Annotated in this window: 47 protein-coding genes and 1 other annotated feature; of the genes, 2 read left to right on the top strand and 45 right to left on the bottom strand. The window is 40.1% G+C overall.

Annotation, left to right across the window (positions count from 1 at the left end; translation table 11 throughout):
* Positions 1–878: 878 nt before the first annotated feature.
* The 10 genes from WAA20_RS08560 to WAA20_RS08515 form a co-directional block, all read right to left on the bottom strand.
* On the bottom strand, positions 879–1433 hold the full coding sequence (locus WAA20_RS08560) for a DUF5662 family protein (protein WP_073386227.1): 555 nt from the start codon (positions 1431–1433) through the stop codon (positions 879–881).
* Between the two features lie 106 nt (positions 1434–1539).
* On the bottom strand, positions 1540–3540 hold the full coding sequence (locus WAA20_RS08555; protein WP_073386092.1) for an alpha-amylase family glycosyl hydrolase: 2001 nt from the start codon (positions 3538–3540) through the stop codon (positions 1540–1542).
* Positions 3541–3704: 164 nt separating this feature from the next.
* Positions 3705–4064: a DUF1292 domain-containing protein gene (locus WAA20_RS08550; RefSeq protein ID WP_139263648.1), complete on the bottom strand. Its 360-nt coding sequence runs from the start codon at positions 4062–4064 to the stop codon at positions 3705–3707.
* Between the two features lie 240 nt (positions 4065–4304).
* Positions 4305–5834 (bottom strand): DUF4832 domain-containing protein, encoded by a 1530-nt coding sequence (locus WAA20_RS08545; RefSeq protein ID WP_167562672.1) that lies wholly within the window; start codon positions 5832–5834, stop codon positions 4305–4307.
* Between the two features lie 515 nt (positions 5835–6349).
* Positions 6350–8239, bottom strand: a complete 1890-nt coding sequence (locus tag WAA20_RS08540) for an ATP-dependent helicase (RefSeq protein ID WP_073386090.1) — start codon at positions 8237–8239, stop codon at positions 6350–6352.
* 354 nt (positions 8240–8593) lie between these two features.
* A complete protein-coding gene (gltX, locus tag WAA20_RS08535) occupies positions 8594–10048 on the bottom strand; it encodes a glutamate--tRNA ligase (protein ID WP_073386089.1) in 1455 nt (484 codons plus the stop codon).
* 47 nt (positions 10049–10095) lie between these two features.
* Positions 10096–10311 carry a FeoA family protein gene (locus WAA20_RS08530; RefSeq protein ID WP_073386087.1) on the bottom strand — a complete coding sequence of 72 codons (216 nt, stop codon included), beginning with the start codon at positions 10309–10311 and terminating at the stop codon, positions 10096–10098.
* A gap of 172 nt (positions 10312–10483) precedes the next feature.
* Positions 10484–11494, bottom strand: coding sequence for a DUF4340 domain-containing protein (locus tag WAA20_RS08525; RefSeq protein WP_073386085.1), 1011 nt, complete (start codon positions 11492–11494; stop codon positions 10484–10486).
* A 152-nt stretch (positions 11495–11646) separates the two neighbouring features.
* Positions 11647–13803: a Gldg family protein gene (locus WAA20_RS08520; RefSeq protein WP_073386084.1), complete on the bottom strand. Its 2157-nt coding sequence runs from the start codon at positions 13801–13803 to the stop codon at positions 11647–11649.
* Positions 13803–14996, bottom strand: a complete 1194-nt coding sequence (locus tag WAA20_RS08515) for an ABC transporter ATP-binding protein (protein WP_073386082.1) — start codon at positions 14994–14996, stop codon at positions 13803–13805. The genes WAA20_RS08520 and WAA20_RS08515 overlap by 1 nt, the downstream gene beginning before the upstream one ends.
* A 304-nt stretch (positions 14997–15300) precedes the next feature.
* Between WAA20_RS08515 and WAA20_RS08510 the strand changes: the two genes are divergently transcribed.
* The gene (locus tag WAA20_RS08510; protein WP_073386081.1) at positions 15301–16239 is read left to right on the top strand and encodes a LacI family DNA-binding transcriptional regulator; all 939 of its coding nucleotides are present in this window, start codon (positions 15301–15303) and stop codon (positions 16237–16239) included.
* A gap of 81 nt (positions 16240–16320) precedes the next feature.
* Here the strand turns inward: WAA20_RS08510 and WAA20_RS08505 are convergent, their stop codons facing one another.
* The 21 genes from WAA20_RS08505 to tyrS form a co-directional block, all read right to left on the bottom strand.
* Positions 16321–16686, bottom strand: a complete 366-nt coding sequence (locus WAA20_RS08505; protein ID WP_073386079.1) for a zinc-ribbon domain-containing protein — start codon at positions 16684–16686, stop codon at positions 16321–16323.
* A gap of 385 nt (positions 16687–17071) precedes the next feature.
* Positions 17072–18043, bottom strand: a complete 972-nt coding sequence (locus tag WAA20_RS08500; RefSeq protein ID WP_073386078.1) for a methyl-accepting chemotaxis protein — start codon at positions 18041–18043, stop codon at positions 17072–17074.
* Between the two features lie 12 nt (positions 18044–18055).
* Positions 18056–19150 (bottom strand): FIST N-terminal domain-containing protein, encoded by a 1095-nt coding sequence (locus WAA20_RS08495; RefSeq protein ID WP_073386076.1) that lies wholly within the window; start codon positions 19148–19150, stop codon positions 18056–18058.
* A 20-nt stretch (positions 19151–19170) separates the two neighbouring features.
* The gene (locus WAA20_RS08490) at positions 19171–20277 is read right to left on the bottom strand and encodes an amino acid ABC transporter ATP-binding protein (protein ID WP_081373701.1); all 1107 of its coding nucleotides are present in this window, start codon (positions 20275–20277) and stop codon (positions 19171–19173) included.
* Positions 20277–20972 (bottom strand): amino acid ABC transporter permease, encoded by a 696-nt coding sequence (locus WAA20_RS08485; protein ID WP_338802660.1) that lies wholly within the window; start codon positions 20970–20972, stop codon positions 20277–20279. Before WAA20_RS08485 ends, WAA20_RS08490 begins: the two co-directional genes overlap by 1 nt.
* A gap of 285 nt (positions 20973–21257) precedes the next feature.
* Entirely contained in the window at positions 21258–21692 is a 435-nt protein-coding gene (locus WAA20_RS08480) for a dUTP diphosphatase (RefSeq protein WP_073386073.1), read from the bottom strand.
* Positions 21693–21765: 73 nt separating this feature from the next.
* Positions 21766–22674 carry a nucleotidyl transferase AbiEii/AbiGii toxin family protein gene (locus tag WAA20_RS08475; RefSeq protein ID WP_073386072.1) on the bottom strand — a complete coding sequence of 303 codons (909 nt, stop codon included), beginning with the start codon at positions 22672–22674 and terminating at the stop codon, positions 21766–21768.
* Entirely contained in the window at positions 22661–23278 is a 618-nt protein-coding gene (locus WAA20_RS08470; protein ID WP_073386070.1) for a hypothetical protein, read from the bottom strand. The genes WAA20_RS08475 and WAA20_RS08470 overlap by 14 nt, the downstream gene beginning before the upstream one ends.
* Positions 23279–23459: 181 nt before the next feature.
* The gene (locus tag WAA20_RS08465; protein WP_073386069.1) at positions 23460–23921 is read right to left on the bottom strand and encodes an RpiB/LacA/LacB family sugar-phosphate isomerase; all 462 of its coding nucleotides are present in this window, start codon (positions 23919–23921) and stop codon (positions 23460–23462) included.
* A 380-nt stretch (positions 23922–24301) separates the two neighbouring features.
* On the bottom strand, positions 24302–25609 hold the full coding sequence (locus tag WAA20_RS08460; RefSeq protein ID WP_073386067.1) for an alpha-amylase family glycosyl hydrolase: 1308 nt from the start codon (positions 25607–25609) through the stop codon (positions 24302–24304).
* Positions 25610–25627: 18 nt separating this feature from the next.
* Complete coding sequence (locus WAA20_RS08455) at positions 25628–27547, bottom strand: GGDEF domain-containing protein (RefSeq protein ID WP_073386066.1); 1920 nt, start codon at positions 27545–27547, stop codon at positions 25628–25630.
* 173 nt (positions 27548–27720) lie between these two features.
* Entirely contained in the window at positions 27721–29496 is a 1776-nt protein-coding gene (locus tag WAA20_RS08450; RefSeq protein ID WP_073386064.1) for a substrate-binding domain-containing protein, read from the bottom strand.
* 90 nt (positions 29497–29586) lie between these two features.
* A complete protein-coding gene (locus WAA20_RS08445; RefSeq protein WP_073386063.1) occupies positions 29587–30222 on the bottom strand; it encodes a PilZ domain-containing protein in 636 nt (211 codons plus the stop codon).
* Between the two features lie 306 nt (positions 30223–30528).
* Positions 30529–32394 carry an ATP-dependent zinc metalloprotease FtsH gene (ftsH, locus tag WAA20_RS08440; RefSeq protein WP_073386061.1) on the bottom strand — a complete coding sequence of 622 codons (1866 nt, stop codon included), beginning with the start codon at positions 32392–32394 and terminating at the stop codon, positions 30529–30531.
* Between the two features lie 851 nt (positions 32395–33245).
* On the bottom strand, positions 33246–33746 hold the full coding sequence (rnhA, locus tag WAA20_RS08435) for a ribonuclease HI (protein WP_073386060.1): 501 nt from the start codon (positions 33744–33746) through the stop codon (positions 33246–33248).
* 49 nt (positions 33747–33795) lie between these two features.
* Positions 33796–35481 carry a hypothetical protein gene (locus tag WAA20_RS08430; protein WP_073386058.1) on the bottom strand — a complete coding sequence of 562 codons (1686 nt, stop codon included), beginning with the start codon at positions 35479–35481 and terminating at the stop codon, positions 33796–33798.
* A 462-nt stretch (positions 35482–35943) separates the two neighbouring features.
* Positions 35944–37248, bottom strand: coding sequence for an amidohydrolase family protein (locus WAA20_RS08425; RefSeq protein ID WP_207649272.1), 1305 nt, complete (start codon positions 37246–37248; stop codon positions 35944–35946).
* Between the two features lie 40 nt (positions 37249–37288).
* A complete protein-coding gene (locus WAA20_RS08420; RefSeq protein ID WP_073386057.1) occupies positions 37289–38137 on the bottom strand; it encodes a purine-nucleoside phosphorylase in 849 nt (282 codons plus the stop codon).
* Positions 38138–38269: 132 nt separating this feature from the next.
* The gene (locus tag WAA20_RS08415) at positions 38270–40177 is read right to left on the bottom strand and encodes an ABC-F family ATP-binding cassette domain-containing protein (RefSeq protein ID WP_073386055.1); all 1908 of its coding nucleotides are present in this window, start codon (positions 40175–40177) and stop codon (positions 38270–38272) included.
* A gap of 126 nt (positions 40178–40303) precedes the next feature.
* Positions 40304–42181 carry a serine hydrolase gene (locus WAA20_RS08410; protein WP_073386054.1) on the bottom strand — a complete coding sequence of 626 codons (1878 nt, stop codon included), beginning with the start codon at positions 42179–42181 and terminating at the stop codon, positions 40304–40306.
* A gap of 95 nt (positions 42182–42276) precedes the next feature.
* Complete coding sequence (tyrS, locus tag WAA20_RS08405; protein WP_073386052.1) at positions 42277–43500, bottom strand: tyrosine--tRNA ligase; 1224 nt, start codon at positions 43498–43500, stop codon at positions 42277–42279.
* A 122-nt stretch (positions 43501–43622) separates the two neighbouring features.
* Positions 43623–43931: a binding site (T-box leader), on the bottom strand.
* A 375-nt stretch (positions 43932–44306) separates the two neighbouring features.
* Here tyrS and WAA20_RS08400 point away from each other — a divergent pair.
* Complete coding sequence (locus WAA20_RS08400) at positions 44307–44849, top strand: VanZ family protein (RefSeq protein ID WP_073386049.1); 543 nt, start codon at positions 44307–44309, stop codon at positions 44847–44849.
* 93 nt (positions 44850–44942) lie between these two features.
* On the opposite strand, the gene WAA20_RS08395 is transcribed toward WAA20_RS08400, so the two are convergent.
* The 14 genes from WAA20_RS08395 to WAA20_RS08330 form a co-directional block, all read right to left on the bottom strand.
* Positions 44943–45173 (bottom strand): hypothetical protein, encoded by a 231-nt coding sequence (locus WAA20_RS08395; protein ID WP_139263646.1) that lies wholly within the window; start codon positions 45171–45173, stop codon positions 44943–44945.
* Positions 45174–45233: 60 nt separating this feature from the next.
* Positions 45234–46112, bottom strand: coding sequence for a type II CAAX endopeptidase family protein (locus tag WAA20_RS08390; RefSeq protein WP_073386046.1), 879 nt, complete (start codon positions 46110–46112; stop codon positions 45234–45236).
* A complete protein-coding gene (locus WAA20_RS08385) occupies positions 46109–46243 on the bottom strand; it encodes a hypothetical protein (protein ID WP_278308437.1) in 135 nt (44 codons plus the stop codon). Before WAA20_RS08385 ends, WAA20_RS08390 begins: the two co-directional genes overlap by 4 nt.
* 186 nt (positions 46244–46429) lie before the next feature.
* Positions 46430–47107: a zinc dependent phospholipase C family protein gene (locus WAA20_RS08380; protein WP_073386045.1), complete on the bottom strand. Its 678-nt coding sequence runs from the start codon at positions 47105–47107 to the stop codon at positions 46430–46432.
* Between the two features lie 266 nt (positions 47108–47373).
* Complete coding sequence (locus WAA20_RS08375; RefSeq protein WP_073386043.1) at positions 47374–48672, bottom strand: TldD/PmbA family protein; 1299 nt, start codon at positions 48670–48672, stop codon at positions 47374–47376.
* A gap of 86 nt (positions 48673–48758) precedes the next feature.
* Complete coding sequence (locus tag WAA20_RS08370; protein ID WP_073386042.1) at positions 48759–50147, bottom strand: TldD/PmbA family protein; 1389 nt, start codon at positions 50145–50147, stop codon at positions 48759–48761.
* Between the two features lie 179 nt (positions 50148–50326).
* On the bottom strand, positions 50327–51202 hold the full coding sequence (locus tag WAA20_RS08365) for a GNAT family N-acetyltransferase (RefSeq protein ID WP_073386040.1): 876 nt from the start codon (positions 51200–51202) through the stop codon (positions 50327–50329).
* A 459-nt stretch (positions 51203–51661) separates the two neighbouring features.
* Complete coding sequence (locus WAA20_RS08360; protein ID WP_338802647.1) at positions 51662–51856, bottom strand: hypothetical protein; 195 nt, start codon at positions 51854–51856, stop codon at positions 51662–51664.
* Positions 51856–52935, bottom strand: a complete 1080-nt coding sequence (locus tag WAA20_RS08355) for an IS110 family transposase (protein ID WP_338802645.1) — start codon at positions 52933–52935, stop codon at positions 51856–51858. The genes WAA20_RS08360 and WAA20_RS08355 overlap by 1 nt, the downstream gene beginning before the upstream one ends.
* Before the next feature lie 146 nt (positions 52936–53081).
* Positions 53082–54056, bottom strand: coding sequence for an aminoglycoside phosphotransferase family protein (locus WAA20_RS08350; protein WP_073390523.1), 975 nt, complete (start codon positions 54054–54056; stop codon positions 53082–53084).
* Between the two features lie 99 nt (positions 54057–54155).
* Positions 54156–54533: a hypothetical protein gene (locus WAA20_RS08345; protein ID WP_338802642.1), complete on the bottom strand. Its 378-nt coding sequence runs from the start codon at positions 54531–54533 to the stop codon at positions 54156–54158.
* A gap of 226 nt (positions 54534–54759) precedes the next feature.
* Positions 54760–55197, bottom strand: a complete 438-nt coding sequence (locus WAA20_RS08340; protein WP_073390527.1) for a LytTR family DNA-binding domain-containing protein — start codon at positions 55195–55197, stop codon at positions 54760–54762.
* Positions 55198–55202: 5 nt separating this feature from the next.
* The gene (locus WAA20_RS08335) at positions 55203–56564 is read right to left on the bottom strand and encodes a hypothetical protein (RefSeq protein WP_073390520.1); all 1362 of its coding nucleotides are present in this window, start codon (positions 56562–56564) and stop codon (positions 55203–55205) included.
* A 191-nt stretch (positions 56565–56755) separates the two neighbouring features.
* Positions 56756–57646: a hypothetical protein gene (locus WAA20_RS08330; RefSeq protein WP_073390518.1), complete on the bottom strand. Its 891-nt coding sequence runs from the start codon at positions 57644–57646 to the stop codon at positions 56756–56758.
* Positions 57647–57671: the final 25 nt, after the last annotated feature.

The following is a 57671-nucleotide window of genomic DNA, read 5'->3' as shown; positions in this document are numbered from 1 at the left end:
CTTAGTAGCTGCCTTTGTTTTCTTTGCTGCCATTTTGATATTCTCCGTTTTATTATTATTATTATCTTCAAGTAAATTACCGGTTTTAGCCGATTTTGAGTTATTTATTTTTGTATTATCAGGCATTTCCTTAGCACTACCTGATTCATATTTCTTTTTAAAAAGATACGCCTGTTTTCTCTTGCCGCACCGCTCTATCATCCCTATTTCTTCAAGGACACGGACAGTTGTACCAAAATATTTACCGCGGTACTTTACAAGCTTTTGAAACTCCTTAGTAGTAAATTCATCAGGAAGGTCATCCGGAAGAAATCTATTATACCCTTCCAGACCCTTAATCTCAATCTCGTCAAGAAGCCTTAAAGGGATTCTGTCATAGCGGTGAGATCCGCGCTTTCCGCCTCTTCCCCAGCCGTCCTGAACCCTGTATTCTTCAATCTCAAGGCAGGTAAGGATTAGCGTAAAACCAGGGTGTAGCAGAAATTTCCTGATACTGTAAAGGTCCCTGAAAATCTTATATAGGTTAAAGTTTCCTCTTGGAGCATTCCTTGCAGTCTGCTCTCCCGTTTCAGGATCGATCCAGCACATCCACTTCCTGTAAGGAATCGGATACACCACTGTCACCTTATATTTTGGCAAAAAAGCTTCAAGCTTAGGCACAAGATGAGCAAAATTCCCGTTCTGAATCTCTATGATCCTGTCTTCGTAGCAGATATCTGCAACAAAGTCGCCTACCCGGATCTCTTTAGAATCCTCAGAAGGTGCAAAGAAATCCTTAACAATGCTATGCAATGTCTTTTCTTTCAAGATCCCAATCGAACTTCTGTCATATTTTCTGCCAAGATACTTATCTATTGATTCCTGAAAAGATTTTTTCATCATTTTTTCTTAAGAAACACATTCTTTATATATGCAAATGTCGCATCCTCTCCCTCATCAGCAAGCATGTGAAGGAAAAGCTCAAGCTTCTCGATCGTGTAAGGATGCATAGGCGTAGGATTTTGCTTAACTCTTAAATAGTATTTAAGCGGGTCCGCAGAGGTATATGCTTCCTTCCTGTAAGTACGGCTTGCAGCCACTCTGTCAGCTATCATCTCAGCAATGTACCTGTCAGGCATCTTGCCGGGAAGTACACCGTAAGGCGAGCTTGAATCCTTGGAACTAAAGTCTATCCAGTACTCGTAGTGGTGCTTATTCCTGCCCTTGTGATGAAGCCATGCAAGGGAGTGACCGTTAAGTTCTCTCTCGCAGGCATTGGGAGATCTGTCTCCCTGAAAGTATCTGCATCCCTGAAGGAACTCAGTTGGCGAAAACTTTGAAAGGTCATGGGTAAGTCCCTGCCAGTAAAGTCCCATTTTGAAGCAGTTACGTCTTACAAGCCTTCTGTGAGCAGATACCGTCTTAAAATGGCCTATTACATTTTCAATCTTTATAGGCGGCTGCTTGCCACCAGGCCCAAGCTGAACCGGTCTTCCAACCGGAGTAATAGCTTCTATGCTTTCTTTATCGAAAGCATCTGTGTTACATGCAGCGTCTGCTTTACTGTTTGTCTGCATCTGCTGGTTTTGGTTCATTTGTTGCATAGGATTTGTTTCTACCAGTTCTTACCGGTTCTCCTTTTGATATAAAAATACATATGCTTCTTGCCTTAAGCTTGGCAATTGCCTGATCCTTAAGATTTCTGGCTCTCCTTGGCGTGCTGTAGTCAACTTCCATGTCGGAAGTATCACAAAGTATCTGCCATTCGCACCCCATCGGAAGCTCAGGAAGCGAAAACTCTTTATCCTCCCAATGCATGTTGTAAGCTACATACACAAAGGAGTGTTCCTGACCCTTGCCACTGTAAAGGCCACAGTACAGCATTGCTATCGTGTGGCTGTAAGCAGAAAGATCCGGTCTCCATGCTTCTGTTCCGTGATATGAAAAATCCGGATATCCAACAGCCTTATAATCCATAAGCCTGTACGGCACAGGAGATGTAAATATAGAGTACTTACTGCGAAGCCCTGTCAAAAACCTTGTGAAGTCCACAAGACTCTTATTCTTTGCAAAGTTCTTCCACTCAACCCATCCGGTACTATTATCCTGACAATACGGATTATTGTTACCATCCTGAGAATTGCAAAACTCGTCTCCGCCAAAAAGCATAGGAGTTCCCTGTGATAAAAATAGCATCGTAAGAGCATTTCTCATCTGTCTTACACGAAGTTCGGTGACATCCTTGCGGCGGCTCTTACCTTCCACACCGCAGTTCCAGCTGACGTTGTCATTTATACCATCAGTATTGTTCTCGCCATTGGCTTCGTTGTATTTATGATCATAGGTCACAAGGTCTACAAGCCTTGCTCCATCGTAGTTACAGATATAATGAACAGCGCCGCCCGATGTACCTGTCTCCTGAGACAGATTAAGGAATGAAGGAATGATATTGTCATCACCCTTAAGAAAATGACGGGCTGTAAATTCAAAGTCATCTTTATATTCTGCAAGATTCCTCTTTGAAGGCTCGCGAGGCGCACCCTTGTAAAGCTGCCAGTAATCGAATCCGTAATCAAAGATCTTGGTATCTGACAAAAGAGGATCCTGTGAGAGCATAGTAGAATTGATATTCCTGCCCTTTATGTGAATACCGTCTATGTGATACTCACTAACCCAGTATCTTATGATCTCCTGCATCTCCTGATGAGTAAGACCATCTGCAAAATAGGTCTGGACTATAACTTCAATTCCTGCCCTGTGGAATTCTCTTACCATATCCTTGAATTCTTCTGAAGCATCATTTCCCTTAACAGCAAAGGCGCTTCTTACGGCAAAAGGGAAACCCGGCTCAAATCCCCACAGATTTACAAGTCTGTCTGCATCATCAACCTGCTTCAAAATGCCCACTTCGTTGACCATTGCTCTTGCCTTGGTCATATCACGGTGAACAGGTGCATGTGAAAGCTCTATGCTCTTTCTTGAAAGAACGCTAGGCTGCTCATATACAGGCATAAGCTCAATAGCTGTAACTCCAAGAGACTTAAGATAATCGATCTTTCTTACAAGTCCGAGAAATGTTCCTCTGTGTCTTACAGGAACGCTTGTATCAAGCATTGTATAACCGCGAACATTTACAAGATATATAAAGCTCTTACTAAATGGGGTATGAGGATTTTTGTCATTGCCCCAGTCATAATCATCGTCGGATATCACGCTGTATATCTCATCGTTCTTACGAAATGTTCCAAACTCTTCAAGACCTGAAATCTTAGTGCTATAAGGATCTGCATATCTTAAACCGCCACTCATTAGCTGATAAGCGCCATATTCGCCGGCTCCCCCCGGAATTCTGACGCTATATAATGATCCATGCCTGAACTGGTCTGTAAGCGGTGCTATCTTGGGCTTTGAAGTGTCTATCACTCCATCTTTGCTCTGATATAAAATAATTCCGCATCCAGTTTCGTTGTTAAATTTGCCACTGAAAATAAGATCCTGACCCTGAACATGCATCCCCAACGGGTAAGGCTTTGCCTTCAGCAGTTTAATAGATTGTGTCATACTCCTCCTAGCGCTAACGAAAATCTCGTCGACATTTTGTCTCTTGGTCTTAACGGGGCAAATCTCCCCAAATTAATAAACTAATAAATATTCCAAAATAGTATACCACAAAAAAGGCCATCCGGTTATCCGGACAGCCTTAATTTCACGTTTATTTCACTTTGTTATGATTTTATTGTTTCGCCATTGTCATCGAGATCTACGAGCTCATCAAATTCCGCCTCATCAAGATACTCGTCAAATGCTTCAGAAACTTTCTCGTATTCAGCATCATCACTGATATAACCAAGCTCTGCGTCACCTTCACCCTTGGATACGTATCTGTAGAACCATACATTTCCATCAGTATTCTGACCATTCTTATCAAGCGGAAGGAGCACAATGTAATCCTTTTCAGCAACTGTAAGGATGATCATCGTTGCGCAAGTAACTTTTCTGCCATCATCAAGATCCAGATCTACAGTGATTTCTTCGCCATTTTCTATTCTCTGATTAATTTTCATGGCTATGTCTGAAAATAGCATAAACGCACCTCCTTATCCCATATACCAACAGTAATACCCCTATTTAATAATCTTTATCATTAAAAATAAAGAATTATATCAATAAACATATTAAGCTCTAACCAAAAATGATTTTGACTATACTAGTCACGCGATTTGACCACAAAAAGCCACTGCTGATATACAACAATCATATCATACAAAAAGAAAAAAAAACATAGAAATACAAATATTATTTGTATACTAGAAATAATGAATATATCAAAGAAGAATCGTTCTAAAGCCCGTCCTTGCAGCATTTGTAGCTATATATACAGCCGGTTCATTCGTGTCAGGATCTTCTATTCCGAGCAATATTTGGTAATTTGTAATCTCATCAAAAGGAACCGGAACTGTAGTTATAACATACTCAGACTGACCTCCATATAAACCCATAAGGTCAATGTCAACTTCGTATTTTTCTATATTTCCGTACTGATCCTTTAGATACAGACACATCGAATAATCCCAATAAATAGGCGCAATACCCTCATTGGACACCCTAAGGCCTATGGCAGTCTCATTATCATCGCCGCCATATTCCATTGTTGTAACAGCATATCTATATCCAATATATTTCAAGACCTCCTGGCTTCTAAGAACGCCTGCTCCAGACAAGTCATTCCCATTAGGAACCTTGGGTCCTATAAAAGTCATATGACTGTCCTTAATAAGAGAACTGGTGGTACTATATGACCCTATCAGCATCTCTTCCATCTCGATGGAACTGGTGAACTCACCGCCAACAGGCGCTGTCTTCCAAATATCAGGTCTTGCCACAAGCGCACCCTCTTCTCCTGTCTGCTCATAAGCGCCGCCCTCTCCGATCCATTCAAGCCATTCAGTAGTATCCTTATAAGCTCCAACCATGTCATTGTAAACTCCGCCGCCTTCCGGAAGCTCTGCAAACGGTCTTCTCATAAGGAGCTTTGCACCTGGAAAAGAATCTACATAGGCATCAACATATAAAGCTCTTATTTCAGCATTTGGCATCGTAGGGAGCTTATCATCTTCATCTATATTTACATGCCACTCGCCCCAGTGACCAAGACTTCCCATCTCCACATATCTTACAAAAGAATCTTTGGAAAAATAGTCTCCAAGCGCCGCAATAGCCTTATTATGTGCATCTATAAAGTCCTCGTTACTGTAATTGGGGCAATATCCCTTACCATAGGAGGTATCATATTTTTTTCCATCTTTAGTCTTTTTATAAAGCCACTGCGGAATGTCCATGTGATCTTCATCAGAAGGGGCATCACAAATAAAACGGAGAACTGCATTTTTGCCTGCATTTCTCCATTCCTGAAGGTTGTTATCTGTCTCGATCTTTTCAAAATCGTATACACCCTCTTCGGGTTCAAAGTCTGCCCAGGTAACCTCGAAATAGATCAGCGTTGCTTTATCTATATTCACATCTTCGTCATCCGTGGTTTTTGCACTGGGAGCGTAGCCCATAAGAGGATTGTAAAGAACTTCGTCCGATAGCTCATACTCTATGGTAACTGTGTTTTCATACATTGATGCTACAGTTACGATTCCATCATCAGAAGAACTGGCCTCGGTAGCAGCGCTTGCCGAAGTATCAGGCTCTTCTTCATTATCTTTTTCAAACATTGAGGTGATGGATTCTTTGATGGCACCAATATCAACATAGATGCCGAGATCCTTGCCGAATAGCATTATAAAAACTACTATTGTGAGAATAATCAAAATTATCAGAACGATATTAGTTAATATATCTTTGACCATAACCAGCCCTTTCGCCGTGGCATCATGCCCTTGGCCCAAACTACATCCATGTATCATCGCGGCGCAAAATACTGCCGCTAAAAACATATCGGCATGAATTTGCGGAAACTTAACGGGGGGAGGCTAGGTTTTGGCGGTTTTCAAAAGAGGGGACTTGATAAAGGGTTGGGGAGTCTCTCGGATTTTGGATTTCAAGGCTCGATATCTGGAGGATTTATATTCCAGGGTCCGAAACTCGCTTCGCTCAGACATGCGGACCCTAAGCGGAATATAAATTCTCCATCTATCAAGCTCTTGAAATCAGCAAAATCCTCAAAGACTCCCCAACCCTTTATCAAGTCCCCTCTTTTGAAAACGGAAAGTTCTAGTTATCTTCTACGTATAGTTAGGTAGTTGACGCGGAACTTTATTTTGTAAAACTTTTTAATAATACATGTATTATTAAAAGGCTTTTTAACATTATTTTTTAATATTACTATGTGATGTTTATTTCTTAAGCTACAACTTTACAAGTTTTAAATCGGATCATCAAACAAATTCATAATTGGTCTTAAGAATCTGGATGGCATCCTTGCATTTTCTTTATCACCTTTTATGTAGCTAAGGATAAGGGTCTTTTTGGCTCTAGTCATTCCCACGTAGAGCATACGGCGTTCTTCTTCGATTTGGTCTGGGGTTACTGACTTTCGGTTGGGAACTACGCCTTCGCACAAGCTTGGGAGGTATACTGTGTTGAATTCCAGGCCTTTGGAAGCGTGCATGGTCATTATTCTTACGCCTTTATCGGTGTTGCCTTTTCGTCTTGAGCGTTCTTTTTGTGCTATTTTGACTTGTTCTTCTGCCATTTCGAGGAAAGATACTGTATCCTGAAACGAGGATGCGTCTTGCATTAGTTTATCGCACATATCCTGTAGTCTGTCTTTTTCGTTTTGGGACTTATCCTGGGTCAGGAATTTAATGACTCCGATTTCGTTTAGAATGTATTTGATTGAGAGCGCTGGTCTCATGTGTTCTAAAAGTTTTAGTTGCCTGAAAAGTTTTATAACGGACTCTTTCATATTAGGGTTTGATCTGTAATAGTCTAGGATGTCCGTTTGATCCACTATTTCTCTTCTCACTGAATCTCTTTTTATATATCTTAAGGGGCAATTCATTATGGCAAAAAAATCTGAGCGTTTATGGCCTTCATGGGCAAATTTCAGGTACGAAAGGATGGTCTTAATGGCAGGGTCTTCGTAGATGCTGAGGACTTTTGAGGTTGCTACATAGGGAATTCCTCTTGCTGATAGTTCAAGTGTTATCATTTCGCTTTCAAGGTTGGTTCTGTAAAGGACTGCGGTGTTGTCGTAGTCGCCAGCCTTTTCTATCATAGATGCAATTGACGCTGTTTCGTGTCTTACGTTTTCGTATACGTAGCCTATGCAGGAGCCGTGATTATCATCGTTTGCAGGTTCCTGATTCTTTTCAAAGCGGACTTTGTTTTCGGCTATAACAAGGCCTGCGTTTTTAATGATGTCGCTTCCCGATCTGTAGTTGATGGAAAGGGTTATAAGCTTAGCGCCTTCATAATACTGGGTAAACTCCTGCATGATCTGTGGTTTTGAGCCTCTAAAGCCGTATATTGACTGGTCATCGTCTCCTACTACAAAGATATTTTTATGATTACGTACAAGAAGTCTAATGACGCTTTCCTGAAGCCTGTTTATGTCCTGATATTCATCTATAAGGACGTATTTAAAGGTATTCTGCCACTTTGAAAGTATCTCTGGGCTTTCCATGAGCATTTTGTAGCATTCAAGGATCATATCCTCAAAGTCTATAAGGCCAAGATCCTGGCAGGTCTTAGTATAGTAATCGTATATATCAGGAAAGTACTCGCCAAAAGAAACATCTCTTCCGCACGCAGAAGGGCTTTCGTTATCATTCTTGACCCTGGCTATTTCTGACAGGAGGCTATTAAAATCATCAGCTGACGGGTTTAGATAATCGTCTTTTTTAAGGATCTCATCCTTATGTTTTCTAAGCGTATATGAAAGACTTTCTTTGATAATTCTGTTCTTATCTTTTGCTGTGAGTAAGTTCGGGTGATATCCCGGTTTAGACAGACATAACATTTGATAGAAAAGAGAATGAAAGGTTCCAAAATGAACTTCCGGAAATCTTTTTGATGTATCGCGAAAGAAACGATGCTGCATTTCAAGTGCAGCAGCTTTAGTGAATGTGATGACCAAAATAGAATCAGGACGAATGCCTGCCTGCTCGATGAGAAAGCGAACACGGCCTGATATAACAAAGGTTTTACCGCTCCCGGGGCCTGCAAGAACCATGGCGGGCCCATTAACATGGGTGATCGCATCGATCTGAGCGGGATTACCGGCCACCACAGCCTGACCTGTGTATGACATAAAAACTCCCAAATAATAAATGTGGTTGCCCCGAGACTGACAGTATATATAGAATTTCCGAGTCATGAAATGGTCATAAAATTCAAGGCATGATATCTGGATTCATATATTCTGGGATTCAAACTCGCTTCGCGAGGACATGTGAATCCCAAACAGAATATATGAATCCATCTATCATGCTCTTGAATTTAATAACCATTTCAAAGACTCAGAAATTCTATATATACTGTCAGTCTCGGGAATATACGCTTTAGATTTTAGTGTATGTATTTTAGAAAGTAATAGAGCCCTTCGATATGATCGAATCATTGGGCTCTATTACTGCAATTTTGAATTATAGATGCGTATTAACTATTAAGCTTCAAGCTTAGCAATTGCTGCCTTGATGCGGGCGATGGATTCTTCTTTGCCAAGGACTTCCATGATCTCTGTGCCGCCGCAAGGGGTCTGCTCTTTACCGGAAAGAGCAATTCGAAGTGGCCATAATACGAAGCCGTTCTTGTAGCCCTTATCTGTAACAAACTGCTTGATTGATGCAAAGAGGTTATCGTTAGAATAGTCATCGATGCTCTCTACAAGAGGAAGGAGCTCTTTGAGTACAGGGAGTGCGCTCTCTGCATCTGTCTTCATCTTCTTGTTGAAGTAGATAGCGTTGTCGTATTCAGGAACCTTTTCAAAGAAATCAACCATTCCTGCAATATCAGGCCAGATCTCGATACGAGTCTTAACCATAGCTGCGATCTTGTGGAAGTCGATATCCTTTGTGATTACCTCTTTCATGTAAGGAAGTGCAAGTTCGTAGAACTTGTCATCATCCATGCGCTTTAAGTATTCACCGTTCATCCATTTGAGCTTAGTATAGTCAAATACTGAAGGAGACTTATTGATACGGTGGTAATCAAACTTCTCGATAAGCTCATCAAGGCTGAGGATCTCTTCGTTGTCTTCAGGAGACCATCCAAGAAGAGCGATGAAGTTAACTACTGTCTCAACAAGGAAGCCCTGCTCAAGGAGGTCTTCGAATGAGCTGTGGCCTGAACGCTTAGAAAGCTTGTGATGATCTTCATCTGTAATAAGCGGACAGTGGATATATTTCGGAATCTCCCATCCAAATGCCTCATAGAGACGGTTGTACTTAGGAGTTGAAGAAATATACTCGTTACCACGAACAACGTGTGTGATGCCCATAAGGTGGTCATCTACAACGTTAGCAAAGTTATATGTAGGGAAACCGTCAGATTTGATAAGGATCATATCATCAAGTTCCTTGTTATCTACTGTGATATCACCGTAAAGCTCGTCGTGGAATGTTGTTGTGCCTTCTGTAGGGTTGTTCTGACGAATTACGTATGGCTTACCTTCTGCAAGGTTCTTCTCAATCTCCTCTTTTGAAAGGTGGAGACAGTGCTTATCATAAACTGTAACTTCCTTGCCATCGATAACCTGCTTAAGAGTAGCAAGTCTTTCAGGTGTACAGAAGCAGTAATAAGCTTCACCCTTATCTACGAGCTGCTTAGCATAATCAAGATAGATTCCTGATGCCTGACGCTCTGACTGAACATAAGGGCCTACAGGACCGCCGATATCCGGACCTTCATCATGCTTAAGTCCTGTTTTCTTAAGTGCGTCATAGATAAGCTCTGTAGCGCCTTCTACGAAACGCTCCTGGTCTGTATCTTCAATACGGAGGATATAATCTCCGCCTTCATGTTTTGTGATCAAATACTCATAAAGAGCTGTTCTTAAATTACCGACATGCATACGACCTGTTGGGCTCGGTGCATATCTTGTTCTGATCTTAGCAGCCATTACTGATATGTCCTTTCATTAGCCACTTATTGGCTTTAATACTTGGATTATTCTACGTCGATTGCTGATGCGAAATTCTTGCAAAGAGCTATCTGCTTTCCACAGGATTCGATTATAAGTGATCCCTGTTTCTTCCTGCTGATAACCTTAACTTCGGTGCCTTGCTTAAGTCCAAGACTTCTAAGTCTGTCCCCGTTTGCATCCTCAAGATTCAGTCTTGTGATGCGATAAGTACCATTCTTCTCAACCTCGCACAAACTCATGCGAAATCCTCCGTATAGCGTTTATTACGCCGCGCAAAAAGCGCAAGCAAATTTGATTATAACGCTTCCCCCAAAAAAATCAACATATTCATTATAAATAAATCAATTACCAGATGCAATATTACAAAAAAATCGTCCATACCGGTAAAAATGGCATGGACGATCATTAAGTTTATTGTGCCTGTGATGCCTCTGTTGAAGCGTCTTGGGATACATCTGCTGTAGCATCGTCAGATGAACCAGCTGAAGCATCCTGTGCTGCTGCAGCTGAAGATGCTGCACCAGCGTCAATATCTACGCCTGTTATTCCAGCGCTTGTTTCAGTTGTGCTTCCAGCAGCATCAACCTTTGCAAAAGATGATGCATCAACTCCAAATGAAGAGCTAAGTGTTGAATTGATCATGTATACGTTAGCAGAATCACCGATTCTTGCATAGTAAAGGCTTGATACAGAGTTGTAATCGCCAATATAGATCGTGGTCTTAGTTCCATCATTTTTGGTGACTTCGATTGTAAGTGATGGATGATCAAGCCCGTACTGAGCGAAATCTGTTACACCTGCAATCTCCTTGTTAGATGTTACTGATGCAAGACTGCTAAGAAGGTATGTGATGCTGTCCTGATCAAGTTCTACTGTCTTATCAGAAGCAAGTACCCATGCGCCATTCTCAAGAACAAGATCATATGCTACTTCTGAAGTGTATTCGTATGTAGGCTCAACTGCTTCTGCAACTGCATCTGATGTTCCATCTGTAGCATCAGCTGTCTGTTGTGTACCTTCAGCTGTTTCTGTAGATGCACCTTCTGAAGCTGCTTCTGCAACTGCCTCAGAAGCACCTTCTGTAGCATCAACATCTGTAACTTCTTCTACAGTAGCATCAGTTGCACTATCAGCTGCTGGTGTTTCTTCTGTAGCTGAATCAGATGCTCCTTCTGCTGCATCTGCAGCTTCATCAGAAGCTCCTTCTACAGCTACATCAGTAGCTGTTCCTACTTCAGTTTTGGTTGTCTTAGTAACTTTTACTTCATTAATTGTAGTTGTATCCATTGTGAGGATTGTGTAGTCGTCTGTAAGCTGATCTTCTGCGACTTTCTTATTATGTGCAGAAAGTGCGAAGTAAGCAGCAACCATTACAGCAAGTACCACAAGGATAATGATAAGCTGTGTCTTTTGTTTTTTCATAACTGACCTCGTGTGTCGTCTATTTATAGATGTCGGATAATCACTGTTCACTTGTCTTCTATTTATCCATAAACAGTAACACCGATTCACTTTCTTACGAAATCCGCAGTAAATGCGGATTTCTGATTCAAAGTTGCGAAAACATATGCTCTTTACATATGTCTTCTCTTAGCGTAAACAACAATACCGCCAACAAGAATAGCAAGTATTACAACCCACCATACAACCTTGATAGTAGAAACTGCCTTGGTTGAATATGTAAGATTTACGTTCATGTATTCAGCAGGAATAGATACAAATGTTGAATCAAGCGCGATCATGGATGTGAATGTGTTACTGAAAAGAGTAAGGTTTGTTCCACCTGTCCATGTATCAACTGTCTCATTGAAGATGTTGCAGCTTGAGTAAACAACACATGTAGATGTACCGCCGCTTGCAAGAGTCTTATCAGCCTTAAGACCAATTACCTGCTTAGCTTTATCAGAGAACTGATATGAGTTATCTTCGCCAAAGCTAAGAAGTGATGCCTGATCAGAAGATGTAAGGATCTCTGTATATGCTGTATCAGCTGACTCAGCATTATATGAAAGACCTGTTGCATAGATTGCAAGAACAGGTGCATTAGTTGTTCCTACACCCTTTGTAATGTCACTTGCAGTGTTTACATTTGGAAGAAGCTGTCCGTTAGTAAGACCGCCTGATGTAAGCTCATATGCATAATAGTTCTGAGGATTTTCTTCATATACAAGCTGTCCGCTGTTGGTGATGCCGTAGTATGAAAGAACTGTATTAAAGTTTGTCATATCTGCATCGCCTACATATCCGAAGATAGCAAGGATATTGCCTCCACGGTCGATATAAGCCTTGATCTTCTCAACTTCGTCTGCCTTAAGGTCTGTCTGAGGGAAGTTGATGATAAGGAGGCTGCAATCTTCCGGTACAGCGTCTGTTGTATAAAGTGTAAGGTCTTCAGATGAAACATTAGCTTTTGCGATAACATCAGCAAATGATGTCTCGAAAGCTGTCTCGTTATGACCTGTAAGTGTATAAGCCTTTACAAGCTTATCCTCTGTAAGCTGAACATACTGGATAGCCTGAGCAAGTTCTCCCTCTACGTCATAACCTGTGATGTTCTGTGAGTATGTATTGTAATCCATCTCAAGTACAAGGAACTCCTCAAGAGGAATAACCTTTGATCTGTTTGTCTTGCTGTCATATACAATCGCATCATAAGTAGAAACATCTTCTGTTGTATACTTCTGAACGAATGTAGGCTGTGTCTCAAGGTCAACGAACTCATATGAGATCTTGCCTGTGTATCTCTGGAACATCTTTACATTTTCTACGATGGTCTCAGTATATGTATATGCCTCATACTGTTCCTGTGTACCAATAAGGAAGATAGAGATCTCATCGCTTGTAGAAGATGCAACTTCCTTAGCTGCGTCTGTAAGTGAATATGTTCCGTTATTAGTAACGTCAATGATACGATACTTCTCCGGGATCTGGCTTGCAGCAAGGTTTACAAATACTACAACTACAACCATAAGAATAGTCATTGTTGCAGAATACATACCAATTGAAACATTTTTCTTGGAAACAGTATATCTTCTCTTCTGAATTGACTGTGTTGTCAGGAAGAGGAAAAGAGCTGTTACTGTAAGCATGTATGCTACAGATGTAAGGTCAAATGATCCGTTTAAAAGTGTAATGAGTCTTGAACCAAAGTCATATACTGCAGAAAGAAGTTTTGCAACTGTCTCATTGCCGATATTGCCATAGAAGCTTCCAAGAATCATTCCAAGGAATGTTACAAGGATTGAGAATACCGCAGCGATGGTAGCAGATTCTGTAAGTGATGACATGAACATACTGATGGAAATGATCATAAGAGCATAAAGCAGTACGCCAAAGATCATTACATAATCCCACTTATATGGAACTGATCCAAAGATGCCCATAATAGGTGGCAGTACGCAGAAAAGTGCGATCGGAATAGCTACTACTGCAGCAAGTGCAAGGAACTTTCCAAGTACAACTTTTCCAATTGAAACAGGTGCAGTAAGAAGAAGCTGATCTGACTTGTTCTTTTTCTCATCAGCAAAACATCTCATTGCAAGTACAGGTATAGCAAAAGTAAAACCATACATACACATGCTATACATTGTATTAGCAAGATCTGCATATCCATATATTAGGTTATAATCCCAAAAGAACAACAAACCTAAAACAAGTATAATATCAATAGCTATAGGACCTACAAGGGTCTGAAAATAGGATTTGAACTCTCTTTTAAAAATTGCAAGCATTACTCATTCTCCTCCTCATCTGTCTCAGCCATAACTTCATCGATATCTTCGATATCAAGTTCTCCCATAGCAGCCTTTTCAAGCTCCTCATCAGAAAGAACTTCTTCTTCACTTTCAGGACGAAGCGGATCAAGACCCTGAGCCTTGGCAACTTCCTTAGCTATGCGTCTTGCTTCCTTGCGCTGCTCTTCTATCTCTTTTTCTTCCTTCTCGTTCTTCTTCTCTTTCTTGGCCTTAGAATGATCTATATAGCCAGGAGTCTGAGTTGTAGCTGCAAGGAAGATATCTTCAAGAGTTGTTCTCTTTTCTGTGAGCTCAAGCACAGGAATGGAAGCCTTGGCAAATGCAAGACCAACATTCTTTCTAACATCAACAGGAGCATCTGTTGTGATAACAACTTCGTATGCCTTGTCACCATCACACTTTTCAGAGATCTGGATATCCTTAACATGAGCGATATTCTTAAGTGTCTCCTTAATAGCAGAAGGCTCAGCGATAAGACGAAGCTTAAGTACCTGAGACTTGTTCTCGGCAGCTTCAAGCTCTTCTTCAGAACCCTGCTGTACAAGCTCACCATGAGACATGATAAGAATGTAGTCACAAACTGCACTTACCTGTGAAAGGATGTGTGAACTTAAGATAACGATATGATCTTTTTTCAGAGATCTCATGAAATCCTGCATCTGGTTGATCTGCTGAGGATCAAGACCTACTGTAGGCTCATCAAGAATGATGACTTCAGGATCACCAACAAGGGCCTGAGCAAGTCCGACTCTCTGTTTGTAACCTTTAGAAAGGTTGCGGATCATACGATGCTCATAATCTCCGAGCATAGTCTCAGAAAGGATCTTAACAAGATGCTCTCTAATATCCTTCTTGGGCACCTTCTTAAGTTCGCATACGAAACGAAGATACTCACCAACAGTCATATCCATGTAAAGCGGAGGAATCTCCGGAAGATAGCCAACACATGCTTTAGCTTCTTCGGGCTCCTTTAAGATATCATGACCATTGATAGTAACAGTTCCGCTATCTGCAGCTATATATCCTGTCATTATGTTCATAGTAGTGGATTTACCGGCACCATTAGGGCCAAGGAAACCATAGATTTTGCCTTTTTCGAGTTTGAAAGACAAATGATTGACGGCCTGGTAGTCGCCATAGGTTTTGACAATATTATCTACCTCAATCAACTTTTGTAGACCTCCCTGAAATTTTTATGTCGTGCCTGTTCCCGCGTGCAGGATGCCCTCCAGCGCTACCTGCAGCAACCGAACAGAAACATTTTCTCATACATTTGTGAAAAAAATATGTTCGATTAGAATAAAAAACTTTTTTCATAAAGATACATTTAAATTTTATGCACAACATTTTGATTATACTACATTTTTTTAATCAGTCCAATAAAGTAAAAAATAGTTATCCGCAAAGCTTTCTATATATAATCTTAAAAGATAATCATTGCATTTATTTAAAATACGTCATAAAGAAAGTGGCATGAAAGCGAATTCGCCGAGTACTGTTTCGATTGTACTTAGGGGGCTTTCTGAGAAAAGAAATATTTCTGATGCCACAAAGAAAAAGGTGTTAGAAGCAGCTAAGACCTTAGGCTACACTCCAAACATGCAGTCAAAACTCTTAAGAAGCAATCTTCCAAACCTTCCTGTTATCACACTCTTCTGGGACTCTACCACAAGGCAGTATATCCTTGGAAGCTTCCTAAAAGGTATTCAGGATTCTATTGTTAGTAACGGCTTTACTTATGACCTTCAGGTTAAGCCCTATGCTGTGGACCATCTCGAAGAGTCCATGACGGCAAGAACCCTCATGGAAAGTAATGGTATCATCATATGTAATGCATCAGATAAGGACATAGAGTTTCTTGAAAACAATGACCTGTCTGTCCCGATAGTTCTCTACAACCGCTACTCTGATAAGTATCCTACCGTCAACATGAATGACAAAGAAATTGGCAAGATGGCTGCGGATGTTTTTATAAGACACGAAAAGACAAGACCTGCTCTTCTTACTTCTGTACCCAATTTTGAAGGTATGGTAATAAGAGAAAATACGTTCAAAGATATACTAAACCAAAACCATATTTCTGATATATATAGAATAGTTGTAGATGATACCCCCTCAGGTGGTTATATGGGGGTTCTCGAGATATTAAAATCCAAGCCTCTACCTGACTGTATCTTATGTAGTTCTGATAATATAGCACTTGGTGCAATTAAAGCTTTTTATGATAAGGGGATTAAAATTCCTGAGCAATTAGAACTTATCAGTATCGGAAACGGAAATAGAGACTTAGAAGAATATTCAACTCCGTCTCTATCGGTAGTAAGTCTTCCCTTAGAAGCTATGGCCGATGCATGCTTGACAAGAATATCAAGAGCAATAACAGATTTAAGCCTTGTATCAGATTCTAGATAATTCTCGGCAGAATATATATCAAGGGAAAGTTGTCCATGAAAAAAAGGCCTCTACCATAGAGGTCTTTCTTTCTACATATAATTAAATTTTGTCTCTAATATCTTGTAAAATTAAAATTATCTCTCCAAAACCAATAAAAGACATTCCTAGAGCAAAACCTGATGCAATCAAAGCCAAACCAATCAACGTATTATCCAAGCCACCAAATAAAAAACACACAACTCCAGCAATAAAGCATAAAAACATATCAATATATCCAATAAATTTCAAACAATCGCCCACTGCTGATTTTTGTTTTCGAACTTGATTTACTTTTTCAGTATTAATTGGCGAAGTACTATTAGTTATTTCTGATTTAACATTTTCTTCTATATTAATCTTATATCCGCACTCTGTACAGAACTTATCATTATTATATAGTTCAGCTCCGCATTTAGGACAAACCATATCTACCTCCAAAATAATAATATGCTTTTCTAAAGCTTTAAAAATGTTGGTATCTTGTGAAAACTCATTGTCTTAAAATGTTTCTTGGACAAACTTCCCACACAGTATCTTTTATCATGTTCAGATGTTCTGCGCAGCCAGTTTATAAATAGTTTTCTAATCTTTGAGAGTTTTATTAAATTCAAGAGCTTGATAAATGAAGGTTTATATTCTGTTTAGGGTCCGCTTGTCTGAGCGAAGCGAGTTTCGGACCCTAGAATATAAACCTTCAGATATCATGCCTTGAATTATAAAACTCGAGAGATTATAAAACTATTTATAAACTGGCTGCGCAGAACATCTGAACATGATGCAACAGCCTCCCCATGTGGGAAGTTTGAGTTTCTTACTTATTATCGTTAATGATCTTATTGATGTAAGGATCGAACTGTTCAAGTACGTTGTTCATATCTTCAAACATAAGACCCTTCTTGGTGATCTTGTTCTTGAGTTCAAATATACTATCAGTAACATTGTTGAAATATTTGTTGGAATCTTCAATACTACCTGAGATAGCATCTATGGACTCATCACACTTTTGAAATACTCCTGTTATCTCCTTACTCTGATCGCCAACTTCGTCAGCAACAGTCTTAATATTACCGATAATCTCCTGAGTTGCTGCAATCTCATTATGAGACTGCTCTATAGCCTCTTTGGTCTTACCAAGAGAGTCTTTAAGAGACTGGTTATTTTCATTAAGGTTGGTCATACCTGTACCGATTGAAGATACAAGATTCTTGATCTCAGTTGAGAGCTTATTAACCTGAGTAGCAACGACTGCGAAACCCTTACCTGCTTCACCTGCTCTTGCAGCCTCGATCGAAGCGTTCAAAGCAAGGAGATTGGTCTGGTTAGCAAATGCATTGATCTGGTTAACCTGATCCTGGATCTCATCGAAGCTCTCCTGGAACTTATCAAATACTGCTTGCATTGCTTCGATAGTATCTGATACAGAATTTGAACTGTCATCAACTCTGTTCATTCCGGCATGAGAATCATCAGCAGTCTTAACCATCTTTTCTACGATGTCACCAAAGGCGTCAGAGATGGATCTTACATTTTCGAACTGCTCTTTAAAGGCATCTACTGAATTGATGATATTATCGTATTTGTCTTTTACCTGTTCGAACTGATCACCGATCTCTTCTATACCTTCAATAGTAACCGCTTCTTCGTTCTGAAGCTTCTCTTTTTGTTTGATCGCAAATTTGCCAGCCTCCGCAAGTGGCGCAAGCTGCTGAGCTATGCTTCTGGCCTGCACACCCTGGATAACTTCAGAATCCGCTTTTTCTTTGTTCTTGTTAAAGAAAGCCATAGTATACCTCCATCAATCAAATACAGCACAGACCATTGTCTGATTAACATGCTGCGTCTTATACTGCTCGCCACCACCTACAATTCCGACATGTTTACCAAGTGTTCCCATGTCATTCATGAAATCCTGCAGATGATTCCTTTGACTGAATAACAGATGTCTGTAAATACAGTTAATACTAAGCACAAAGGATATCTTAGAATTCTCTGATTTGATCTTTCTTCTGGTTTCATCATTGATAGATTGATAATCCTGAAGCTGAAGGATGGCAACCGTATCATTTTCATTAAATCTCTTATAATTGATAAGTGATCCGTTATCTCCGATTCCATACTGGGAACAAATATAAACTTCATCACCTATGATACGTCCAAGAGGATTTTCAAGAACGTTATCAACGATCTGATTTCTGGAAATACCAAGCTCATTACCATAAACTTCAGATGCCGGCTTGTAGTCCATCTGAACAAGCTCTTTGGTCTTCATGTTAACCTTGGTAGCGATATGTTTCTTGGCATTTTCTTTCAATCTATAGATATTTTCTGAATATGTTCTGATCTTACCAGACTGATTTTTGATAACTGCAAAGCAGCAGGCATCTTCGTAAAGTTCGCCATTAACTGCTACATAGGCTGTTTTTCCATTCGGAACACCAAAAACAGTTCCACCTATGATTGGAGCTTTTTTCTCACCAAGAACTACGTTCATAGTGGTAACAAGGCGCTCTTCATCATTAGTACACAGCTCAAAGCAGATAGAATCTTCATCTCCAGGAGATACTTCATTTACCGCACTCTTAAGTCCCATAATGTCATACAAAGGTGCAGATGATAAGTATCTGAGAACGCCAACCTTGACCTTCGCATCACTGCCAAAGCCGATGACCACTAGCTTATTGTCGCTGGCATCTTTCTCATAATAAGAAATCGCGCATGTTCCAATTGTCGGAACATCGGGATAAGCTGCCTTGAGCTCATCAGTTACACCCTTCAGCATGTCATAATGCGAGAAAAAAATGATCAGATGCGGATTGGACAAGCCATTAGTAGCCTCTGCTACTGCCGCCTTGGCATCCTTGCTTACACTGCTTCCGATAAATGTCTGCATTTAATACCTCCTTATCTGTTTCAAATCACCACTTTGAGTGTATTGATTCCGTACTTGTAACTATGTTCTCTATGTTTAGCCACTTTCTTAAGTATCGTTAATCCAATATGTATCCCACCGATATCCGTTTCAAGGATCTCAAAGATGTCTTTATTTTTACCAAAGTACAAAAGATCAATGTTTACATCTCTGGTTCCTTCTGCAAGTGAGATCCTAAGGCTTATATCCGGAAACTCCCACACATTCTGTTCAATCACCTCTTGTATGAGCTCCTCGGCATAGAGCTGAAGCCTTATTATGTACTTGCCGTCTATACCATACTTTTCTCCAAACTTCTGAATTCCACCATGCAGCTTCATAAGGTCAAAATCCTTTGAAGTTATATCGTAAGTGAAGTGCTTTAGTTTGAAGATAAAGTCTTTGGTCAGCTGCTTTTGAGGATTATCAAAAATATCTTCCGGAGTGCCTTCCTCATATAGCATGTGCTCTGCAAGGAAAATAATGTGTGAACCTACTTCTCTTGCAAAATTCATCTCGTGAGTTACGATGACCATGGTCATATTCTGCTTGGCAAGAAGCCTTATAGTCGCAAGAACTTCACCTATCATCGTAGGATCAAGAGCTGATGTTGGTTCATCAAACAGCATTACCTCAGGGTCCATAGCAAGGCATCTGCATATGGCAATTCGTTGTTTCTGACCTCCTGATAGCTGATCCGGCATTGCATGAGCTTTATCCGAAAGGCCTACAGTCTTTAGCAGCTCCATGGCCTTTTTTTCAGCATCTTCTTTGCTCATGCCCTTTAGCTTCATAGGCGCCAGGGTAATATTTTTCATGACATCCATATGACTAAAAAGATGGAAGCCCTGATATACCATTCCAAGCTTCATCCTGAGCTTGTCCAGCTGAGCCCCTTTTGCTCTTGTAATCTCCTCATCACCGATGTAGATCTTCCCTTCATCAGGAATCTCAAGCATCTCTATCATGCGCAGCAATGTACTCTTGCCGCACCCGGAGCCGCCGATAAGGACGACTATCTCGCCCTTTTCTACAGAAAGATTCACATCTTTGAGCACTTCAGACTTTCCGTAGCTTTTGGACACGCCCTCAAGCCTTATCATATCCATCAGTGCTCACCCCCTCTTCCTGCCATCCTGCGCTTTTCTACAAAAGCGAAGATCCCATATACTATATATGCGATCGCAAGATAAAGGAGCACACCTGTGATCAACATGATCATAGGCTGCATGGTGCGCATCGTGATATTATTTATAACCTTGGTAAGGTCCGTAATCGTTACATAGCCAACTACACTGGTCCACTGAAGAAGCGTAACTATAGCTGACTGGTATACAGGAAGCGCTACATCAACTGCCTGTGGAAATGTTATATAGAAAAAAGCCTGCCATTTACTAAAGCCAAGAGTTCTGGCCGCTTCATTCTGCATCTTATCTGTCGCCTGAAAAGATGTCCTCATGATCTCAGCCACATGTGCAGAAAAATTGGTCGAATAAGCAAATACTGCTATCATCGGCGCTGACAAAGGACTCGTAGCAAATATAACGTAATAAAAGATCATCAAAACAAGAAGTACCGGGCTGCCACGAAGAATCGCTATATACAATGCAGCAAGTGTACTAACAAAGCGTTTTTTACTAATGCGGAGCCTGCAAATACCAAATGCCAGTATCGTCCCGAATATTACTGATAGTATGGTTATCTCAAGTGTTACACCTATACCTTTCAGTATCGTAAGATATGCGCCGCCCTCTACAAATATGTCGTACAATAGTTCCGGCAAAGTTTTCATTAATATCACCATGTACGAAATGCACAGAATATATATATGTATTTTCGCTATACACGATCAGAAAACATAATAAAAATAATCTATATTTCAAAATAATATCGGCTCAAATCCCTAAAATTCTTATACCAAAAAAATAATTGCTTTAATTAATTCCTGAAAAAAGAGGACTTTCCCTTTGTAAAAATCCTGCCAAAAAGAAAAGACCCTGCAATTACTATTGCAAGGCCTTTAAAAAAGCATATTGTTTTGATTTTTTAAGATTGTCTAAATCTCAGAATGAAATATCAAAAATATTTATTATGAAACACCTGTGGATCCAAATCCGCCTCTATCCGGTCCTTCAAGGTGCTCTACCTCTTCAAATTCAATAGCCGGCTGCTGCTTCATGATCCTGAACTGGCAGATACGGTCTCCCTTGTGGATCTGAGTATCTCTCATAGCAAGACAAGGCATACGCCACATATCCTGATCACCTGAGTATGAATTATCAATAACACCAACACTGTTGGTCTGAATTACTCCAAAATTCTTGAATGTTGAACTTCTTGGTGCAAGATGAGCTTCATATCCGTCAGGAAGTCTCATAGCAACTCCAAGCGGTACGAGTTTGAACTCTCCTGCCTTCATTGTCACATCTTCACTTGCTCTAAGATCGTACCAGTCTGATTTCCCTTCAACAAGTGTAAGTCTTTCTACATCTTTATCAAAATACTTGATGATAATCTTCTCCATTTAAGCTCCTCCCTGTATTTTATCCGTTACTCATTATACACCATTTTAAAACAATTACTGAAGCAGCATCTTCTTATCGATTATATTTAAAGATATCCATATCAGCAACAAGTGCTATTCCTTTAGAAATAGCCTCTTCATAACTTACATCTTCGTACAAAAGCTTCTTTGTAATATTATTATAATCAGATTCATAAAAATGACTTTCAATTATTTCCTTAAGCATCTCCTGAATATCATGCTCAGGCTGAGCTGCCGGATTATTTTTCGATTTCATTCTATCTTCACGAACCTTGTCAACAAGTTCACTTAATTCAGATTTAATCTCTATTTCTTGTAAAAGTTTTGCTATATCATACAAATGTCTTGAATCTCTGTCCTGCATATCCTGTAATCTATAATCACATATAGCAAATACCTTATCTATAAAGGTGCGTTCTAAAGACTGAACCTGTATATTTACAATTGCAGCATCAAACGGTATTGGCAATTCAATTCCTCGATTCAAGCAGAAACTTCCAACAAAACTATTCACTGCATGAACTTCTACAGGATATACTTCCTGGTAAAAACTGGTCTCTACTATAAGTTCAAGAGGTATATCGCTAAAAAATGAATCATACTCAAACACATATTTGTTATAACTATGCCTGGATTGAATATCACTAGGATTCGAAAGAATCAATCCCAGATTATCCGCAATTTCAAGAATAACAGCTTTAGTTCGTTTCTTTTCAGATTCTGTCGGCTTACGATTCATAGATAAATCAATATCTTCTGAAAATCTATCTATCAACCCATATGCCTTTGACAATGATGTTCCACCTTTAAACACAAATGGCAGATCACACTTAGAAAGTTCAAGAAGGAACATAGACTGTATTGTATCCTTTTCAACCATCTGCGTAGTACGATGTTCTTCTGCCGCTACTGTTCTAATTATTTCTTCCCATTGGCTACGATATTCTTTATACCAGCTCACCCATCAATCCTCCTTCATAGATATTTCTATAAACCCGGTCAGGATATAATGATAGATACTTTTTAACAATAGAAAAATCGAGGCTTACAAGTTTAACATACTTTTTAAGTTTATTTACTAGCTCTTCACCGCTAATCTCACTATATCTATCAAGCGTGGCCATCATATCAAGAAACTGCAACGCTTTCTCATTTTCCTTTGTAACATCTGTTACGGGCTTATAAATCACAATAGTATTTCCATCAATTTCCTGCTTACGCTGTTTTGTGCTTGCTTCATTACTGCACACTTCATAAAATGCCGGATTCTGCGTTGTAAAACCATATTTATTAGCAAGCCCAAGACCTGTTATATACCCTGAGGTAGTACCATTTACCGTCAGATACTTTTTTTCAATATATTTATCTATTGATACCTTTCCCTTAGTTCCAAGTATCGTGACATAGGGCAGAAAATAGACACCATTATATAAACGCTCCAACTTCCCTTCATCTACGAGTTTTTTCATCTCTTGCCTCAGATAATCTTTAGATTCACCCGGAAGCTCGCTCAAAAAAATTGGTTCTCCATTTTTATAATTAGCAATGATATAATCATATACCATATCGCTCACCTCACATTGTTGAAATTTCTCATTTCACTTTTATAATACTAGAAGATTGGATTTTTTTCAAGATATGACCTTTTTACGCAAATAGAGCCCCGGATACTATCCGAAGCTCTAATATGCTTTCAATCAGCATTCGATCTGCTTTTACAAATTAGTGCGCATTCCTGATTCAAAATCATTTTACAGGCACGCAGTGCTTATCGTTAATGTCACAAACCTTCTTAACTCTCCTACGATACTTCTCTTCCATAAGCGGCTCAGTACTTAGCCACGTCTTAACCACTTCCATCGCCATAAGCCCGCCAATGATCTTAGCTCCCAGGCACAATATATTAGAATCCGTATGCTGCCTAGCAAGCGTCGCACAAAGCGGATCCTGACACACAGCCGCATAACACCCATTTATCTTATTAGCAATAAGCGCACTTCCATAACCAACCCCATCGCAGAATATCCCCCTATCGCACTCACCCTTCGCAACCGCCAGCGCAGCCGGATACACAAAATCAGACAAGTCACACGACTCATTATCATATGTTCCAAAATCCTTAACTTCATACCCCTGCGCTTCCAGATACGCCTTAATCTCTTCTTTCATCTGTGTACCAGCATGATCATTAGCCATAGCGATAACCATATATTTACCTCCTTTATATAAACCATACCAATTCATTGCCAGACGAAATCCACAGCTAATACGGATTTCTAATTCTTAATCAATAAACGCATATACCTTACAAATACCTGAGGCGGGCAGTTAATAAACACATATCCCTTGCGGATTCCTGAGGCGGGCAGTTAATAAATGATTTGGTTGTCTTTGAAAATAATATTAAATTCAAGAGCTTGATAGATGGGGAATTATATTCCCGCTCAGGGGCCGTATGTTTAAGCGAAGCGAGTTTCGGACCCCTGGGAATATAATTTCTCAGATATCATGCCTTGAATTTTATATTATTTTCATGACAATCAAATCATTTATTAACTGCCCGCCTCAGGAATCCCCCACGACAGCGTTCAACACGGCCTCAGTATATACGCCGTATACGGCGGGATCTCGAGTCCACCGCCAAAGTCTACAATTTGGCCCGTTATAAGGTCTTCGGCTCTTCCTGCTCTTGCGTCGAAATGCGCTGTAAACGAAGCCCCATCTATATTGCAGGCAACCATAACTCTGTCATCATCCGCTTCTCTTTCCCACACGCACGCCTTATTCTGAAGCACAAGCGATTTAAAAGCCCCGTACTGAAGCGCATGCGAAGACTGGAATGCATTTACGCATCCCTTCACATAGTCTGTAAGATCGTTCCACTCCATCTTATCGAACATAGGCCTAAGCGCCGGATCTCCCTGAGACTTATCAGCCTTAAAGCCCCACTCACTGCCATAATATATAGATGGTATACCCGGCATACCGCACATAAGAGCATAAATTGGCTTAATGTGCTCAGGATTAGTCAGGATACTTGAAACTCTTGTAACATCATGATTATCAACGAAGGACCACAGATGCATTCCGCGATACAACGTCCAGTTTTCAGGTCCGAACTGACGCAGAAGTGAATGAGTTATCTCAAACAGGTTATAAGAGTTCATTGAGGAAAAGAGGCCCTTGTAACATTCATAGTTAGTAGCGCTGTCACACAGTCCTTCTCCGCAGATATTTCTGTAATCTCCTCCTATCATCTCGCCCATAAGGAAGAAATCTTCTTTCATCTGGGAAGATTCATAGCGAAGTCTTCTGATAAAGTTCTGATCAAGGCAATATGCAACGTCAAGCCTAAGTCCATCTATATCAAAAGTATCGATCCAGTACTTAACAGTATCAATAAGATAATCTGTTACTGCTGGATTTTGAAGATTAAGTTTAACAAGGTCAAAATTACCTTCCCAGCCCTCGTACCAGAGTCCGTCATTATAGCCATCGTTACCGCCAAAGTTAATGTGGAACCAGTCTTTATATGGGGAAGCTTCTCTTTTTTCAAGAACGTCAACAAAGCCCCAGAAGCCGCGGCCGACGTGGTTAAATACTGCATCAAGTATAACCTTCATGCCCGCCTTGTGGAGCTTATCAACAAGCTTTTTGAAATCATCGTTATCGCCAAGTCTTACATCAACCTTGCGATAATCTCTTGTGTTATAGCCATGTGTGTCGGAATCAAAAAGGGGATTAAATAAAACCCCCTTAACTCCAAGTTTTTTAAGATGCGGAACGTACGCATCAAGCTTTTTTATTCTCTTTTCAGGTTTACCGTCATTTTCAAATGGCGCGCCACAGGCACCAAGGGGATATATCTGATAAAAAACACTTTCATAAGCCCACATAATATTATTCCTCCCGTATTAATTAGTCGTATTCTTCGCTGCCTCTTTTTTCATCTGACGTTTCTTTTCGTACATGGCTTCATCGCCTTCTTTTTCTATCTCGCTGATAGACCTTTTATCTCCAGGTCTCCATACGCTGTAACCATATGCAATATGCATCTGCATCTCCTGATTGGAGTTCTGATTATAATCCCTGATCTTATCTTTCATTGTCTGTATGCATTCTTTGCATATACCGACAGCATTATCACATACGATAAAGGATGCGAACTCGTCACCACCGACCCTGTACACATATCCATATTCAGAGAATACCTGCATAAGGATACCGGATGCGGCAACAATATAATCATCTCCTGTTGCATGACCAAGAGTATCATTAACGATCTTAAGGCCATTAAGATCCAGTGCCACATATACGATCTGGAAATTACTATCTTTTTTCCTCTTAGAAGAATCCTTCATTCTGTCAGAAAGCTCACTCTCCTTAAGAAGAAAAGCGCCGCGGTTAGGAATACCTGTAAGAGCGTCCGTAAAGGCCATCTCCATGTAAGTACCGGCCTTATCGGCCTGTTTATTCCTATGGACAACTTCTTCAAAGATATTAATGAACATTCCGATCGTGAATATAAGAACACCAATTCTTGTAAAAAAGCTGCTGTCAAAAATAGATTTTATACTAAGAATATTAAGGTATCTGAACATGTCTACAAATCCTAAAATGGTTATGATAGCCAGTGAAATATCAATCCAGTTAGTATTAATATGAAGATCATTATCTTTTCTGAATTTCTGATCCATTATGAGCCTGACTATAACAAATATACCTGTTACGAGAATTAGGGCATCGGAAAGATAAACTGTCTCATGGAAATCGAAAATATCCCAGTAATTAACAATCGTACAATAAAGAATGAGTATTACAATTATCCAGAAAATAACATCAGAAATCTTTTTATGAGGTTTGAGCATAACTGTATCACTAAATACAGCGATCGGGTAAGCCATAACCATCAAAAGGAAATACGAAACCGTATGCATATACTCGGAAGTACCAAGAATATAGTCAAATAGATGCGTCTCTAACATCGACCAGGTTCCGACCAGGATGATAAGAGCTGCTAACGCCTCATAAATCTTGACAGACATATTACCCTTCATAAGAAGGCAGATAATAAGAACTGTCACACCAGTCACGATAATGATCAGGCATACTATAAATCTTGGAAGTGCTGAAAGAATACGATATCTGATATAAGAATTGGCAGGTTCGATCATAATATGATTGATCTTGGAACTGCTATAGACAGGAAACAGCTCAAGATAAACTGTATCACCCGCATCAGTAACATACAGCTGCATAGTTTTAAGGTATGTACCTGCACCACGGCTGCCAATGCCCGATCCGTGGCCATCACCTGCGTAGGCGATGTAATCAACTCCGTATTTATCACGGTAATCTATAAAATTAATAGCAACAATATCATCAAATGTTTTATCAGGTGAATCTTTAAGTTTTTCTGTTTCGGCTTTAGATACATCCACTATATCAACAAGAAAATCAAGATCGTCCGGAGTATCCCCATACTCATAGCCGTCATAATCCCTGTCATCAAAATAAACAATAAAGCCCATGTGCCTTACTTCAAAGCACAAAGATTCTTCACCTAAAAGTTCATCCGGAATAACCTTATGGAAAAGATAACTTTCTCTATCTTCGTGATCATAAAATTTGAGCTCATCAAGATTTACAAGATTGCCATCTTCATCGATCCAGTCCTGTGAAAAGTCAATACAAACACCGTCTTCTCTGTAAAACACAAGTTCATTGACATCTTTAGTCTGCAAACTGTAAATGGATGTAGACGCAATAAATGATATCGCCAGAAATCCCAATACAAGATATCTTACACGTTCACGCGTAAAGAAATTTTTCATCAGCACCCTCCGAAAGATATCCAAATGTCAGTAAAATGAGCCCTCAAAGAGTCTTTTCAAAGCTATTTCATTCAATAAATCGGCAAATAGAATTTCGGATAAAAAAGGAAAAAAATTAAGTGCTACGGGGAAGATTCTATAGATAAAAAAGGCTTTTCTTTTTGGAAAAACCCTTATTCTTTATCATTCTTATCAAGGTACATACTGCCATCTGCGGCAGAGATATAATCAGTCAGTTTAAGAGTCATATTCATATTAGTCAGACAGCTGCCCATACTTATGGCTGCACCATTTTTAACAAGTTCGCCAACCACTTTTTCTCTATAATCCTTCAGGCTTCCCTTTGAAGCATTTGGGAAAAGAGCTACAAACTCATCGCCGCCAAATCTGAAGACATTACCGCCCTCAGGGACGTGCTTCTTCATGGTCTTGGCTATAAGTTTTAATACCTTGTCGCCATACTCATGACCATAAGTGTCATTGAGTTCCTTAAAGTTGTCAGCATCAACAAATACAACGCCCCAGACGATGCCCCGGGCTCTTTCCTTGTTGAATCTTGATTCGACTATATCAGTAAGGGCGATTCTATTGAATACACCTGTAAGCTGATCCTTGTTGTAAATATCTTCAAGCTGCTTCATAGCATTAGTAAGCTGCTTTTTATGGAAAAGGTTCTTAAAGCCGTCAATAATACCCTCCTGCATATCAAGAAGGTTTGACCACTCATATAGAAAAGCAGGGTTTTTATGAATAGTAAAGCCAACAGCTTCATTACCAAAATGTATGGGACTGTAAAGATAATGATTTCCGGCAAGGTTCTGATCAATATATCCAATAAGCTCTTTTACAGTATTAAACTTAACACTTCTGCCTTTCACTACTGCAAGCTGCACTTTAAGATCAGGAGTTGAATAGCCTTCTACCGGAAAATGGGTATTCATATTAGGGTCAAATATTCTCTCATCTACAATAATATAGAATCCTTCGACGTGCTTCCTGCACATGAACAGTTCAATATCATTGAACATATCATGCATGGCAGACTCTTTTAAAACTTCTCTTTCAAGGCAGGCTATCTCATTTTCAAAAACTTCCCTGGCACAGTTTGAATCTATAACACTCTTAAGATAATTGCGGTAGTCGACCATTCCACTGTTAGGGCAGCCACAGCTCTCAGCATATATTACATTAGCATCTGTATATCTGTGTGAAGGTATATCCCTGCCATTCCATACATCAATTAAAATGTTCAGGGCCTGTTCACCGATCAGCTCTCTGTCCATGTTTACAGTTGTTATCTGAGGCAGGTAGTTCCTTGCCTTTTCAAGGTTATCAAATCCTGTAACAAGGAAATCTTCCGGGACATGATATCCATTAAGCTCTGCTGTCCTGCAGATACCGGTTGCTATATTGTCATTAGCGCACACGAAAGCATCCGGAAGTTCTTTATGATTTTTAATATAATCATTCATATATCGAACGCCCGTAGAGAACTCATAGTTTCCATAAAGGACCGGATTATTCAGTTCTGTAAGTTGATATTTCTGGAGACAGTCCAGATAAGATTCTGCCCTTTGTCTGTTTTCAAAATTGTCGCCAGGGCCTCCGGCGAAAACAAATCTTCTGCAATTATGGAAATTATAGAGATGATCCATGATCTCTTCTATAGGTTTCCTGTTATCTATACCGACATAGTAAAGGTCGGGAAATTCATGGCCGATGCTTACTGCGGGCTTTCCGCTTTCTCTGATCGATTTAATGAGCTTCTGAAGTACTTCATAGTCAGTGATATTGTTAGCATCAACCACAATACCGTCGAATTCCTCTAGAACAGGAAGATTAAAGATATTATATTCGCCGGTATTATTTTCCTTGTCTCGGCTCCAGTTACCAAAGCAGTTAAACTGGAAAAGAGCTATATCGAGATTCTCTTTTTTTATCTTCCTCATTATGCCTTCAGTCCAGGCATAAACTATATATTTGCGCCAACCATCTGTAAGTAAAGCTATCTTTTTCATATTATACGATAGGAACCCGAATCAGTTCTGATCCTGAGATTCCCCCCCATTCGTGTACCTGTCCTTGACCTTTTTGACAAAGGCCATTACATCAGTTCCCATATCATGCATCCTGCATCCGTAAGCTTCAAATTCATCAAGTGAGAATTTCCTGACAACTGTTGCCAGAACTACAAGATGCCTGCTTCGCTCTTTTTCCTGAAAAGTGATAGTAACTTCATCACCTATACGAAAAACAGCCTCTCTTTCCATAACAAACGATATTCCCCTCATGGAAATATCATAAATAACTACCTGAACATCCGCTTCTTTGCCAACATACGCAGAACCTTTTATTCCTACGGGATACCTTGCTGCCTTACGGTAGTTTTTAGTATCTATACCCTTGAGCCCTTCCATGTAATAAAACATATTACCCAGCTGCGAGATCGGCTGTATGAGACTGCAGACAAAATTATATTTGTTATTATCCTTGTCATGAATACTAAAAGAAAAATCGTGCATTTCATTTAATGGCACACCTTTATACTTGGGCTGGGTGACCATTATTCCATCACCTCTGGGACCTACGACCTTGCAGACAGCAGGGATCATCTTGTCCAAAATAGGGATATATATCGTTATCTCTGTTCCTGTAGAAAAATCGGTAATATCCATATTCACACCCTCGTGAGCTAACGAATTGGTGTAACAAATCCCACCAATATCGAGCCATGATTCACTCGCGACACCACTTCAACCATTAGTCACTCGTTTCACTCGTGACATGAGGTGAAGTTTGAAAATAAAATTTTCAAACTTCTCAAAGTGGTGTCGCGAGCTCCACCACTTCAACCATTAGTCACTCGTTTCACTCGTGACATGAGGTTAAAAATGAAACGTTACATACATCTAGTATACCACGATAAGAGATCGGAAACTACTGTGACTGATATTTGGGTCTGTTTTGCAGTAAGGATCCATTTAGATTTCAAGTGATTCCATACTCATCGCTGCAATATCATTTTTACGATTGAGTATCTCCATGAACTCGTCGCCTGTGATGGTCTCTCTTTCATAGAGGTATTTAGCTATCTCATCAAGCTTTGGCTTGTTGTCTTTGAGAATCTTAATTGCCTTTTCATGCTGTGTTCTTACAAGCTCTACCACTTTTTTATCAATAAGAGCCTGTGTCTGAGCTGAACATGCAAGGGATGCATCGCCTCCAAGATACTGGTTGTTTACTGTTTCAAGCGCCACCATGTCAAAATCATCTGACATTCCGTATCTTGTGATCATAGCTCTTGCCAGCTTGGTAGCACGTTCGATATCGTTGGAAGCTCCTGTTGTAACAGAGCCAAACTCAACTTCTTCTGCAGCCCGGCCACCAGTAAGAGTAGCTATCTCATTTTCAAGTTCAGTCTTGCTCATCAGATAGTGATTGCCCTCTTCCTCAACCTGCATGGTGTATCCAAGAGCCCCGCTTGTACGTGGTACGATGGTTATCTTCTGAACAGGAGCTGTTCCCTTCTGCATAGCCGCAACAAGGGCATGTCCTACTTCGTGATAGGATACGATGAGTCTTTCTTTATCAGACATGATCGAATTCTTTTTCTGATAACCGGCTATTACTACTTCTATACTTTCTTCAAGGTCAGCCTGATTTGCAAATCTTCTGCCATCTCGAACCGCTCTGAGTGCACCTTCATTGATGATATTGGCAAGCTCAGCACCGGATGTACCTGTAGCCATTCTTGCGATCTTATTAAAGTCAACGTCATCTGAGATTCTGATCTTCTTGGCATGAACCTTAAGGATATCTTCACGGCCTTTTAGGTCAGGAAGCTCAACAGGAACTCTTCTGTCAAAACGTCCCGGTCTTGTAAGGGCAGGATCAAGGGATTCAGGTCTGTTAGTAGCAGCAAGGATCATAACACCGTTATTACCCTCAAAACCGTCCATCTCAGTAAGAAGCTGATTAAGAGTCTGCTCTCTTTCATCGTTACCATTAAGCTGGCCGTCACGCTTTTTACCGATAGCATCGATCTCGTCTATAAATACGATACATGGAGCCTTATCTTTGGCCTGTTTAAAGAGATCTCTGACCTTGGAAGCACCCATACCTACGAACATCTCAACGAATTCTGATCCGCTCATGGAAAAGAAAGGCACGTTAGCTTCACCGGCAACAGCCTTTGCAAGCATTGTCTTACCTGTTCCGGGAGGTCCTACAAGAAGGATACCCTTAGGCATTGATGCGCCGATTTCCTTGTACTTGCCGGGATTATGAAGATAATCAACTATCTCCTGAAGATTCTCCTTGGCTTCCTCTTCTCCTGCAACGTCAGCAAATTTAATGCCTTCTGTAGACTGAACATAAACTCTTGCATTGGACTTACCAAGTCCGCCAAACATCATTGACTGACCTGAAGACCCGCCGCCCATCTTGTCCATAAGCCTGTTGGAAAGCCATCTTCCAAGAAGTATAAAGACAATTACAGGAACAACGAAGCTTAAAATAAACTCCATAAGAGGAGAAGTCTGTGTCTCAACTTCGCTGGAGAATGTTACTTCATACTGTGTAAGTCTTGATACAAGCTCCGGATCATCTATAGTTGCTGTAAAGTAATACTTGCCGTCATTGTTCTGATATACTATTTCATTTGAATAGATTTTGGCATTATTGATATTGCCGCTGGTTGTATCGCTGATGAACTGGCTGTAGGAAACCTCTTCTCTGTTATGACCCAGAATAAGGGGCAATACAAAAAGGTTAAGGAATACTATCAGGAGCAGTACACCTATATAATACATAATTAACGGCTTTTTCGGTTGTTTAACTTCGTTCATAGAATCCTTTCATGATTTAAGCAAAACTGCTCAGAGATTTGGAGGGGGAGATAGGTTGTGGCGGGGAGATTTGGCTAAAATAATCCTCGAGCTACCTTGCCACTCGTCGTAGGGGCTGTGGCTGTTCGCTTTAGGGTGTGTCGAAAGCACTAGGTTACTGTACGAATAAACAAACGATGCCCCTGAGCACTCCTCGTACGGATAACGCTCGAGGATTATTTTAGCCAAATCTCCCTGATCTACTTTATCGTCTTCCCAAAATTGCTGAGAAGCCTCGCTTAATATTACTTTTATCTTTTCATTCAATAATTCATTTATACTTGAATTTCAAAATTAGAATTCAGCATATAACGTATTGTATCATTATTTAGGCTTGAATAATCTAAATATAATATAAAGAATTCTGAAATATATCTTAGTAAACTCAAACTTCGTGTTTTTATATCAGGTAGGTAGTTATTCCTGAGAATGATAGTTAGTAGATGATATCGTTGTCATAAATAAAAGACTTAATATCAAAATATTTAATATCGCAAAAAAATTCATCACCATGTAAATACATCTATATGTTGGTAACAAGTATTTATACTTTCAAAAACAGAAAACTACCGATAGGACTTAATATAAATAAGCTTCTATCGGTAGTTATTCATCTATATCAACCATTTTATGTACATCGTAAATAAAAACTATACATTTTTGAATCAAAGATTCAAAAATGCAGTAAATAGGCCAATTGAGAATGCCTTCGGTATTGGGCCTATTTACCAACCGATTCATTGAATCACGAAACACGCAGTAAATGCGTGTTTCTGTAATTTACGTTCAAGAAAACATACTTCTTTTACATGTCAGCAGATTTCTTTCAGATTGCTGCCATCATCATGGAGAAGATTGGCAGGATCTTTGTCAGCTGCGGTTGTGGCAAGTTGGTCGCATCTTTCGTTTTCGGGGTGGCCGGCGTGGCCTTTGACCCAGTGCCAGGTGATGTTGTGGCCTTCTGCTGCTTTTAGAAGTCTTTCCCAAAGGGGTCTGTTCTTTACGGGCTTTTTCTGGGAATTGACCCAGCCTTTTTTGAGCCAGCCTTCAATCCAGTGTTCGTTGAATGCGCTTATGACGTATTTAGAATCTGAATAAAGGTCTATGATACAGGGGTGATTCAAGGCTTCAAGTGCCTTGATAACTCCCAGAAGCTCCATACGGTTATTGGTTGTCTTGTCGAAGCCGTCTGAAAGCTCCTTCATATGAAGTTCACCGTTTTTATCAACAAACTTAAGAACAGCGCCATAGCCGCCGGGGCCGTCAGGATTTCCTCTTGCGGCGCCGTCTGTGTATATTTCAATGTGATTCATAATGTAACTTCTCCTCAACTACGCATATAAGCTACCTTCTATATCGCGTTTACCCTTGCCAAATTCCGGTTCTAGTAAACTCGTCTGCCATGTTCTGGGCATCTTCTACGATCTTGGGATCGTAACCGATTATAGACAGAAGCTTAATAGCATTTCTGTTTGTTGCAGGGCCTTCTTTGATCATGTAGCTGAAGTGAACATCTGAATCTGTCACTTCACCTTCAAAGTGATAGTTATCATAAGAGTCTTTCAGCAGCTCTGTAAGCTCAATATCATGAGTTGCTGCAAAACACTGGATATTCTTGTGGTCAAGACTCTTAAGGATCTGAGTTGAAGCTGCGATACGCTCAATTGTATTAGTTCCGCGAAGTACTTCGTCAATAAGGCAGAATATTCTGTTGCCGCCTGTATTAGCTGCATCGAGGATTCTCTTAAGTGACTTGATCTCTACGATGTAGTAGCTGTCTCCTCCTGCAAGGTCATCGCGAAGGGCCATTGAAGAATAGATTCTGTAAAGAGGTGCCTTGTATGAGGATGCGTTTACAGTATGAATTGTCTGCGCCATAACAGCTGCAATAGCGCTTGTTTTAAGGAATGTTGACTTACCTGATGCGTTAGAACCTGTAATAAGCACGCCTCTATTAGCTTTAATACTGTTAAGCACTGGATCTGTCATGCATGGGTGATAGATATCAAGTGCCTCATAGTCTGTAGCACCTTCTGTGAACTCAGGTTTACAGTATTTTCCATCAAGAGAAGCTCTGTAACAAGCAACTGAAATCTCAGTTTCAATGCGGCCAAGGCCTGTAACGATGTCATCCAGGAGCTGTCCGTGATTCTTAACGAATTTGTACATGCTCTTAAACTTGAAAAGATCTATATGTGTGAACATGCAGACATAGTCAAGGAGCATGTTTATGGCATCGCCGCTTCCTGAAAGCCTTGCAGGATCGAGGATGATCCATGAACCTCTTTTGAATGAGTCAATCTCTTTTTCATACTGGAAAAAGACCTTGGTCTCTTCACTAAGGGTACCGTCCTTGATCTTCTTGAAAAGATCGATACCACAGAACATTCTGTTGATATATCCGAAGATGTAGATGTAGGGCGAGATATCTCCCTTAATGATAAAGTAAGTAACTGCGTTGTACAAAAGACATGCAATTATAACCAGTAAGAAGATCTCAAACTTAATAAAGCAACCAAATATGGATATAAGAATGAGAATATCTGCGATAATGTGAGGAAGTCTTGAAGGCATCTTAAGATCATCAAGAGATCCAATGTAGTCATAAAGAGAATATTTGCCGTAATTTGCCATCTTGGCAAAAATGAGCTGAGTCTCTATTCTCATATCCTCTTTATTCGTAAAGTTTTCTACCTGCTTTTCAAATGAATCGAAATCATCAGTCTGCATTGGAGTTCTGAGTCTGTAATACAGATACTCCTGACCTGCACCTGACTGGCAGTAGTTCACTCTGTCATAAACAGCATCAAGACCAAGGTCATTCCAGGTGATGTCATCTATAGATGATTCTTCTATATGATTTTCATAATATTTGGGAATTGCTTTTCTGCGATTTTCTCTGATATCGATATCAGATGGCTTCCCCCAGTTTCTTCTTGCCTTGCTTCTGAAATACTTCTCTGCTTTTAATTCATTTCTTTTACCAAGGATCGCTGCAATAACTAAAATTGCGACAATAATCCCCAGCACTGTAACATAAACCTGCATATCTAGTTCCTATCTTGTGTCTTATTTCTTTGCATATATAAAATGGCTAGGTTCTAGCTGATTCCTTAGGGCTGGCAGTTTATAAAGGATTTTCGTGTCATAAAAGAATTTCTAATTCAAGGCATGATATCTGGAATAATATATTCCGGGATTCATAAACTACAGGACGTAGTTACGACATGTTTAGAAGTTCATGGATGAACTTCTATGTCGGGAACTCGCTTCGCTCAGACAGATGAATCCCAAACAGAATATATCATTCCATCTATCAAGCTCTTGAATTTTAGAAATTCTTTTAAAGACGCGAAAATCCTTTATAAACTGCCAGCCCTCAGGAATCTTCAAAGTATTAGTAAAATTTTATATTTGCAAAGTTTTGTTCCTTACTTATAGTAGCGTATTTTTGGTTATAATGCGCTATATTTTATAAAAGTTTAATTATATAGGTGATTTAGTTAATGCTTAATCTCTTCCAAGCTCTGACATGATTCGCTTTTTGATATTTTCAGCTTCTGCATATAGGTCGTGTGGGTCTACGCCTATGTTGAACTTGCCGTCTTCGTATCTGATAACGCCTGCGATCATGGTCAGCTTGACGTTTTGCTTGCTTCCGCTGTATACGAGGTTCTTGCAAATGTTATTTATTGGCTGCATGTTGGGCTGGTCGAGGTCTATCATTATAAGGTCAGCCTGCTTGCCTGATGCTAGGATATCGCAGTTTGGAAGGTTCATGGCATGGGCACCGTTAACTGTGGCCATTTTAAGAACTTCCATGGCATCTATAGCTGATGCATCGTCTTCTCTTATCTTGCCAAGACCTGTTACAAGGAACATCTCTCTGAAGAAGTCCAAACAGTTGTTAGATGCAGGGCCGTCTGTGCCAAGTGCAACCGGGATACCATGCTTCATATAATCAGAAATTGGTGCAATTCCTGATGCAAGCTTAAGGTTTGAGCCGGGATTGGTGACAACATACATATTCTTTTCCTTAAGAATCTGCATGTCCTCTTCATTTACATGAACAAGGTGATAACCGCCACCACCAAAATCAAAAAGTCCCATTGATGCAAGGTACTTAACAGGGCTCATGCCATAGCGCTCAATACATCCATCTGTCTCAGACTTAGTCTCAGCAATATGTGTGAAAACAGGTGCTTTGTACTTATGAACAAGTTCTGAGAACTTAGTAAGAAGCTCCGGAGAACAGGTATACTCTGCATGAATTCCCATGAAATAAGAATTCAAAGGATCATCTTCTGTATTGAGTTCATTATACATGCGCTCTACAAGCTCAAGTGACTGAGAGAAATTGTTAACACATCCAACCTGAACACATCTCATGCCCGCTTCCTTGCAAGCCTTAGCAATAGTTTCAGGAGTCAGATACATATCAAAGATTGCAGTAATACCGCTTGTAAGATACTCTAAGATAGCAAGTTTCGTAAGAGTATATATATCCTCCCCAGTCATCTTAGCTTCAACCGGGAATATCTGATTATTAAGCCACTCCTGCGTCGGAAGATCATCCGCAAGCGATCTCATAAGCGTCATTGCACTATGAGTATGAGCATCCTTAAAACCAGGCATAAGTAAATTGCCCTTACAATCTATCTCTCTGTCAAAACCACCCTCTGCATCCGCACCAACAGCTTCCTCGCTTGTACCCACGAAGGATATCTTATCTTCCTGTGTCCAAACTTCACCTACAAAAACAGGCCTATCTTCTTCCATTGTAAGAATTCTAGCATTGTAAAACCTGATGTTCATGAATGTATCCTCCAAATATAAACTATGATTTTGGTCCTCTTTATTTAAACCACTCGATGTCCCCGAACTGTTTGATGGATTCTGTTACGAGCTTTGCAAAGCGAGGAGCTGCCATATCTGCTGCTTCCTGCACTTCCTCATGATTAAGAGGATTTGCGCTCATTCCTGCTGCAAGGTTACTGATGCAGGACACTCCGCAGATCTTCATTCCCATATGGTTAGCTGCAATAGCCTCTACAACAGTGCTCATGCCAACTGCATCAACTCCAAGTGTTCTGAGCATGCGGATCTCAGCAGGTGATTCAAATGAAGGACCTGTAAGCTGGCAGTAGATACCCTCTTTAAGAGCGATTCCATTATCAATAGCAGTCTTTTTAAGGATTTCCTGAAGGTCTTTATTATATACATTACTCATATCAGGGAATCTGAGTCCAAGTCTGTCATCATTTGGTCCAATAAGAGGATTTGGTGCAAAGCAGCTGATGTGATCAGTTATAAGCATAAGATCACCGGCGCTGAAATGATAGTTAACACCGCCGCTTGCATTTGTAAGGAAAAGAATCTCAGCACCCAGCATCTTCATAACTCTTGCAGGAAGAACTACATCAGAAATAGGATAACCTTCGTAATAGTGTACCCTTCCTTTCATGCACACAACAGGAGTCTTGCCTACATATCCGAATATAAACTTACCATCATGTCCCGGAACAGTAGATACAGGGAATCCTTCTATTTCAGAGTATGATACTTCTGCTTTAATATCTATATTTTTAGCATAGTCGCCAAGACCAGATCCAAGTGTAAGTGCAACCTTGGGAACAAAGTCTGTCTTAGCTCTTATAGCTTCCACGCACTTTTCAACCTTTTCATAAACTTTTGAATTAGTCATCTTCCACCTCTTTCTGATATTTTCTTTTTCTATTATATATTTTCAGTTACTAAACTCTGTAAATAAAATATAATCAACTGCCAGCCTCAGGAATACTCTATAGCTTAGCTAATTTTATCTACTTTAAGTTAATCATTTCTGTTTCGCTATTGCTTCAGCCTTCTCTTCAAGATATACATATCTTTCCATGAGTTCTTCAAGCCTCTTCTCTTCGGCTTCCTTCTTCTCGCCTATCTCTCTGAGCTTACCAAAGTTCGTGGAATTAGCAAGTATATCTTCTTCATACTGCGCGATCTTTTGCTCGCACTTTGCAATATCATCTTCTATTGTCTCATATTCCTTTTGCTCGTTATAGCTGAATTTCAATTTGTGCTCGCCGCGAGTCGCCTGAGCGCCTGCAGTATTTGTGTCATTAGCATCTGACGCACTGCCTGCACCGTCACTACCTGCGCCGGACTTTTTAGATGAGCCTGCTGCAGACACATTATCATCAGTAAAGTCCCAGGACAGGCTTCCATCAACGCCCTCCTTATGAGTTTCAAAAAACTCAGTATAGGAGCCGTTATACAGATGTATGCCGCCGTATGAATCGAAAGTCAGCATGCGTCTTCCTATTCTGTCCAGGAAGTATCTGTCGTGAGATACTGCTATAACAATTCCGGGAAAAGAATCAAGGTAATCTTCAAGTATCTGCAATGTTCCTATATCAAGGTCATTGGTAGGCTCGTCCAGGATAAGAACGTTGGGAGCTTCCATGAGGACTTTGCAAAGGTACAATCTTCTTTTTTCACCACCAGATAACTTACCGATGGGCTGGTACTGAAGACTTCCTGCAAAGAGGAACTTTTCGCACATCTGGGAAGCTGATATATAGCCGTCGTCAGTCTTGATGTACTCGGCTGTATCCTTGACATAGTCGATGACCCTTTGATCATCGTCCATGGTGGTTGCTTCCTGAGCATAGTATCCGATCTTGACCGTCTCGCCAATCTCGATATGGCCTGAATCAGGCTGAATACTGCCGACTATCATCTTCATAAGAGTAGTCTTGCCGCAGCCGTTCGGGCCAAGTATACCGATACGATCATCTCTTGTAAAAGTAAAGGTGAAATCTTTTATTAAAGTCCTGCCTTCGTAGCTTTTGGCTATGTTGTAAAGCTCGATGGTCTTCTTGCCAAGTCTTGAAGAGATGGCCGAAATCTGCACATCTTCATCGAATTTAAGCTTTTCTTCATCTCGAAGTGCTTCGTAGCGCTTGATATGTGCCTTTTGCTTGGTTGAACGGGCACGGGCGCCTCTTCTCATCCACGCAATTTCTTTTCTTAAGATATTGGCATGTTTGTCCTGAGTAGAAAGAGCTGACGCGATACGCTGGGCACGAAGCTCAAGGTAGCCTTCGTAGTTTGTATCGTAGGTATAGAGCTTGCCCTGATCAACTTCTACGATCTTATTGCAGACAAGGTCAAGGAAATACCTGTCATGAGTTACCATAACAAGGGCGCCTTTATAATTTTCCAGATAAATCTGGAGCCACTCACTCATGGCGTTATCAAGGTGGTTAGTAGGCTCGTCAAGAAGAAGGATGTCGCTGTTTTCAAGGAGCCTAGCGCAAAGCGCAGCCTTTTTTCTCTGGCCTCCTGAAAGCTGGGAAACCTTCTGATTTATGTCATTAAAGCCAAGAATGTTAAGGATCTTCTTGGCTTCACCCTCTATCTGAGCCTCAAACTCTTTGGCTTCAAGTCCGTTCTGAGGATGACGCTTTTGAACATTAGTTGATACAACGTATTCGTAAAGGGTGTAGTCCATATCAAACTCAGGATTCTGAGGAAGGTAGGAAATAACCACGTTATTACCCTTCACTATATCGCCCTCATCTTCCTCCACAAGGCCTGCTATAAGGCGAAGGAGCGTCGACTTTCCGGTTCCGTTAATACCGATAACACCGATGCGGTCGCCTTCGTCAATTCCAAAGGATGCCTCCTCAAGTAAAACTTTGTCCGTAAATGCCTTAGAGACATCTTTCATGGATACTAAATTCATTAAAAAACACACTCCTGTTAAAGAAAAACTCTTTTGGCTCCCGAATCACAGATTCAAGATTCCAACTAATTTATTGTACTATATATCCTCCATCCCCGCATACATCATTTATGTCTGTTCTTTTCATTAATTATCAGCATCACCGGCAGACTCTTCTTCTGCACTCTCGGGCTTTATAAGAAAGCCATGAACTCTGGGATTTATAGTGTAATGTATCGTCTTACTTATAAGCATGGAAGCACCAAAACTATCCAGCTTGCTAAGAAGAACCCCCTGAATACCCTTGGTAGTTGAAACACATGAAAGCGCAGTATTCAGCATCTCATTGCCCGGATATTCATTGAAGTGAACATCAATACCTTCAGGAACATTACAGCCTCTAAAGCCTCTGGTATCTTCCTCTGCGTACTTGCTTCCAAGATAGATATTGATACGCCTTTCACTTGTTTCTTCCAGCAAAAAGATCCTTAGCATTATTGCCATTCTGTTGTATTCATCAGTTGCAAGCTTTGTTTTAACAACAGCATCATACACTTCCCCGTGGATGTTTAGTGAAACAAAATTGCCATAGGTATCATCTCCGCAAGGAAGAGTGTATATCTGGTCGCCTTCGTATATCTGAACGCCAAATCTCTTTTTATCTATAGGAACAAAGCCAATCTTGGTAATGCCATCAGTGAAATTGTTGTGCGTGATCTGCATCATAAGAGGGAAAATACCTATTCCGCTATCTCCAAGATCATAGGTACTTCCATACAAAGTCCTGATCCTCATGATCTTGTCCTGCTGGTTGTCATAGGCATCAGAGCGTCTGTTCCAGCCGCCGCGAAGGATCAGCTTATTCGGCACCTCTTTTTCCTGAATACGTGTAATAGTCTTTTCAAGGAATTTGTCACTTAACGGATCTTCTTTGAGTGGATGATCAAAGGCTTCAATATTTGTCATCTTCTCATATATGATATTCGTGGTGGAGCCTGTCTGGAATACCTCGTTATTGCCGGCATTGACTGCCAGAACCATATCAAGATCAGGATATATATATACGTTCTGACCCAGCATGCCATTGAAAATATAAGCACCTTCCCTGTTGTTTATAAGCCACAGGTGATATCCGTACTGAGGAGCTTCCGGAACATCAGTTGTAGCATGTGCTGTCGTGGATGCCACGACCCAGCCTTCGGGCACAAGCTGTTTTCCTTCCCATTTACCCTTTTGAAGATAGAGCTGGCCCAGCTTACACATATCTTCTATACGCATAAACAGACCCCATCCCCCTTTGGTATTACCAAGAGGACAAGTTTCCCAGAAAACGCGCTTGATCCCCATAGGGTCAAATATCCTCTCTTTTACAAAGCTAAAGAGGCTCTGTCCTGTAATTGCATTCACAATGGCAGAAAGCATATATGAATTCATAGAATTATAATTAAATTCCTTACCGGGAGGAAAAAGAGTACCCGAATCCATGAAGCCTTTGATCCAGTCATTGCCTGCTATCGCTCCGGCTTCATTGAACTGAACGCCGCTGGTCATTGATAACAGATGTTCAACTGTAACATCGCGAAGCCTTAACATGGATGTAAGAGTTTTTTTATCAGGAAGAAGATCCAAAACCTTGTCGGTAATTTTTAGTTTCCCTTCTCCTATCAATATTCCAATAGCCATGCCTGTAACGGATTTGGACATAGAATGAACTACATGCCAATAATCCAGATCAAACGGGGCAAAAGAAGTTTCGCCAATGACTTTGCCATGTCGCATGACCATTATCTTATGCATATTAGATTTGGGGCATTCGTGGAGTTCTTCAAAAAGATCTTTGACCCACATTGCAGAAACGCCCTGAGACTCAGGCGTCGCCCTTTCAAGAAAGGTCTCGCCCTCCATGGGCTCTTTAGAAAAAGCCGGTTTCTGCGGCTTATAATCAACTTTGCTGATCTCACCTGTCTGATGACCAACAAGGCGCATAACTAGTTCTCCAACATAAAGATCCGATGCAAGTGCCATACTGTACCTCCGTTGCGAGTCTAAATCGTGCCACACATTATATGTTACCACAAAAAAGGAGCATCTTGGTAATCACCAAAATGCTCCTTTTCGTCTTATACAGTAACTTTCTTGAATGCCTTCTTACCACGACGAACCATTACGCCATCGCCTGCGAAGAAGTCCTTGTCATATGCAGTTGCTACGTCTGTAACTTTCTCATCTGCAACAGTTACGCCGCCCTGCTGTACGTTACGTCTTGCTTCTGATCTTGTAGCGCAAAGGCCTGCAGAAACAAGTACCTGAAGGATATCAACCTTGCCGTCTCTGAAATCTTCATCTTTAAGAGCCACTGTAGGAACATTAGCCATGTCTCCACCGCCTGCAAAAAGAGCCTTGGAAGCTTCCTGAGCCTTCTTAGCTTCTTCTTCGCCATGAACCATGTTTGTAAGCTCATAAGCAAGGATCTCTTTTGCCTCATTGAGCTTAGCATCTTTCCATGTAGCCATCTCTTCAATCTGATCAAGAGGAAGGAATGTAAGCATTCTGATGCACTTGATAACATCTGCATCACCAACGTTTCTCCAGTACTGGTAGAACTCGTAAGGTGTTGTCTTCTTAGGATCAAGCCATACAGCGTTACCTGCTGTCTTACCCATCTTCTTGCCCTGTGAGTCTGTAAGAAGTGTGATTGTCATGGCATGAGCGTCCTTACCAAGCTTACGACGGATAAGTTCTGTACCACCGAGCATGTTGGACCACTGATCGTCTCCACCGAACTCAAGGTTACAATCATACTTCTGGAACATGTAATAGAAGTCGTAAGACTGCATGATCATGTAGTTGAATTCAAGGAAAGAAAGTCCTTTTTCCATACGCTGCTTGTAGCACTCTGCTCGAAGCATGTTATTAACTGAGAAGCATGCACCAACTTCACGAAGAAGTTCAACGTAGTTGAGGTTTAAAAGCCAGTCTGCGTTGTTAACCATAAGTGCCTTGCCGTCTGAGAAATCGATGAACTTCTCCATCTGTCTCTTGAAGCACTCTGCGTTGTGGTCGATGTCTTCTCTTGTAAGCATCTTACGCATGTCAGTACGTCCTGATGGATCACCGATCATTGTTGTACCGCCGCCGATAAGCGCGATCGGCTTGTTACCTGCCATCTGAAGTCTCTTCATAAGTGTAAGTGCCATGAAGTGACCTGCTGTAAGGCTGTCTGCTGTACAGTCAAATCCGATGTAGAATGTAGCTTTACCACTATTGATAAGCTCTCTGATTTTTTCTCCGTCTGTTACCTGGGCAAGAAGGCCTCTTGCCTCGAGTTCTTCATAAACTCCCATTTCCTTACCTTTCTGCACACTTAGTGCCCTATAAATATTTCGCGCATGAGGGGCTTTGGTCTTATGCCCTGGCCACTACAGGATTTTGGGTAATAAAAAAGCCCTTTGCGCTGTTATTAGCTACAAAGGACGGATATTGTTCCGTGTTACCACCTTTATTCACACAAGACTCACGCCTTATGCCTCAGCAGGTACTCATCCTTACAAATGAAATCTCTACGGATTCATCTAAAAATGAAGACCCTTCCACTGTAACGGTTGGATTTCCGTCTTCCCCTACTTTCAATCAAAAAATGTTCACAAATCATCTGATTGTTTCCGGGAAGCTGCTCACGGAGGTATTCATCAAATGCCAGTTGCTGCGCCTCTCACCAAACGGCCACTCTCTGTAGCTTGTACATTCAACTACTTATTCCGATCAATGCATTTACTTTTACATATTTTAAGAAATAGATTAAATAAAGTCAAGTCCAAAAAGCTTCTCATGTCGTCGCAATTTATCATAAAAATGTTTTTAGGTATTTCAACAATTCATTATAGGAAAAAACATATGATCATAACTGTAAAAAACAGTATTTTCTTCTGGTCAGACGATCATCATGACCAATGCGGCATTTTGGTTATGGTTATATAATTATCGGTTTTTCGTGTACATATATTGTTCAAACAATCGCAAAAATTGCTTTATTTTAGGTTTACGTTATAAAGATAAAATTAATTCAAGGATGATTATTAAAAGTTACAAAAACAAGCAAAAAGCGTGTTACAGGTAACAAAAATTTCTTCGTAAAAAGGGGTAACTGACTATGAAGAATAACACGAGTAGAAGTATTGATTTATCTTTTTTGGTATTATCTTTTCTTTCCGCTACAGTAATAGCAATTATCATACACCTTACAAGGCAAAGTGGAGCTGATACGTTAAGCACACAAAAGCTGGTCGTATCTCTTTTTCCTGAGCTATTTCCAAAGCACTATCACAATGTCGTATGGCTGTCTCTTGGGCTTAACAGTGCAAGGAAGCTGGCACACGTCTATGAGTTCGGTGCTCTTGGTCTTGTAATGACGCTTATGATCATTACATCTCCTGTTGGTAAGAAACTCAGAAACAGCAACTCGTCTACCAAAATTATATTTTTATATTCTATTGGTATATGTGCATTTGCAAGTTTCTGCGATCAGGTTCATAAAACATTCATAGTATACCGCCACTTTGATGTACATGATCTGGTGCTTGACGCTGTTGGTTATGTTACTGCTGCAACTCTTATCTGTACATTTTATTATATTAAAAAGCACCCGATAATCCATAAACCCAAATATAAGATTACGCCAGACCAGGCTTTATAAAATCGTTATTTAAAAAAAGGAGTCATCCAAGGATGACTTCTTTTTTAATACATTTTTATATGTCTTGTAAATGTATAGAATTGTCTAACTTTATTAGGAAAAAAAATCATCAATAAGTTTATCTCTATAATCTGGATCACCCATTGCTTTATCAAAGTCATCAAGTCTATCAAGCTCTTTTAGCTTCTGATACAACTTACTCGTGATGTCTTTGCCGTTCTCATAAGACGATTCTTTAACATGATTAATATGTGCTTCTTCGTTATATTCAGTAAACAGCATTTCCTTCGCCTCCATTCTATGAGCTTCCAGAATTTCTTTCATAATGCCTTCTTTTGTTCCATTATAGAATACCACGAACTGAAGCATCACAACCATTTTCGTTCAAAATACTTCGATAGCTTCCTGATTATTTTCACTGGCAGCAATCTTCTTAAGTACCATTTTGATAAGAAAAGCACAACCTATCGAGATTACAAAAAGCACAAGCCCAGTCGTAAGAAATGAGCTGGTCTGCGTTCTTTGAAGCTCTGCTGTCTCCTCAAGATTTATTCCTGCTGAAGCTGTTGCAAGCTCTGCTATCATAACAACAACATATCCAAAACTATTGATTATCGTATGCATAATGATAGATGTCCAGATACTACCGCTTGCAAAATTTGCAAGGGCAAATATAAAGCCCAGAACCATCGCATAGCACATCTGATTGATGTTAAGATGAAGAACGCCAAACATGATAGCAGAGATAGCTGCTGCAACAAAAAGAGAAGAAACTTTCTTCAATCTGTTAAAGCAGAATCCCCTGATAGCAATCTCTTCACAAAGTGATGCTACTATAGCCACCACAAACCAGGATCCAAATATTGATCCTGACATTTCTGAAGCAGACTCTATCGCTGTATTCGGGACAAAAATCTGTGACAGAACATTTGCACACGTATATAAGGGAAAACTAAGGATCGTAAGTACTATTGTCCAAAGAACTGTTTTAAATCTGATCCGACGAAATCCAAAGCTTTCTGTAATACTCTCACCTTTTAATACAGTGTAAATGATCGCCGGCATCACAATTCCCAGCTCAACAACAGTCCCATACACATAAAAAGGAATACTTACTCCATTGATAATAATATAAGAAAAAGCATTACTGAGAATTATATTTGCCAGGACCATCAACACATAGGTTGCAACAATCCCTATTATTGTGCGTCTTTTATCTGTCTTCTTCTCTTTGTCTGCCATCTGAAATACTTCTGCGTTCATATCTTCTCCTCCTTCCAGTTTTTGTCGTATAGATGCGCGGGCAACTTACACTGTAGATATTCAAGACGCCAGGCCTTACATTTTTCTCTCATCAGTGGGGTTTCAAGTGATAAAAAACTTATATTTTCCATAACTAATACCTCCAGTTACTTTCAATGATTTTGTTCCTATATATCTTTTATCACATAATCTCAAGACCCTATCTATTTACACTGATTTGCATCATTTTTACACGTTTTTTAGTTTGCACATAAAAACGCCGCCCTGATGCGTTATCACAACTCTGGGTGGCGTCTTTTTTACTAAATAAATAAATTTTATATTAACGGTTTAATATTAGTTATTATCGTCTCGACTGCATCCTCAACAAACTTATCCGACATCTCCTTAGTCAGGTACTGATAATCCCTATGCAGATCTCCATGCTCATCGCTATGATAAAACCAGCAGATATATCCTCTCCTGTTTTCAAAAGCATCCGCAGGGAAGGCTTCCATAAAAACATTTGTTATATCTCCTGAATTCTCATAAAGATTAAATGCTCTAAAATCAGGGTGTTGCTCAAGATAAAGGAAATCCAGATCATACCAGTCTTCCTTATTTTTCCAGATGAATTCATTAAGTGACATACCTTCTTTGGCCGCATTTTCTTCGTTACATCCCCAAGGGCCTCGTGCCGCTTTGGTCCACTCAATATCTGTCAAAAGATGTGTCAGATATCCCAAAAAGAATGAGAATTCCTTAGCAGAGTAATTCTTTATCATGTCTTTGGAGAAATACTCATTAACATACCTGTCGATATCTATGTTTCTCTTATCTGTGCCCTTTCCTTTAAAATGAGTCACATCTCCTGATGGTGTAAATGAAGACCAGTCCTCATTGGGAACTCCGCTATCTGGAGCGATATTCCCCACAACAAAAAATGTTTTGTCAAGTCCTTCGATTCTGTCAAGCAGCTTATCTGCAACCCTTAAGTGAACCATCCATGATGCCATACCGTATTTCCTCCTACAATTTCATAAAATGTAATTCCATGTACCAACTACAGGATGTAGTTATTACATGTTTAGAAGTTCATGGATGAACTTCTATGTACCACCTACAGGATGTAGTTAGTACATGTTTAGAAGTTCATGGATGAACTTCTATGTACCATCTACAGGATGTAGTTAGTACATGTTCAGAAGTTCATGGATGAACTTCTATATACCATTGTAAAGTTTGCCCTAGGGGCAAGGTCAATACGGTAAGAGATCCTCTTTTATTTTCCGGAAATAACTACGCCGCTAACAGCAATATATGGAACAACAGAGCTTCCGTCGCAAATCTGTTCCTTGGAGATATCACGGATATTTTTTACGATCTCTCCAAGATTTCCGTTTACCATAGTCTCGGATACAGCATACTTTACTTCTCCGTTTTCGATAAAGAAGCTGTTCTTGGCAACTCCGGAGAATTCTCCATTTGTTCCAGGTTCTCCACCGGAATATCCACCCATGATCAATCCTTTATCAACAGACTTGATCATTTCTTCAAGCGACTTATCTCCAGGCTCAACAATAAGATCCCAACCTGTATTCTTAACTACCGGTCTTCCTGTTTTATTAGCAGCATACAGACTTAAGCTGTGAGTTTTCAGAACGCCTTTTTCTATAAGCGTTACATCCTCAGTCCTGAAGCCGTCCTGAGTTCCTCTTTCTCCGCAAACAATCCTCTCATCAAATGGTTTCTTGGATATCGTAAGCTTATCGCTCGCAACCTGCTCTCCGACTTTATTAAGCCACAGACTGGTTTCGTCGATGATAACGCCATCAGACATGTAATTACCAATAAGCATACCTAAAAACTGCTGAACTGCATCAGGTGTAAGTATGACTGTTCCTTCAAACTTGCCTTCAAGGCTCTTAGTATGAATGCTGTTACAGATGTCTTCCAGGCTCTTTCTAAAGTTCCCAAGTTCAATGAATGGCGCATCAAGATTATCTACGCATACACCTGCTCCGCTAATTCCTGTGTTAATGCCATCTTCACTGGCACTGATCTGAATGTAAAAATTATAATGGCCCGAAAAGTCTTCAAATTCTGTCCCGTTAGTGTTTCTTGATATCCAATTACTCTTGTTATAGGAACCTACAGCGCTCATGACAAGCACCTTGGGATACTCTTTTTTAATGGTATCAAGACATTCTTGTATTCTATCGATAAACTTATCCATATCAGGCTCGTATAAGCCCTGTCTGAATACTTCTTTGCCCTGATCAGGAGCCATATCATGGCATGGATCCTCGGGTGAAGACTCTGCGGCACTTACGCCAGCCTCTGCAAGATTTATAAGAGCATCCTTGGAAAAATCATTTCCACTGGCACTTCCCATCTTATTATCTTTAAAAACCTTTATAGAAGTATACTTATCAAAAACAGTTCTCATAAGCTTGAATTCACCGTTTTCGACATTGATCTCCTGCTTTTCGGAGTTTACGAGAGTATATGTGTATTTATTTACATTTTTTTCTTTTAGTATATTATCAAATAAGTCTGCAACTTCTCTTATATTGTTCATTTTTTAAACCTCATGTCGCGAGTGAAACGAAAGACTAATGGTTCAAATTGATAGAGCTCGCAATATCAATTTGTGCTTTCTCCTTATTAACGTCCGCCAATCATGATCTTACAACGCATATGTGGTCCGCCCATTCCTACTGCCATACGCTGCTTTTTGCCACAGAATCCGCTTGAAGACCATTCAACTTCATTGGAAACCATATCAACAGTTTTAAGCATATCAAAAGCAATACCTGAAACTGTTGTATCGAGAAGTGCCCTGCCTAATTTACCATTCTTGATCTCATAACCACAGGTTACGCCAAACATAAACTCTCCGGTAAGATCAGCCTGGCCATTGCCGGAATCAATAAGATAATATCCATCATCTACAGATTCGATCAGTTCTTCGACAGTATTCTTACCCGGAAGAATGCAGGTATTTCTCATTCTGATAAGAGGCTCGTCATTGAATGCCCATCCTCTGGCGTTTCCTGTTGGCTTCATGTTATATTTTTCTGCGGTTTCACGACTGTTCATATATCCTGTGAGAATTCCGTCTTTGATAAGCACTGCATCCTCTGCTTTGGTACCTTCATCATCAAGGTATACAGGGAGAGGCGCAAGGCCTCCATTATATGTATGAGCAAAGTCAACTAAAGTGACAATGTCAGAAGCTACTCTTTTTCCAAGGTTAGGTCCAGCAACGCTTCCGCCCATAACAAGGTCTGCTTCTACGGTATGACCTACAGCTTCGTGCGCAAGCATTCCGCCCATCATGCCGCCAAGTACTACAGTCTTGTAGCCTGCCTGAGCGTAAACACCTTCAGTCTTGTCCTTAACCTTTTTATATAACTTCTCAAGTTCAGGATAATACTGTTCAATATCTGAGAAATTGTCCTCAAAGCTGCCAAATCCGCCAAGAGGTTTGAACTGCTCTACGGGTGTACCATCTTTTGTTTTCATACTCATATTGATGTAGATGTAGCACCTTGGTGTAACCAGATGTCCGTCATAAGCATCTGAAGAATACACGATCCTATCCTGTGAATCTTCGCTGTAATAGACGCTTCGGCTATCAAGATCAGGATATTTCTGAGCGATGTAATCGTCTATTTTACGGCATACGTCAATTATTCTCTTTTGCTCGGCATCAACAATGTCACAATTTGTAGGAATACGCCCTGTCCCATAAGAAGGCGGAAGAACAATTCCTTTACTATCTGTATGACGAGAAAGAAGTTTAACATTGTCAGCTGCTGCTTTTAAAACCTTCTTTGCAGCTTCATCACTGTATTCAGCAATAGATGCAAATCCAAACAGTCCGTCTTTACCAACTCTCGCACTTATACCTCTTGATTCGCTTCTTGAATTAGCTACAATATTTCCCTTCAAGATGCCAACTACCCTGGTGCGATTTTCCTGCGCTCTGAGCACAGTCTGGACACCGTCTTCAAACAGTGCCTTTTCTTTTTCAAAAATGTCTGTCAGCATAATAACCCTCCATTCAATAAAACTGTATCACTCATTATACTTAATATATTAACTATATACAATCAATAAAAAACAGACCCAAATACACTTATCCAGGTCTGTTTTACACTTAAATTTTAATATTTTGATCAGCCTTCAACCCTTGTTATAGTAACTTGTATTCTTGACCAGAATAAAAACTAGTCCTTCCAGTAAAAAGTATAATGATGCTTCTTTCTAAATCCAAGTTTTTCATAAAATTCCATATTGGAAATCACATAGGCTCTGTTTGCCCCAAGCTTTTTGGCTCTTCGAAGTGCTTCGAATATCAAGGCTTTCGCTACACCTTTTCCTCTATATGAGGGAATAGTGCAGACAGGTTCAACATAAACATAGTCTGTTCCCGGCATATACCATAGAAGGCAGCATGCCACCATCTCGCCATTTTCATTAACAGCAGCCACACCTAAATCCTTGTTAAAGTGCTTCCTGACTCTTGGGATGATTTCTTCTTCACGCTCAAATTCAGCTTTATCATCGCCATGGTCAAAGCCTTGCCAGAAAAGCCACTCAAGATCATATACATCCTCTACAGGATCCGGACAAAAGAACTTAAGGCCAGTTGGCAGTTCTGCGCTTAGATCATCGTCTAAGCTTTTTTCCATGATAGTCTCGTCCTGATCTGCGATCGTAAATCCAAGATCCCTGATCGACTTAACTTCATCAGCGTTTTCATCACAGATTGCAAGTCCAAATCCGGAGTCATCTTTAAGCTCTCTACAAGCATATTTCACTACGTCCGGATATAGATCTTTATGCTCCAGGAGAACTCCGCAAAAGCCCTCGCCAAAATACATATCATAGATCGCAGCGCCAACTATCTTATCATCTACGGTCCAAAGGCCTATTGAATTCTTTAAACTCTTATCAAACTCCGGGTGCTCGATCATCCACTCAAGTCTCGCCCAGTTCCAGTTAATATGGCTGTCATTATTCGCATTTAATACAATAAGGAACTCACATAATGCCTCATAATCATCGTCAGTATAGTTTTTAAATAGTATATCTGTTTTCATGTTTTATACTATCTCTCTATACTTTCTTATATATTTTGCACAAAAGAACCAGCATTTAAGCCTTCTGTGCAATTGGTTAATAAGTTACAAACAATGATAAGCAATAAATAATGGGCGAAAACTATGTCATTTCAGGTACAATGCATATGTGTTTCCAGTCAGAAGGGTGCACGAAAGATAACGTCATCCTTTTTATGAAGGCGAATCTGTGTCCCATTCTTCCCTATGGCTGCTAACCTCTCATGTCTAACAGGATCGTACTCCCGTAGGAGTGTCCTAAATTCCTTCGTCCAGCCTACCCATAGTGGGGTGCCGCCTCTGCTCCATTCCAGGGTCATGCCCTATATAGTATGTCTTAGCGGCTTCGCTCTGCTTTGTCATTGCTAGAGAGCACTCCTGTAATCCAGCACCAATTGAACTCTTGGCGGACGTTGTCTGGTACAGTATGTGCTGTTTTAATTAGGCTGCTTCCGGTCTGATGATGTCCCTTCGGAACTTTTCTTCATCAAAGTCACAACCTGTCTGTAGTATTACATAGAACACTCTGATAGCCTTACATGCAACTGCTATCTTTGCCTGCATTCCTCCAAGAGGATTTCTTGTTCTGTTCCTGTAATAAAGGAATACATCTTGAAATGCAGGATTCCAGTTCATCAGTGCACAGCCGATTCATACATTGTTCTACGTAACTTTCTTCTGCCCCTCTTACTGATTCTTGGCTGCCCTTTTTTCTTTCCAGAACTCTTTTTGACTATCTCTAGCCCTGCAAGCTTCTGTATCTGCTTTGGGTCAGTGAAACGTCCGATATCACCAACCTCTGCTATAAAGCCAATCACAGTACTCATCCCTACTCCTTTAATGGCGAGCAGTTTCTCCACATTCGGTACTTCTTTTACTTTTTCCTCCAGGTATTCATCAAGTCTTTTGAGCTGTTCTGCCTTCAGTATATAGTCATTCACAAGAACCCAAATCTCGAGTCTTGCAGCCTCACCAGCTTCTAAACCTACACTTTCCTGTGCAGCTTCTACCAGGGTCTGAGCCCTCTTTAGCCCTGCTGCACGTACCTTTGCATCACGCCATATCTGATTGATTCCACCTGCCCCAATTTTTAGGATATCCTGTGGAAGTGGTGCACTCTTTAAAAGCATAAGTCCACTTGTTGAATCCCAATCGGAATAACAATCCAGATACTCAGGAAAGAATTTTTGCAACCATCCCTGTATCTGATTAGACAGACGCACATGCTGCTTCATGATCTGGTCTCTACACACAGAGGCTTCTCTAATCTCCGCATATACTCCTTCCGGCAGATAAGAAGTTGAATATCTTCCTTCTTTAACCAACATAGCAATTGTTTTAGGATCCTTTAGATCACTCTTTTCTGGGCTGTTATCATCCAGTTCTTTGCTTCTATTTACAGTAAATGGATTTACTGTTACAAGCTTTACATCATGATCCTGTAAAAACTTCTGAAACGTAAGCCAGTAGCAACCAGTAGGCTCGCAGCCAACAATAACCTTCTTCATTTCGGTCTTATTCATGAGTTCCTCAGTCCATCGAAGGAATGTAAGGAATCCCATTCGGTCGTTACTAAACTTAAACACTCTTCTGGATAGCTCAAATCCCCTCCAGTCAAACGCTCTACAGAAATGTGTCTGTGATCCAACATCAACCCCAACAATCAATGTATTTGCCGTAACTTGCTTAAGTCTGTCATTCTGTGTAAAATTCATTTTGAGAAACCTCCGGTTAGCATAAGATGTTTTTTCATCCGCCAAGATGAACACCTTTATCTTACTTAGAGGTTTCTTTTTATTCAATTGGCGTTATTTCTGAATTACAGGAATGCTCCATTAATCTCGTCAAGTTTTACCATTCATCACAGTATTGCAAACGCCATATCATACATATCTCTGGCATCTTTGGTGTTTCTGATGTAGTTTTCTTCATCCGGCTCGTATCTTACATATTTTTCAACCTCTTCAATAAGGGCCAGAAGGCATACCGCAAATGCATATCTTTTTTCTGTTTCCGGTGAGATTGTAATCTTCTCATCAGCAGTCTCATTGTATATTTCAAGCTCCTTTTGCTTGGAAGATAAAGGAGATTTCTGGCCAGTGCCAAGAGTGATAAAATCAGCCACAGGATCTCCCCAATATCCGCGTTCCGGATCGATCCAGCAGATCTTACCATCTTTATAAAGAACATTGCTGTCCCAGAGGTCGAAGTTGACCATCCTGGATGGAACCTTTCTAAGGAGCTCTTCATGCTTATCAATAAGACTTAAGAATTTCTCCCCATCAGGAGTTTCATAGCCAAGCTCCTTACAATCAGAAACGAGATTTGAAGCCATAGCCTTTAATGCTTCAAACCATGTATCATGAAGCCCTGACTGCCTATAGCCATATTTATCATTTTTGATCCTGTGTATCTTGGCAAGCATACCGATCTTTTGTCTCTGAACATTTTCATGTTCATCGTCAGTAAAATTCACTGCCCAAAGAGGCTCACCTTCCATCAGCTGCATGATAAAACAGTTACTCTTTATTATTTTCTTGGAAAAATCAAACACGTATACTTCAGGGCACAGGATATCAGTATTATCATGCATCTGTTTATACCAGAATACTTCCGACTCCATCATATTCTTTTCATACGTAAGGACCTGGGCGTCATCAGGCGGTGCAATCTTTAGAGCGTAGCTGTTCCCATTGTCGCAAGTAACCTTGTATGCAGCGTTGAACTCGCCATTTCCAAGAGGTGTGATACTCTTTACAGTTCCCAAATTATGGTTTTTAAATAAATCTCTTATCTCGTTCTCACTTGCTTCGTATTTCGTCTTACTCTTTATCATGGCTCTGAACCTCCTTCAGCAGTTTTATTCAAAATTACTCTATCATTTCTTTATAAAAACAGACCCCAACACACTTATCCGGGCCTGTTTTTCACTGATTTATCTGATTGCGTTTTCTTGTTTTTCCTGGTACTTGAGAAGATCTTCCGTCATATCTTTAGCGGTCTTCAAGTCAAGCCACCAGATTATGAGATTAACCAGTACAAATATTATTACTATACTTATTGCAACTCCCACTGCTGCCGCGATCAGCTCTGATGTAATCTCTCTTCCTCCAAACATAAACGCAAGCATAAGCACTATGATAAGAAGCATATTCATCACTTTTCGTATCAGCTCCTGCTTAACCGATAACTCTTTCTTATCTCTTATCACAATACTTGGAATCGTCCCAATAAGCCCATAGATAAGCGGATACATAAACGCTTCATAGCCAAAGACCTGATCCGGCTCAAGAAGCTTTCCCAATATAAGCATTGCTAAGTTAATTAAAGTCACCGTTATAAAAAAACTATTCAATATATCTCTTATTCGTTCCTTCATAAACAATCCTCGAATTAATTCCCTATACCTATAATATCTTTATGATTGCCATGCTCAAGCTCCGCCCACATAAAATCTAACAAAAGCCTTGATGATTCCTGAGGATGGCAGTTAATAAATCCATGTCATCCTCAGGAATCCGCAAGAACCTAAATCCATGTCATCCTCGAAGCCTTTCTTTAATCTCCGCCACATATTTTCTTGAAATGATAACGTTTTCATTATTCTTAAGCTGACATAAGAACCTGCCATAAAGTGCCGGTTTTATTGATGTTATTTTCATAAGATTCACAACAACCGACTTAGAGATCCTGGCAAAGCTTCTATCTGCAAGAAGCTCTTCGAATTCATACAAGCGCTTATGAGATTCATAACAGCTCTTAGACAGATAAATGAAAGTCTTGTCATCCACAGCTTCGATATAATAGATTTCAGAAAGTGGGATCTGATACTGTTTTTCCTGCTTTGTGGCTTCAATAGTGCCCTGATGGAGCTTAACAAAACGGATAATCTCTTCTACCCTGGAATCGCGCCTGTGGCATCCAATCTCAATATATTCAGTTTCTTCGCTCAGGATCTCTTTGACCTTAATCTCCACTATTATCAATAACTCTCTTCTACAGAGAATTCTCCTTCGTTTTTTAGATAGCAGTCATAGAATCTTAAGATGATGCCGTTCATGGTATCAATACACTCTCCCGCATCCACACTTCCTGTGCCAAGCATATCTGCAAGGAATGGAGATATAAGCGGAAGATCTGTAAAATTCATATGTCCTGCGTTCTTAAAGTACGTTTCATATCCGCAGGTCGCGTTTTGCAAAACAACATTATTGGCATATGCATACGAGTTCTGTACTGCCTCGATTTCGCTGTTATGATGCTCCTCATTATCTATTGCAAGAAGAGGTGCCCGATAAGGCTCATCATTTATCGTAACTACGCCGTTTTCTACGCCTGTCTCTTCGCCAAGCATCGTTCCGTCAATATCTATAACTGCAGATATATCATCTCTTCTTCCCACCGTAACAGCAGTTGCACCACCAAGTGAATGTCCCATCAGACCTATTTTATCAAAGTCAGTTGCTTCAATAACAGATTCGAAGATGCCTTTATCCTTCTCATCATAAAACCATGCGTCTGACAAAGCTTCGCTATTTCCAGCTTCCTTAAGTTCATCTATTACAAAATTCATGTCAGCTATGCGAAGATTCATCCACTTAGATGTAATGTCATAGATTTCTGATTCCGGAACATCGCTGCTGCCAACATTAAGAGCTGTATTAAAAAACTCCGGATCAACTGTAATTGTCTTACCTGAAGAATCTTTTGTGAAAAAAGAATGATACGGGTGGTCAAGACTTACTACAACATATCCGTGGCTTGCAAGCTCCATATAAGTAGAGCTGTTACTCTGATAATAACCAAAAGCGCCGTGGCTGAATATTACAAGAGGAAGGCAGTCTTTTTCAAAATCATCTATGTTCTTTGGAAAATAAAAATGAACCGGTACCTCACGATAAGAACCATCGTCTTCAAAGGTCTCTACTCTGTTTTCATCAATAAGTATCGCCTGAGCCTGCGCAAATTCATACTCTCCTGTCGTCTCCCTGCCGTTATAATCCCTTATAACAAATGCAGGCAGCATACTCATTGCGAAAATGATAATTCCACCTATACAAGATAATACTATTGTAACACGCTTTTTAGACTTTTCGTTTTTACGACTCACCAAAAATGAAATTAGTGCAATTATAAGCCTTATAGCCAGAAGACCAGCAAGTCCCTTGTACCTTATGGATGATCCCGTTCCGGGAAGGAGCAAAAGAAGCAAAAATGCCATTTCTGCAATACACAGCAGGAGCCTTCTGGAGATCCATTCTTTCTTTAAGGGTTTTCTTAAAAACTCTGATACTGTAAAGCCAATCTCGATAATAAGAATAATAAGTAATAAAATAGTTGCCATAGTTTTTTACCGCCTTTCTGTTTTATAAATCGACTATATATCCGGCACAGCCTCTATTCAATGCGTGCACTGGTAAGATGCACAAATCGGCGGTGAAATGCATTTTTGCAAATAAAAAGAGCCATAAATAGACACTTTAAGATTTTAGTGCTATTTATGGCTCTTTTTTACATTACTGGACTGTATCAGGATCAAATCATATCATCAAATTTATCCCTATCAGGAAAAATTTCATCTAAAAGTAATTTCCTATATTCTGGATCCTTCATTGCCCGACCATAATCATCCAAACGATTCAATTCTTCGAGTTTATTATATAAACTACTCATGATGTCTATTCCATCTTCAAAAGAAATCTTTTTCTCATTTTTAATATGCTTTTTCTCATCATATTCTGTAAACAGCATTTCTTTCGCCTCCTGCCTGTGGTTAGTAAGGACATCTCTCATGACGCCTTCATTTATGCACTCGTCGATAGCTACATCAATCGCATCATTCAATGACAGCCCCTTAGCTTGATTCCTGCGGATCTTGTCAATCAAAATTGCGTAGTCTCTAAGTTCTTTGCACTTATCCATCAGTTCTTTATTATGCTTGTAATTTATATTTAGTACTGTAGCTTCACATTCAAGCGCAGATCTATATTTTCCTTCTCCTGAAAACGCTTCACTAAGCTTTAATATTTTCTTGTCAGGTTCATCCTTACAACCATTGTAAAATACTACAAATTGTGGTGTCGGAATCTTTACAAGTTTACTTCCGTAGAAATCAGCCTTATCAAATACTGTTTTCTGATATAGTTTAGCCAAATAGATGAGCCCTCTAAATGGGATATTGGGATTAACTGTACTTTGATGCTCATAAAGATTCATCGTCTCCGTAAAAAGAAAAGAGACATCATTCTTCATGGTCATATACAAAAAATCCTCAATTGTGTTAATCTCAATATCTTCGGGATTATCGTATTCAGTCCCATTTACGGCATTGTAAAGATTTAGCAGTGCCTCCTTCTTAGAAAACACTACCTTAAACAGTCTGTCCTTATGCTCCCTATTAGCTGGGAATTCTTCAACTTTTTCCATTTCTTACCTCCATTATATGTATTGG

Source organism: Butyrivibrio fibrisolvens (genome assembly GCF_037113525.1).
GTDB classification, from domain to species: Bacteria; Bacillota; Clostridia; order Lachnospirales; family Lachnospiraceae; genus Butyrivibrio; species Butyrivibrio fibrisolvens.
The sequence above is the reverse complement of the archived record's forward strand: the minus strand, read 5'-3'. Positions and strand labels throughout refer to the sequence as shown.

What these genes read in the sequence shown, in the direction of transcription:
- WAA20_RS08555 (WP_073386092.1), bottom strand. Translation starts at nt 3,540, where the DNA reads ATGACACAATCTATTAAACTGCTGAAGGCAAAGCCTTACCCGTTGGGG.
- WAA20_RS08550 (WP_139263648.1), bottom strand. Translation starts at nt 4,064, where the DNA reads ATGCTATTTTCAGACATAGCCATGAAAATTAATCAGAGAATAGAAAAT.
- WAA20_RS08545 (WP_167562672.1), bottom strand. Translation starts at nt 5,834, where the DNA reads ATGGTCAAAGATATATTAACTAATATCGTTCTGATAATTTTGATTATT.
- WAA20_RS08540 (WP_073386090.1), bottom strand. Translation starts at nt 8,239, where the DNA reads ATGTCATACACAGGTCAGGCTGTGGTGGCCGGTAATCCCGCTCAGATC.
- gltX (WP_073386089.1), bottom strand. Translation starts at nt 10,048, where the DNA reads ATGGCTGCTAAGATCAGAACAAGATATGCACCGAGCCCAACAGGTCGT.
- WAA20_RS08530 (WP_073386087.1), bottom strand. Translation starts at nt 10,311, where the DNA reads ATGAGTTTGTGCGAGGTTGAGAAGAATGGTACTTATCGCATCACAAGA.
- WAA20_RS08525 (WP_073386085.1), bottom strand. Translation starts at nt 11,494, where the DNA reads ATGAAAAAACAAAAGACACAGCTTATCATTATCCTTGTGGTACTTGCT.
- WAA20_RS08520 (WP_073386084.1), bottom strand. Translation starts at nt 13,803, where the DNA reads ATGCTTGCAATTTTTAAAAGAGAGTTCAAATCCTATTTTCAGACCCTT.
- WAA20_RS08510 (WP_073386081.1), top strand. Translation starts at nt 15,301, where the DNA reads ATGAAAGCGAATTCGCCGAGTACTGTTTCGATTGTACTTAGGGGGCTT.
- WAA20_RS08505 (WP_073386079.1), bottom strand. Translation starts at nt 16,686, where the DNA reads ATGGTTTGTCCTAAATGCGGAGCTGAACTATATAATAATGATAAGTTC.
- WAA20_RS08500 (WP_073386078.1), bottom strand. Translation starts at nt 18,043, where the DNA reads ATGGCTTTCTTTAACAAGAACAAAGAAAAAGCGGATTCTGAAGTTATC.
- WAA20_RS08495 (WP_073386076.1), bottom strand. Translation starts at nt 19,150, where the DNA reads ATGCAGACATTTATCGGAAGCAGTGTAAGCAAGGATGCCAAGGCGGCA.
- WAA20_RS08490 (WP_081373701.1), bottom strand. Translation starts at nt 20,277, where the DNA reads ATGGATATGATAAGGCTTGAGGGCGTGTCCAAAAGCTACGGAAAGTCT.
- WAA20_RS08485 (WP_338802660.1), bottom strand. Translation starts at nt 20,972, where the DNA reads ATGGTGATATTAATGAAAACTTTGCCGGAACTATTGTACGACATATTT.
- WAA20_RS08480 (WP_073386073.1), bottom strand. Translation starts at nt 21,692, where the DNA reads ATGGAGAAGATTATCATCAAGTATTTTGATAAAGATGTAGAAAGACTT.
- WAA20_RS08470 (WP_073386070.1), bottom strand. Translation starts at nt 23,278, where the DNA reads ATGGTATATGATTATATCATTGCTAATTATAAAAATGGAGAACCAATT.
- WAA20_RS08465 (WP_073386069.1), bottom strand. Translation starts at nt 23,921, where the DNA reads ATGGTTATCGCTATGGCTAATGATCATGCTGGTACACAGATGAAAGAA.
- WAA20_RS08460 (WP_073386067.1), bottom strand. Translation starts at nt 25,609, where the DNA reads ATGTGGGCTTATGAAAGTGTTTTTTATCAGATATATCCCCTTGGTGCC.
- WAA20_RS08455 (WP_073386066.1), bottom strand. Translation starts at nt 27,547, where the DNA reads ATGAAAAATTTCTTTACGCGTGAACGTGTAAGATATCTTGTATTGGGA.
- WAA20_RS08450 (WP_073386064.1), bottom strand. Translation starts at nt 29,496, where the DNA reads ATGAGGAAGATAAAAAAAGAGAATCTCGATATAGCTCTTTTCCAGTTT.
- WAA20_RS08445 (WP_073386063.1), bottom strand. Translation starts at nt 30,222, where the DNA reads ATGGATATTACCGATTTTTCTACAGGAACAGAGATAACGATATATATC.
- ftsH (WP_073386061.1), bottom strand. Translation starts at nt 32,394, where the DNA reads ATGAACGAAGTTAAACAACCGAAAAAGCCGTTAATTATGTATTATATA.
- rnhA (WP_073386060.1), bottom strand. Translation starts at nt 33,746, where the DNA reads ATGAATCACATTGAAATATACACAGACGGCGCCGCAAGAGGAAATCCT.
- WAA20_RS08430 (WP_073386058.1), bottom strand. Translation starts at nt 35,481, where the DNA reads ATGCAGGTTTATGTTACAGTGCTGGGGATTATTGTCGCAATTTTAGTT.
- WAA20_RS08425 (WP_207649272.1), bottom strand. Translation starts at nt 37,248, where the DNA reads ATGAACATCAGGTTTTACAATGCTAGAATTCTTACAATGGAAGAAGAT.
- WAA20_RS08420 (WP_073386057.1), bottom strand. Translation starts at nt 38,137, where the DNA reads ATGACTAATTCAAAAGTTTATGAAAAGGTTGAAAAGTGCGTGGAAGCT.
- WAA20_RS08415 (WP_073386055.1), bottom strand. Translation starts at nt 40,177, where the DNA reads ATGAATTTAGTATCCATGAAAGATGTCTCTAAGGCATTTACGGACAAA.
- WAA20_RS08410 (WP_073386054.1), bottom strand. Translation starts at nt 42,181, where the DNA reads ATGGCACTTGCATCGGATCTTTATGTTGGAGAACTAGTTATGCGCCTT.
- tyrS (WP_073386052.1), bottom strand. Translation starts at nt 43,500, where the DNA reads ATGGGAGTTTATGAAGAACTCGAGGCAAGAGGCCTTCTTGCCCAGGTA.
- WAA20_RS08400 (WP_073386049.1), top strand. Translation starts at nt 44,307, where the DNA reads ATGAAGAATAACACGAGTAGAAGTATTGATTTATCTTTTTTGGTATTA.
- WAA20_RS08395 (WP_139263646.1), bottom strand. Translation starts at nt 45,173, where the DNA reads ATGAAAGAAATTCTGGAAGCTCATAGAATGGAGGCGAAGGAAATGCTG.
- WAA20_RS08390 (WP_073386046.1), bottom strand. Translation starts at nt 46,112, where the DNA reads ATGAACGCAGAAGTATTTCAGATGGCAGACAAAGAGAAGAAGACAGAT.
- WAA20_RS08385 (WP_278308437.1), bottom strand. Translation starts at nt 46,243, where the DNA reads ATGGAAAATATAAGTTTTTTATCACTTGAAACCCCACTGATGAGAGAA.
- WAA20_RS08380 (WP_073386045.1), bottom strand. Translation starts at nt 47,107, where the DNA reads ATGGCATCATGGATGGTTCACTTAAGGGTTGCAGATAAGCTGCTTGAC.
- WAA20_RS08375 (WP_073386043.1), bottom strand. Translation starts at nt 48,672, where the DNA reads ATGAACAATATAAGAGAAGTTGCAGACTTATTTGATAATATACTAAAA.
- WAA20_RS08370 (WP_073386042.1), bottom strand. Translation starts at nt 50,147, where the DNA reads ATGCTGACAGACATTTTTGAAAAAGAAAAGGCACTGTTTGAAGACGGT.
- WAA20_RS08365 (WP_073386040.1), bottom strand. Translation starts at nt 51,202, where the DNA reads ATGAAAACAGATATACTATTTAAAAACTATACTGACGATGATTATGAG.
- WAA20_RS08360 (WP_338802647.1), bottom strand. Translation starts at nt 51,856, where the DNA reads ATGAACTGGAATCCTGCATTTCAAGATGTATTCCTTTATTACAGGAAC.
- WAA20_RS08355 (WP_338802645.1), bottom strand. Translation starts at nt 52,935, where the DNA reads ATGAATTTTACACAGAATGACAGACTTAAGCAAGTTACGGCAAATACA.
- WAA20_RS08350 (WP_073390523.1), bottom strand. Translation starts at nt 54,056, where the DNA reads ATGATAAAGAGTAAGACGAAATACGAAGCAAGTGAGAACGAGATAAGA.
- WAA20_RS08345 (WP_338802642.1), bottom strand. Translation starts at nt 54,533, where the DNA reads ATGCTTATATTGGGAAAGCTTCTTGAGCCGGATCAGGTCTTTGGCTAT.
- WAA20_RS08335 (WP_073390520.1), bottom strand. Translation starts at nt 56,564, where the DNA reads ATGGCAACTATTTTATTACTTATTATTCTTATTATCGAGATTGGCTTT.
- WAA20_RS08330 (WP_073390518.1), bottom strand. Translation starts at nt 57,646, where the DNA reads ATGGAAAAAGTTGAAGAATTCCCAGCTAATAGGGAGCATAAGGACAGA.